We start from the raw sequence: 55,919 nt of genomic DNA on the forward strand, positions 1-55,919 counted from the left end.
GCCCGTGTTCGCGACGAACCTGACTCGTGCCGCGGACCGGCGCCGCTGGCCGCTGTTCTCCGTTCAGGCGGCCAGGACCGGGGTGGAGGCGGTCTTCTCACTGCCGTTGGCAGGCGCCGGCAGCGCGCTGGGCACTCTGGACCTGTACCGGGAGACTCCGGGCTCGTTGAGCGCGGACCATCTCCGCACGGCCATGCTGGTCGCCGACGCGGTCACCCTCGCCGTCATCGCCCTCGAGCACGCTTCCCCGGACCCCGAAGGAGTCGTAACGTGGCTGGCAGGAGCGGAATCGGACCGGGAGGAGGTACATCACGCCACCGGGATGATCATGATGCAGCTGGGAGTGAGCGCCGAGGAAGCGCTTCTGCGCTTGCGCGCGCGGGCCTTCGCCCAGGGCCGTACCGCCATGGAAGTGGCTCGGGCGATCGTCGACCGCAGCATGGACCTCCGCGATGACTGAACGGCCGGTACACGTGCCGGTACACGTATCGACAGCGCCGGGGAGGCGAGCATGAATCGCGAGCGCAGGCTGGCGCAGGCTTTCGTCGTCCTGGCGGACACCTATGCCGCGGAGTTCGACCCTCTGCATCTTTTCCACCGGCTGGTCCACACCTGCCAGGATCTGCTGGACGTGGACGAGGCGGGCGTGATGATCGCGGACGCCCGCGGCAGTCTGAAGACCATGGCGACGACCGACGAGGACGACGTCTTCGCCGAACTGCTGCGGCTGCAGAACGGCCATGGGCCCTGCGTGGACTGCTATCGCACCGTGGAGCCGGTGAGCGTCCCCGACATGGCCACCGAGTACGAGCACTGGCCGAAACTGGCCACCGCGATGCTCGAGGCCGGGTACGAGTCCCTGCAGGCGATCCCGGTGCGTTTGCACGACCGTCCGCTGGGAGCCCTCACGCTGCTCCGCCGGCGCCCGGGGCACTTGGCCGAGGACGACGTACATCTCGCTCAGGCCCTCGCGGACTCCGCGGCGCTGGCCCTGATGCACTGGTCCATCGAGCCGGCCGACGTCGAGGACGTGATCACCCGCGTACAGGGCGTGATAGCGGCGAAGGCCACGCTGGAGATCGCCAAGGGCATGGTCGCGCAGTACGCGGATGCCACGATCGGCGAGGCGGCCCGGCTGCTCAGCGCCTATGCGAGCCGGCAGCAGGTCCGTCTCACCGAGACCGCCCACGCCCTGGTCACCCGCAATGTGACACCGGCCGCCATCGTCGATGCGCAGTCCTGAGTGCTAGCTCGTACTCGGATTCGGAATCGGAATCGGAATCGGAATCGGAATCGGTGGCTGAGCGACATGCCACCGGTGGCGTAATCGGCTCGTCGCACCGGTCGGCGATGCGAGTCTGTGCCGGTCTACGGCGTCGTGCCGGGCCGATCGCCGTCTTCGACGAGGCCGGGCCACAGGGCCACCTGGCGACCCTGCGTGGACACAGCCGCCCGATGAGTTCCATGCCGCCGGGACGAAGGGAAGCGCACAGCGATGACGGATGGTGGGCGGAAGCCGGACAGCATCGGGGTGGACCGGTCGGAGGGGTTCGGCGAACGACTGCTGGGTGTGCTGCTCGACCGGGCCCACGAAGTGCCGCCGGACCTGATCGCCCCACTCGTCGCGGAAGAGGTCGCCAGGGTCGGAGGGCGGGACGTCTCCATCCTCCTGCAGGACTACGAACAGGTACTGCTGGTGCCGTTGCCGGGCCGGAGGCTGAAGGTCGGCGGCCCCGAACCGGTCGAGGGCTCCCCCGCCGGCGAGGCGTTCCTGAGCCGCAGAACAGTGGAGGTGCCGCAGGACGGCAGTGTGCGGATGTATCTGCCGCTGCTGGACGGCAGCGACCAGATCGGGGCCATGGCCGTCACCCTGGACACGGTCGATGACGACGACCGGCGGTTGCTCCGCAGACTCGCCGGTCTCGTCGCTGACATGATCGTCACCAAGGACGCCTACACCGACCAGTTCTTCCAGGCCCGCCGCAGTTCCCCGATGAGCGTGGCCGCGGAGATCCAGTGGTCGTTGCTGCCCCCGCTTACGATGACGGTTCCGCAGGTCGAGGTGGCCGGAATCCTGGAGCCCGCCTACGACGTGGCCGGCGACAGCTTCGACTACGCCCTCAACGGCGACATCCTTCACGTGGCCATGCTCGACGCGATGGGCCACGGGCTGGACGCGGCGACCATGGCGACGGTGGCCGTCGGCGCCTATCGCCACACACGACGTGCCCACACCGATCTGTCCCAGGTGTACGCGTTCATGGACCGGGCCATCAATGAGCAGTTCGGCCTGGATCACTTCGTCACCGCGCAGATGATGATTCTGGACATCGGCACAGGCCGGCTGCAATGGGTCAACGCCGGCCACCCGGCTCCGCTCTTGATCCGTGACCGCGCCGTGGTGGACCGGCTGGAGAGCCCGACCACGCTGCCGGTCGGCTTCGGCGGTGAGGAGCCGGTGGTCAGCGAGCGGATGCTGCAACCCGGCGACCGGTTGCTGTGCTTCACCGACGGCCTGTTGGAGGAGCACCAGGCCGGCGGGGAACAGTTCGGCGAGGAGCAGCTCATCGAGTGGACCAACCGGATCCTCCGCGAGCGAACCGAGGTGCGGGCGGTGGTGCGAGCGCTCTCCCACGCCCTGAAACACGAACGTGGCGGCACCACCAGCGACGACGCGACCATCTTCCTCATCGAGTGGCGAGGCGGCGACGCCGATCATCTCGCCACCTTCGACTGAGCCCTCGGCGCGGACGCAGCCCGGAAGAGTGCTCGGCTTGCCGCGCGCGCACCCCACGTGGCGGCCGATGATGGGAACACGGCCGAACACACGGAGCTGGTCATGACGGGTTGGCGGGTACGGGACTACTCCCCGGACGATCTCGAGGGAGTCCTCCGTGTCGACATGGAGAGCGGCACGGCCGAAGAGCCGGCCCTCTTCCCGCTCTCGGACACCGTGACGGCTCTCCAGGCCCTCCACCCCGCTGTGGTGGCCACGGCGAACGACGTGGTCGTCGGCGCCGCGGTGAGCAGGGTGGAGGGCGAGCGGGCGTGGATCCTGCGCATCTGCATGGCACCTGCCTGGCGGCGCCAGGGACTGGGCAGCGCCCTGGTCACGGCCCTCGAGCGACGGCTTTTCACCGACGGTGTCCGCGCGGTGCACGCCGCCCTGGCTGCGGACGCGACCGGTGCCACCGCGCTGCGCAACCGCGACTTCGGCGCCCGGTCGGGCCTGATCCTCTTCCAGAAGCGCAGACCGGTGCCCCCGCAGGCGGCCGGCATGCTCTCCTCGCTCGGAGCGGAGCTGCCACCCGGCGGACTGTGGCAGCAGGTCGCGGGCATGCAGAAGGAGAAACAGCTCATCGAGCGCCGTCTGGTCCTGCCACTGGCCCATCCCGGACTGGCCGCGGAGCACGGTGTGGAGCTGCCGCGCGCGGTGATGCTGTTCGGTCCGCCCGGGACCGGCAAGAGCACCTTCGCGCACGCGATCGCCAGCCGCCTGGGATGGCCCTTCCTCGAGCTGTTCCCCGCTCGTCTGGCCGCCGAGTACGGCCTGGCGAGCGGGCTGAGCCGGCGCTTCGACGAGATCTCCCGGCTCGACCACGTCCTGGTGTTCATCGACGAGGTCGAGGAGGTCGCCGGCGCACGCAGCGGCGCGGACGCGACCGCGGTCGGCGTCGTCAACGAGCTGCTCAAGGCGATCGTCCGGTTTCGCGGCCGGGACGGGCGGCTGCTCGTCTGCGCCACGAACGACGTGACCACGCTCGACTCCGCCTTCCTGCGGCACGGCCGCTTCGACTACGTACTGCCGATCGGCCCTCCCGACCGCCGTGCCAGGATCGCGCTGTGGGAGAGCTATCTGGCACGGTCGGGCGCGAAGGCCGACAGCGAGGCACTCGCCTCCGCCAGCGAAGGTTTCACACCCGCCGACATCGCCCACGTGACGCGGACCGTCTCCCAGGCAGGATTTGAGCGCACCTTCGACACCGGAACCCGCACCCTCCCCACCACGGACGACTACCTGGAAACGATCCGCGACACCCAGCCCACGGTCAGCGCCGTCGTGGCCCAGGAATTCGCCGAACAGACGGAGCGGTACGCCCGCCTCTAGCGTCCCCGCCCGGGAGGCGGGGGGACGGTCAGGTGTTCCAGGCACCCTGCCGGGCGGCGGTGTCGGCGTACTCGGAGAAGTCCCGGGGAGCCCGGCCCAGCGCCCGCTGGACGCCGTCGCCGAGCGAGGCGAGGCCGCCGGAGCGGACGTACTCGTACAGGCCGGCCGACAGCCGCACCCACTCCTCGGGCACCCCCTGCGCACGCTGCTCGTCCGCGTACGCCTCCGGCGTCAGCGGGACGTAGCGGAGGTCACGGCGGGTGGCCCGGGCGATCTCCGCCACCGCGTCGCCGAAGGTCATCAGCCGGGGGCCGCTGAGTTCGTAGTGCCACCCGGCGTGCCCGGCCTCCGTGAGGGCGGCGACCGCCACCTCCGCGATGTCCTCGGCGTCGACGAACGCCTCCTCGCCGCTCCCGGCCGGCAGCCGCACCTCGCCGCTCAGTACGGGGTCGTACAGGAAGTCCTCGCTGAAGTTCTGGAAGAACCAGCGCGGACGCAGCACGGTCCAGTCCAAGCCCGCGTGCTCGAGCGCCCGCTCCGCGGCGAGAACGTGCTCGAGGTCCGCCCCGCCCTCGGGCATGGACAGCAGTACCGCACGCCGGGCACCGGCGGTCGCCGCCTGCCGGGCGAAGGCGGCTGTGGCCTCCGCCGCCCGCGGGCTGCCGAGGTCGGGCACCACCAGGTACATCCCCGTCACGCCCTCCAGCACGGCCCCCCAGGTGGCGCGATCGGTCCAGTCGAAGGACGGCGTGCCGGAGCGGGAGGCCGCACGGACCGTCACACCCCGCTCCCGAAGCAGCCGCGCCACCCGGCGGCCGGTCTTGCCCGTAGCCCCTATCACCAGGATCATCTCGTCGCTCATGGCCTCAACCGAACCAGTCGCCGTCCGGCCGGGCCATGCCGTGCGGACTCACATCCATATGCGTTCGTCTACGCTGACCGGCATGGATCCCATGGGGCTGACCAGCACGGATCCGCTGACGGACCTCCTGAACGGGGTACGGACCGGTGGCGCCGTCCTCAACCGGTCCTTCCTGAGCGGCTCCTGGGCGGCTCGCTTCGAGGACGGCTCGCCGCTGGCCCTCGCCGTCCTGGTGCACGGCTCCGCCTGGATCACTCCCCAGGGCGGCGACCCGGTCCGGATCGGCCCCGGAGACGTCGCGGTGCTGTGCGGCGGCGCACCGTACGTGGTCGCGGACGACCCGGCCACCGAACCGGACGTGGTGATCCACCCCGGCGGCCGCCGCACGACCGCACAGGGCGAGGAACCGGCCGATCCCCGCGGTCCGGGTGCCGACGCCTGGGACACGGAAGGGACTGACGGCACGCTCCTGTTGAACGGTCTGTACAGCGTGGACAGCGGCACCCCGGGCCGGCTGCTCGCCGCACTGCCACCCCTGGCCGTCATCGAGGCGAAGGTGGGCGCCTGCCCGGTCAGCCGGACCACCTTCGAGGAGATCGCCCGCGAGGAGCCCGGGCGGCAGATCCTCCTGGACCGGGTACTGGACCTGATGCTCATCACCGCCCTGCGCGCCTGGTTCACCCGCCCCGGCGCCCAGGCCCCCGCCTGGTACCGCGCCCACAGCGACCCGGTGGTCGGCCCTGCCCTGCGGATGCTGCATGCTGACCCCGCCCACCCCTGGACCCTGCCGGCCCTGGCCGCGAAGACCGGCGTGTCCCGGGCGAACCTCGCCCGGCGCTTCACCGCCCTGGCCGGCCTGCCGCCCATGACCTACCTACGGGAACGGCGCCTCGCCCTGGCCGCCGACCTCCTGCGCGAACCCGGCGCCACGCTGGCCACGGTGGCGGACCGCGTCGGCTTCGCCAACGCTTTCGCCCTCAGCGCCGCGTTCAAGCGGGAACACGGCGTCAGCCCCAGCGAGTACCGCATGCGCGAGACACGGGCGGCGACCTGACGTTCGACTCCGACGCGGCGACCCGTACCGCAACAGCGGTGACGGCAAGGGGGCGTTCGGCGGCCGTACGAAGGTCGCGGCGGGCCGGCCACCGAGGGTGGGCGAGTCGCGGTCAACTCGCCTCCACGATCACCCGTCCGAGGGACCGTGGGCTTCGACCGGGGTGCTCAACGTACGTCCTGGCGGCGGAGGGGCCACTATGAGTCCAAGCAGTAACGAGGACCAGGAGGTACCGCAATGATTGTGGCTCCAACTCGCTCTGTATCGTCCATCGCTCGCCCGAAGGACTGGGCGGCCCTGCTCATCGTCATCGTGATCGTCTATGCGCCGGCGGCGCAGATCCAGGACATCCTGACCAGTCTGATCGCTCTGTCAGGAGTGCTCGTCTCCGGCTCGGCAGTGCGGGCCGTGGCAGAGCGGCAGCGGCAGACGGCCGTCTGAGGACGGGCCGGGCTCGATTCTCCGCCGGATCAGAGGGCCGGAACCACACGGTGGTCCGGCCCTCGGAGCGTGACGAACGGCGAGCTTTCTCAGCCCGAGAAGGGAACAGCGTCAGCGGCGGACGTGTGCCAGCTGGAGACGACCGGCTGGTCGACGACGAACGAACCGGCCTTCAGGGACTCCGGGTTCGGGTCGTCGCCGGAGACGGAGACGATGAGGCTGTCCAGCTCCTTGCCGCCGTCCTCCTTGGTGGTCTTCGGGTTGACGCCGGCGTAGGCGGTGACCCCCGCGCGCAGCGTGATCGGCTGCCCCGCCGACTGCTCCGCCGGCCGTGCCTGCGTACCGTCCGACCCGAAGGCCACGACCGGCAGCTCGGCGGGCAGGACACAGGTGATGCCGGACTTGGCCTCGGCCTTGATCAGGAAGTAGCCGCCGGCCCGGTCCTCGGAGCTCACGCTCCAGGAGATGTCGTTGGTGCCGCAGCTCTGCCCGTAGCCGCTCTTGTCTCCGGCCGAGTCGCCGCCGCCCGTACCGGACTTGTCCGACGAGCCGCTGCCCGCGGCCCCGCCGCCGGAGGACTTCGAGGCGCCGGAACCGCTGCTGCCGCCGCCGCTCGTGTCGCCGCCCTCGCCGCCGCGGGGCGCCGTCGGGCTTGCCTGGCCGGCGGATGCCGCCGAGGAATCCGACGCCGCCGACTCGTCACCGCCCCCGCACGCGGTCATCAGCAGGCCCGAGCCGATCACGGCGGTGACGGCAAGGGCGGTGCGCAGACGACGGTTCATTACGGATTCCCCTCCAAGGGCGACAACTGCGGGCACCAACTGCTCGGTACCGCGCGTTTACGATCATGAAGACGATCAGTTCCGACTCCTGGTTTACGCCGTCGCGCGTCCCGGACATCGCCGTCACGGGCCTGTGACACAGCTCAGAACTGACGCCGCGGTCGCGGGCGAGGGCGCGGGCCCGGCCGTAATTCGTTTGCTCTGGTTACGGGTTGACGCTGCACTGTGGCAGTCACCATGAGTCGTGGTGCCGGTATTCCGAGGAGGCTGCGGCGGCTATGGAGATTCGTTCCACGACCGATGAGGACCTCGAGGCCTTCGTCGACACAGTCCATGCCGCGTTCGGACGCTTCCCGGAAACCCCGGTCGAGGGCGGCGGGCTCTGGTGGTCGGCGCTCGAAACAGACCGCTGCCTGCTCGCCCTGGCGGCGGACGGGCGGCCCGTCGGCACCGCCGCCGCGCACTCCTTCGAGCTCACCCTCCCCGGTGAGACCCTCGTCCCGGCCGCCGGGGTGACCGCCGTCGGCGTTCTGCCCTCGCACCGGCGCCAGGGCGTGCTCAGCGCGATGATGCGGCATCAGCTCACCGAGTTGCGGGGCCGCGGGGAGTTCCTCTCCGTGCTGCTGGCTTCCGAGGCCCCGATCTACGGCAGGTTCGGCTACGGACCGGCGACCTACACGGCGCGGCTGACGGTGCCGCGCAACGAGGCCGCCCTCGCCGTTCCCCGGGCGCGGGGAGCGGCCGACGCGCCGGCGACCGGCTCGGACAACGGCTCGGTCGAGGTGCTGCGGCGTGCCGAGTGCGGCGAGATCCTGGAAGAGGTCTACGACCGGTATCGCCGCGCCCAGCCCGGCGCGCTGTCCCGGCCACACCGCTGGTGGGCCTTGCGCGCGGGGCAGCCCCCGATCTCGCCGGCGCCGCGCTATGTCGCCGTGCACCGTGACGCCGCCGGCGTCCCTGACGGGTACGCCAGCTACTCGATCGAGTCCGGCACCCTGACGGTCGACGAGACCATCGCCGGCGACGACGCCGCCTTCACGGCCCTGGCCCGGTTCGCACTCGGGCACGACCTGGTCTCTCAGGTCGTGTTCCAGCACGTCCCGCCCGATCACCCGCTGCGCTGGCAGCTCGCGGACCGCCGCGCCGGCGAGGTGAGCGGCGACATGGACTGGCTCTGGGTGCGGCTGCTGGACGTCCCGCGTGCGCTGACCGCGCGCGGCTGGTTCACGGACGGCGAGCTCGTCCTGGACGTCGAGGACCCGTTCCTCGGCGAGCACGGCCGCTACCTGCTGACCGTCCGGGACGGCAAGGCCGACTGCGTCCCCACGGACCGCGAGCCCGACCTGTCCCTGGACGTGCGCGACCTGGGCTCGGTCTACCTCGGCGGCACCGCCCCCAGCACGCTCGTGCGTGCCGGACACATCCGGGCCCACCACCCGGGTGCGGCCGCCCTCGCCGACGTCCTCTTCCGCGCCGAGCGCTCCCCGCACTGCCTGCACTGGTTCTGACGTGGAGGATCACCGCGTTCGCACCCGCGCCGGTTCGTCCGGGCCGCCGTACCGCCCTCGTCCGCGTGCCGGCTCGCTCAGTTCGGCGGTGAACTGGGCGCCGGCCAGCAGAGCCAGGTTGGACAGCCACAGCCAGACGAGGAAGACCACCACGCCGGCGAGGGAGCCGTAGAGCCTGCTGTAGGTGCTCAGTGCGGAGGCGTAGAGGGCGAAGCCCGCGGAGACGGTGAGCCACAGGGCGGCGGCCAGGGCTCCGCCGGGGAGGCTGTGGCCCCGGGTGCGGGCCGCCCTGGGACCGGTGTGGAAGACGATGACGACCAGCAGGGCCACCACGCACAGCAGGAGGGGCCAGCGCAGCAGGCTCCAAGTCCACGCGGCCATCGCGCCGAGGCCGAGGTAACGGCCGACGCTCTCGGCGGCGGGGCCGGACAGCAGCAGGACGAGGGAACCTACGACGAGCAGACCGAGCAGGGCGAGCGCGGTGAGCAGGATGCGGGGGGCCTTGCGCCAGGGGGAGCGGCGGTCGGCCTCCCGGTGCATACGGTGCAGGGCCCGGCGGAAGACGGCGAGGTAGCTGGAGGCGGACCACACCGCGCTCACGATGCCGCCGCACAACAGGGTCCAGACGGCCGAACCGTCCCTCAGGGTCCGGGACAGCACGTCGTGCAGGGGGGCACCCGACTGGCCGGGCGCGTAGGCGGTGACGTGCGCGATGAAGGCCTCGGCCGTGCCCGGGCTGATCAGGCCGAACGCGATGGCCGTGACGAGCAGGGCGGGCAGCACGGCCAGGATGGCGTAGTAGGTGAGGGCGGCGGCGAAGTCCGACACGTCGTCGCGCCACATCGACACGGGGGTGCGACGCAGGGCGGCCGCCCAGGGCCTTGCGAACCGGGCGCCCGGCCGTGGGGCGGTGCCGGCGGGCGGGCGGTGGTCTGCCGGGGAGTGTGGATCAGCCGACATGGGGCCTGCGGTGCGGGGACGTACCGAGACGGACGGGGGTACGGACACAGTAGGGGGGCAGGGCCGTCTCCGTGGGGGTGGCGCGTGCGGTGGGGGTGGGCAGGACGTCGGTGGGGCGGCGTCCTGCCCACCCCTACCCCGGACGCACGTGCGGAAGCGTCCGTCATGCAGCCGGTTTCGCTACAAATTCCATGGCCGCCCTGCCATCCGGACGGCGTCCGCGCCCGGAAGTACCTGGTAGCAGGCTCGGTCCGATCCGCTCGCGTGGCGGCTCCGGACACGCGCGAGACGTCCGGCGGGCACTCGGCGAACTCGCCCGCCGCGCCGGTGACGTCCCGGTGGTTCTCGTGGGTCACTCGATGGGGGTCGCGCGGCCCTGCGCGCCGCGGATGCGCCGCAGGTCCGGACGGTGCCGGCGCTGGCGCCCTGGTGCCCGGACGGCGAGCCGGTGAGCCAGTTGCGGGACAAGGACGTCGTCGTGATCCACGGGGACCGGGACCGGGTGACCGGCCCGAGCGCGTCGGTGGCGTTCGTGCGGCGTGCCCGCGCGGCCGGGGCCCGGGCGGACGTCCGCCTCGTACCGGGCGGTGACCACGCGATGCTCCGGCTCGGCGCCCAGGCGGGCTTCCTGGCGGACCTGTTCACGACCAGGACCCGGTTCAGCGGGGTCGCCCTCAGCCGCGAGGTGGCGGCGGCGCCGGCGGGCGGCACCGCACCCCTCGTCGCGGCCGCGCTGCTGGAGGCAGCCGGGGGAGAACCCTGGCCGGTGGTCCTGTACATGAGCGTGCTGCTGCTGGTCAGCGCGCTGGCCGTGGCTCTGATCCACGGCTTCGGACGGCACGAGCAGCGAGGGGAGGCCGGGCGACGGCCCTGAGGGCCCCGTGAAGCGACCTGTCAGGACGGGAGCATGCTCACGGCGGTCGAGGCCACGAGGCGGTGCCAGTTCGTGGCGTACCGCATACGGCCACTCCGGTCGAGGGTCTCCGACTGCCTGCCGAACCGCGCCGGTACCGGGAGCGCATGACCGTCGGACGGACGCAGCGCCCGCTCCGGCCGTCAGGACGCCGTCTGCCGCGGGAGCGGGTCGAGGGTGATGTGGGGGGACAGCGCCCGGAGGAAGTCCGGGGCGTCGAAGATCCGGCCGGCGGAGGCGACGCCGAGCGTGCGGGTCCGGCCGGTGAGGATGCGGTGGACCGCCTCCACCGCGAGCGGTGCGGTGACGGCGTAGATGTCCCTGCCGCGTGCCACGGCGCGCCGTTCGGTGTCGACGCGGCGTACGACCACGTCGACCAGGAAGGTCTGGTCGGAACGGCCGTTCTCGTCGGCCGCGGTCGGCGCCGGCGTGTCCGGGGCCGAGAGGTCGCCCGCCGCCTCGGTCGTCATATGGGTGCGCACCTCGGGGATGGAGAGGTGACTGGGGACGGTGACCACGTCGGCCATCGTGAACTCCCCGACGACCTCCCGAGTGCCCATCGGGGCGGGGAAGGGCCACTTGAGGAGGGTCGTATCGTCGTCGTGGTACTGCAGCCGCCCGTCCGTGTAGCGGACGCGCCGGCCGGCCCGGCGCTCCCGGGAGACCGTGCCCGCGACGCGCGTCCCGGGGGTGGGGTGCCAACCGCTCAGTCCGTAGGCGATGTTCGCCTCGTCGGCGATCGTCCAGTCCCCCATCGCGGCGGTGGCCAGCAGGTCACCGAGGCCGCCGTAGAACGCCATCGCGGGGACGATCACCGCTTCCGCCGCGCGGGCGCGGTCCGCGAAGTGAGTGAAGGTGTCCAGGTTGGCCTCGATCTCGGCCGCCACGTCGACGTACGGGATCCCGGCGCGCAGTGCCGCCTCGATCACGGGTGCGGCGGTCAGGGCGAAGGGCCCGGCGCAGTTGATCACGGCGTCCGCGCCGTCCAGGGCGCGGGCGAGCGAGGCGGGGTCGTCGACCGAGGCCGGCCGGACCTCGGGGGCGCCGGGGGTGGCTGCCGCCAACGCCCGCAGCTTGCCGGCGTCACGGCCGGAGAGGACCGGGACGAACCCGCGCTCCCGCAGCTCGGCCACCACGAAGCGTCCGGTGTGTCCGTACGCGCCGAACACCGTCACCGTCTGCCCCGGTTGCATCGCCGACCTCATGAGTTCTCCCCCTGCTCGAATGATCCGCCGGATCCGCTTGACCCGTCGCGACCATCCTGGCGAGAGCGGGTGCACCGCCGTGAGTGTCCGGAACGACGTGCCCCGTACAGTTTCGGACATGACCACTGTCGCGCTGGCCGTCACCGAGGGCATGCTGCACTTCGAACTGTCCCTGGCGTACGAGGTGTTCGGCTCGGCTCCGGCGGGTGTGACCGTCCCCTGGTACGACGTCGAGGTCTGCGGGTCGGACGCCGTGCGCATCGGCCGGTTCCGGCTGGAGCCCGACCAGGGGCTCGACCGGCTCCGGCATGCCGACACCGTGATCGTCCCCGGCTGGGCGGACGTCGACGTGGACCCGCCGGCCGATCTCGTGGACGCGGTACGCGCGGCCCACGAGGCGGGAAGTCGCGTGGCCTCCCTGTGCACGGGCGCGTTCGTGCTCGCGGCGGCCGGGCTACTGGACGGCAGGCGCGCGACAACGCACTGGGCCCACACCGAGGCCCTGGCCGGCCTCCACCCTCGGGTGGAGGTCGATCCGGACGTGCTCTACGTGGACAACGGCAGCGTTCTCACCTCCGCCGGCAAGGCCGCCGCGATGGATCTGTGCCTGCACCTCGTCCGGCTCGACCACGGCTCGTCCGTTGCCAACGCGGTGGCCCGCCGCCTGGTCGTGCCGCCGCACCGAGCCGGTGGCCAGGCCCAGTTCGTCGCCGCGCCGGTGCCCACGCGCGACGACCACCCGCTCGCCGTGCTGCTCCCCTGGGCGATCGAGCGCCTCGACCAGCCGCTCACGGTGGAGGACCTGGCACGCCAGGCGGGGATGAGCTCGCGCAACCTGGGCCGTCACTTCAGGGCGGTGACCGGCACCACGCCCCTGCGATGGCTGCTGACGCAACGGATCCGCCGCGCCCAGGAGTTGCTGGAGACCACGGACGACATGGTCGACGTCATCGCGACGGCCACCGGCATGGGCACCGCCACGACGCTGCGCCGGCACTTCAATCGGACGGTCGGCGTGCCTCCGGACTCCTATCGCCGGACGTTCCGCTCACGGCACGCGGCACCCGAGCGGTAACCGCCTCCGCACAAGCAACGCACAGGCCCTCTTCCGCCTCTTGCACAGCGTCACCGTTCCTATTCAGTGAGCAGGAGTGAGTCTTGGGCCCATTCGTGGTCACTGCGGACATCCCGAACGGTGTTGGGTGTCCTGGTCGCCCGCGTTCGCTGCGCGTCCGGCGGCACGGATCGGGTCCGTGGTCCGGGGATGCGGGGGCGGGGTCCCTCACGCCCTGGGGTGCCCGGTCGGGCCTGGACGGTCCGATGCCTCGCACGATCACTCCGGTCGTGTGGGGGCGGTGCCGTCCGTCGCCGGATCGGGTGTCCCAGGGCGCGTCTTCCGATGGCCACGGCGGCTGCGTCGTGGCGGGTGGGTTTCCTGGTTGTGGTGGTGAGGGGCTTGCGCCAGTGCTGGGCGCCCCAGCGGCTGGTGTAGGCCGGGTCAACCGCGATGAGGGGGATGCCGAGTTCGGCCGCCATGGACACCAGCCGGGCCCGCAGCCTGGAGGTGGGCATGCCGGAGATCAGCTTGCGGAAGCGGGTGCGGCGGCCGTGCTTCTCACGGGTCTTCTCTGCGCCGAAGTCGAGGTCCTCGATCGCGACGGCGAGGCAGTGGCGTTTGGCGAAGTGGAGCAGGCGGGTCAGGGCGTGGCGGACCTGGGCGTCGCGGTGGGTGGTGGTTCCGGACAGGTCGTAGGCGAAGCGCATGGGCGCGCCGATGGGGTTGCCGTGGGGGTCCAGGCGCCAGGCGGCCAGGTGGTCGGCGTTGGTGTCCACGCCGAGCATGCCGTGCACGCGGGCCGCCACCAGGGGGAGCGTCGGGGCCGGGGAGAGGGTCCAAGTAGCGGTCAGGTACCAGCGCCCGCGGCCGGTGTCTTCGTGGATGCGGTAGGCGATCGCCCGGTTCGCATGGACGCGATCGGCCCACTGCTCGCCCCGGTGAGCGAATGCCACGCGCGCAGTCAGCACGTAGCGGCCGTACGGGGCGTTGGCCAGATACACCAACGGCGCGGGAAGTTTCAGGGAGACCTCGCCGTCGGGTGTGACACGGACAGACTCGTTGCCGTAGCGCTTTCCGGACTCGCCGTCGGCCTGGAGGAACCGGCGTGCGGCCTGCCACCGCTCGCGCCACTCCGGCTCGCTCAGCCCGGCCTGGTCCAAGTGGTGGCGGGTGTTCAGCAGCCGCTTCCCGCCGCGCACTACGCGTACCCGACCGGCTTCCCAATCGGCCCGCACCGCCTGAAGCCGGTCTTGAAGCACGTGCAGGCGGCGGGACTTGGCATGCCACTCCCGCCGGGAACCGTAGCCGCCGGGCGCCCGCTTGCTGCTCTTCTCACCCACCGGCAGCGACAGCCGGTGGGTGATCATGGCGATCCCGGCCTGCAGGCTCTTGATGTGTGCGTGCTGGCCACGCCGGGCCAGCGCCCACTGATCATGGCTGGCCTTCGTGACCGACCCCGCCCAACGGGAGGAAGACTCCAGTGTCAGGGCGCGCTTGCGCTGCGCCCACTGCTCACTGTCGTGTTCCAGTCCGGCGGCGCAGCGTGCCTTCAGATCACGGGCAGCCAGCGTGCCCAGATGGCCCCCGACCAGGCGCAGAACCGTCTCGTCCGCACCGCTCAGGTGCTTGAGGCGGGTACGGATCGCCACCCCCGAGGGACCGGGCACCAGGAACGGCACCGCCACCTCTCGCAGTCCACCCATCCTGCCCCCTCGCCCCGGTACCGCAGCAAGCCCCCGTCACCCCACCCAACGACCGTCATCGGACAAGGTCACGCATTCGATGCAGGAACTTTCGTTCCCAACCGGCGGGAACGCGCCTGCTGCAGCCCGAACACTCACTCATGCGCGCCAGAACACACTCAACTGGCGCTGGTCGCCAACTTGTTCACCCCCTCAACCGAGAGGAACACTCTGTGCGTTCACGTACTCACATACGTCCACGTCTGAATCCGGCCGGGTCCATGGTCCTGGCTCTCGCCGCGGCCGGTTCGGTACTGGCCGGGCCGGCCGGCTCCGCCTCCGCCGTGGAGACCGCCGGTCGTGCCGATCTGCGCGCGGATGTGAACCGTGACGGGCGGGTCGATGTCACCGGCGACAGCGACAAGTGGTGGGAGGACAGTTGGTCCGTCGGACGCGGAGCGGTCTACCTGCCCAACATCGATGACGACACCAAGCGGTGTCCCGTCACCGGACCGGGCGGCAGACCCCTGTCCGACGCCAAGCTGGCCGCGTGCAACGACGGCACCGACACGAAGGTCAACGGCACCGCGGACGCCGCCGACCTCGCCCGGGTCCGTTCCGTGCCCCAGCCCGGCCTCCCCGCCGACGCCAAGGGCAGCCTGAAGGTCACCACGGGCGGCAAGCACGCGCACCTCTTCCTCAAGCGTTCCGGGACGTGGGTCCTGGTGACGCCGGCGACCCGGCTGACCGCCGCCGAGCTGCGTTCCGGCGTGGAGTTCGGGGTCGAGGCCACCGACATCGTCCGGGACACGGCGAAGTGGGACGGCCGTGCGGTGGTCCGGCTGACGGTGACGTCCGGGCAGAAGTCCACCTCCGACGCCGTGACCCTGCGCGTCGCGCCGCTGCTGACCCAGCATCACCTGCAGAACACCCAGCAGGTGATGGTGACCGAGGTCCAGGGTCAGGGCGAGTACAGCCGCCTCCAGCAGAAGTTCGTCGCCGAACTCGGGAAGGAGGTCAAGAAGGCCGGGGTCACCACGCCGCTGGTCACCTTCGAGAAGTACGCCGACCCCTGGGCCCAGGACTTCGTCGAACCGGCCTACGTCAACATGACCGGGCCGGGCGGGCAGCCGCAGGTGATGCGCGTGATGCTGCGCTCCGCCCAGCCGGACCGGGACGCGGGCCGCGAGCTGTTCGAGAAGATCCGCGGCCGGGACATCGGCGTCGTGCAGGTGACCGACCCTGCGGAGCCCGACGACTGGTCGCTCAACTCCATGGGCAACCTGGAGACCGTCCCGCCCTACGCGCACGGCGGGCGCTCGTTCCCGGCCGGGCGCATCATCATGGGCGAGCGCAAGGACAGCGGGGCACGCCCGTCGAAGGTGATGCGGACGATGCTGAAGTCGCAGGGCATGCAGGACCCGCTGCTGCTGGACACCTCCTGGCTGGGCGTGGGGCACGTCGACGAGTTCGTGCAGTTCCTGCCCGCCGACACCCCGCGCGGCTGGCGCATCGGCGTCGCCGACCCGCAGGCGGGGCTGCGGCTGCTGCGCGACGCCAAGCGCGACGGGCACGGCAGGACGAAGATGTTCTCCGTCCCCGGCCGGAGTGACGCTCCGGCGCCCAAGGAGACCATCGACCAGGCGCTCGCCTCCCGGCACCTGGTGTCCGACAACGAGATGGCGGCCCGGCGCATCGCCGCCAACCTGGAGGTCCTGAAGCGCGAGACGGGTGTCACCGACGAGGAGATCGTGCGGGTGCCCGCGCTGTACACCCGTGAGTCGGAGGCCTTCACCGCCGAGGGCCAGGACGTTCCCGTGCCGCGTCTGACGCGCATGGGCGCCGGATCGGACCTCGTGGACAGCCTCAGGGACCGCGGCCAGCAGAAGTGGCTCGCCGAGAACCCGGCGGCCCCGCGTGCGGCGGCTCCGGCGACGGTGGAGACCAGCGCATACGTGCCCGGCGCGGTCAACGGCGTGCTCCTGGGCCGCGACCGCTACCTCGCCCCGCGCCAGTGGGGGCCCGTCATCGGCGGCAAGGACATCTTCACGGAGGCCGTCAGCGCCGCCTACACGCGGGTCGGCCTGAAGGTGTCGTACATCGACGACTGGTACACGTACCACCTCGGCATGGGCGAGGTGCACTGCGGCACCAACACCCTGCGCGACGCCTCCGCCGCGTGGTGGCGGCTCCCGGCGCGGTAGGCCCGTCCAGGTCGCGGTGGCCGATGACGCGGCCCTGACGGGCCTTCGGCCACCGCGACCTGATCGGCTGTCAGCCGTACCGGGCTTGCTTACGGGCGCGGCGCCTGAGACGGAATCGCCCGCGTACCTTGCGCCGAGCCGGAGCCGGTCCCGCGACAGGCATCCCGGTGTGGCCGTAGTGGATGGCGGCCATGCGGTCGCCGTGCTGTGAGTTCAGCAGGCGGATGAGGAGGACCCCGACAACGATCATTCCCAGGATCGCGGCCACGGTCACGAACGTCTCCACGGTCCTCACCTTCCCGTCGGTTTCCGCGGGCGTGCGGCCGAGTCGCGGGTCGCATGCCCTCCTTCGGAGTCCCAGACCGCTTCCACGGCCCGGTCGGCGTCGCGCAGTGCTTGCAGACGCGTCGCCTCCTCCAGCAACCGGCTCGCGGTCAGCATGCCGTGTGGGTCACTCGCCGCGGCCATCAGCCAGGCGGCCGATTCGGGAGTGGTCTGCGGCGGCACGACCAGCAGGTTGAGGCGGCCCACGTGGTAGGAGAGCAGCAGCAGTTCATGCGGGTCCTGCTCGGCCAGGAACCAGCCCACGGTCACCACATGCCCGGCGACGGGCACCTTGCGTGGAATGACCGGCCACTGCGTGGGATTCACCGTGACCCGGGTGATCCGCCCCCACAGCGGATCCAGTACGGCGGTCAGGGCCGGGAGTTCCGCCCGGAGATCGCGGGAGCGTGGCCACCAGGCGCCGTCCAGCAGAGCCGGGGCGGAGCCGGCGGGTGCCAGCGACAGTCGGAGAGAGGACGGGGAGGACCGGTCAGCGGCTTCGGTCGTCGGCGGGTGGGAAATGGTCGCAGTCATGACGCGAACCCTGCCCCGGGCCGGTCGCGACCGGCCCGGCATATTCAATCGCCGAAAACGACACGGGCCTGAAAGCCGGTGTTCGAAATATCCTCGGTAAATCCAGCGTACTCCTCGAACAGGCCCGACGGACCGTGCAGAGGGCCCGACTAGGCGCTGCCGGTGTCGAGGAGGATGCGTTCGGCCCGCATCACGCTGCCGGCGCGGACGGCTTCGGCCATGGCCGCGCGCGCGGCGTCGGGCGTCGTGTGCGGGGGGACCACGAGGAGGGAGAAGAGATCCTGCTCGCCCCGCGTGATGAGGACGGTGTCGTCGCCTGCCGCGAAGGAGTCGATGTGGACGACACGGTCGTCGATGGTCATCCGCGTCGGCAGCCCTTCCCAGGCGCGGGCGTCCAGGCCGACGCGCGTGATGGGCCCGAGGTACTCGGTCAGTGCGGAGATCAGGCCGGGGAGTTCGGCGGCGATGTCGCGGGAACGAGGCCACCACGCCCCGTCGAGCACGCCCTGCCGCTCATGCGTCGTCTCCAGCCGTACGACAGCCGTCCCGGGCCGCACGGCCTGGTGGACGGCGTCCGGCAGGAGCCTGGTCACACGCGGGGAGGAGGGGTCGGCCATCGCACTCGCCTGCTTCCCTGCCAAGGGACGAGGAAACCGAGTGGCTTCCTCGCTTCACGGTACTCCCGGGCCGATGACCCCGTGGAGCCCGCCGGTCACCCGCGTGCGCCGGCCCTGTCGTCACTCCTGATCGCTCGCGGCGGCCGCCATCAGCGGTTCCGCCGCCGCCTCGGCCGTCTCCGGAGGCACGACCATCAGGTCCCAGCGCCCCCGGCCGGGGGTGAGCAGGACGATGGTGTGCGGGGCGGACGCGGTGAGGGCCCTGTGCAGTCGTACGACCTCGTTGAAGACGAGCATCCGGCCGGGCACCGCGGACCACACCGCCCCGTTGACGGTGACGCTGGCGATCTGGCCCCACGCGCGCGGCAACCCCGCGATCAGCGACGGGAGTTCCGCGAGCAGGTCGTACGAACGGGGCCACCATGCTCCGTCGATGGACCGGGGCATGCCGCTGCGGGGTGCGAGACGCAGCCGGAGGACGGGATGGGAGGGAAGCTGGGGCTGCAGTGCGGTGGTCATGACGGCTCCTCGGCCTGGGTGAGGATGGCGCGGCCGGGGTCACGGGCTGCCCCAGTGAGAACGGGTGACGTGCTCTGGAGGGAGGGTGCTCGAGTGGACTCGCCGGAGACGAGGCGACGGTCCGGGGCCGGTGGATTCCGGCATACGAAAGTGTTCGTGCTCTCCACGGTACTCCCGCCCGGGTGACAACCGGCACGGTTCGGAATCGGCATCGTGTTCACTCGGGTGGAACCGCGGCTTACCTGATGCGTCCGGCGGTCTTCGGTGAGAGGCTGCCATGACGTGAGGGGCGGCGTGGTGGAGGATGCGGTGCCCGGTGTGGACGATGAGGGGCTGTCGGGGCCGACGGTCGAGCCGGGCCTGTGGCTGCGGGTCGTCGAGCAGCTGGGCACAGCCTTGATGGTTGTCGGCCCGGACGGACGGATCCGCGCCGTCAATCCGGCCGCCGAGCGGCTGCTGGGCCGAGCCGCCTCCGCGATGCGCGGACAGGACGCGCACGATCTGCTGCACCGGGACGCGACCGGCGGCACGCTCCGGCGGGAGCGGTGCCCCCTGCTCCAGGCGCTGACCGAGGGGGCTTCCGCGCGCGGGGAGGGCGACCGCTATCTGCGCGGTGACGGCCACCTGGTCACGATCTCCTGGTCCGCCTCTCCCTTGGCGGACGGCAGCTCCTTCACGGGCATGGCCGTGCTGTTCACCGACGTCACCGGCGACCAGGGTGTGCGCCGGGAACGCGCGGCCTACACGAGGGCCCTGGAGGACCGCACCGAGCGGCTGACGCTGGTCGCGGAGATCACCGACGTCCTGGGGCAGACCCTGGAGACCGACGAGGCGCTCGCCCGGCTGGGCCGCCTGCTGGTGCCCCGCCTCGCCGACTGGGCGGCGGTGGACCTCCTGACCTCTTCCGGGCAGGTCCACCGGGTCGCGGTGACCGGCCCCGCGGGCCGGGAGGCCGGCCTGGAGGGCAGGCGGGAGCACCTGCCCGAGCCCGGCGAGGGGGACGGCTCGCCCCTGCTCCAGGTGCTGAACGGCGGTGATCCCGTCCTGCGTAACGAGGCCGAGAGGGCCACACCGCCCGGTTCCCCCCTGGCCACCGTCCACAGCGACTTCCTGCGGGCGGCGGGCGCGACATCCGCCCTCACGGTGCCGCTGGGCTCCGGGCAGCGGATCACCGGCGCCCTGACGGTGGTGCGCACCGACCCGGCGCACCCCTTCGACGCCGAGGACGTGGCGGTGGTGAGCGACATCGGTCGGCGGGTCGGTCTGGTCATCGACAACGCACGGCGGTTCGGCCGCCAGCGGGCCGTCGCCGAGGCCATGCAGCGCAACCTGCTCGCCCCGCTGCCCCAGCCCGGCCGGCTGCGGCTGGCCGCCCGCTACCAGCCCGCACCGGCCGGCTCCCAGGTCGGCGGCGACTGGTACGACGCGTTCGCGCTGAAGGACGGCAGCCTCGCGCTGGTCATCGGCGATGTCGTGGGCCACGACCTGACCGCTGCGGCCGGGATGGCCCAACTGCACGGTGTCCTGCGCTCCTTGGCCTGGGACCACATCGGACCGCCCGGCGCCGTCATCGACCGGCTCGACGACGCCATGCCCGCGATCACCACCGTCCCCCTGGCCACACTCGTCCTCGCCCGGGTCGAAGGCCATCCGCACACCGGCCCGTGGACGCTGCGGTGGACCAGCGCCGGCCATCCGCCGCCGCTCCTGCTCACCCCCGGCGGTGACGCGCGGTACCTCGACGCCGGGCAGGGTGTCGTCCTCGGCGCTCCCGTGGACACCGCCGCGAGCCGACCGAACGCCACGCAGGCACTGCTGCCGGGTTCCACCCTGCTGCTCTACACCGACGGCCTGATCGAGATCCCCGGCAGCGACCTCGACACCGGCCTGCGCCGGCTGCGCCGCCATGCCCTCGCGCTCGCCGACGCGCCGCTGGACATGCTGTGCGACCAGCTGCTGGCCCGGATGCCGCCCGGCAGCACCGACGACGTGGCCCTCCTGGCCCTGCGGCTGCCGATGCCGTGACGGCGGTGACGGGGGGCGTGGTGCTCAGGTCCCGAGGACCAGGACGCGGAACGGGCCCATCGGCGAGGTGCCCGGGGTGTCGCCTTCGATACACCGCCACCCCCAGGACCGCAGCGCCTCGACGGTCCGGGCGTCGGAGCGGTTCACCAGCGTGACGCCGGCGGCGGCGCCGTGGTCGGTGAGCAGCCGGCTCTGGAGGCGCCGGGCCAGGTTCCAGGCACGGTCCTGGTTCTGTCTGCGCACCCAGGGCTGGACGAGGATCACGGAGACCGCGAAGAGTCGCCCGGAGCCCGCGAGACGGAGCAGACTCCCCGGGAGGTAACCGTCGAAGCCCTCCCACCAGGGCCCGTCGCCGCGTACGGGGAAGCCGTAGGCGCACCCGGTCAGGGCGGTGGTCTCGGCGATCAGCAGCGAGAACCCCGGTCGTCTCGCGTCGGCCGCCAGCCGTCGCAGGAAGGCGCCGCGGGCCTCGTTCCACGCCCACGGGCCGCCGCCGGAGGTGTCCGCGTACAGATCGCCCAGCTCCCCCAGCCGGTCCTCGATCTGACATCGGCTCAGCTCGCGGAGACGGGCGCCTTCACGTGGCGAGGAGCCCCGCTCCGGCCTCGGCCGAGGCGGCTTCCGCGTGCCGCGCCGGTCCGGGACGGCCTGCCGCCCGGGAAGCTCTGTGGTCGTCGGCGCGACCGGAACGTGCACCGTCATGAGGCAAGCCCTGCTCCGGGCACGGGAGGCCCGACCCGGGGTCGTCGGTCGCCGAGGGCGGCACCGGTGTCGGGGCCGGTGCGCGAGGGGCTCTCGGTACCTCCACGGTACTCCCGGGGAGATGCCGGCGACGTCGCCGCGGTAGCCCTGCGCGTTCTCCGTCAGTGCGGTGTCAGGGGAGCTTCTTGAGCAGTTCGGCGGCGAGCGGGGCGGAGGAGGCCGGGTTCTGGCCGGTGACGACGTTGCGGTCGACCCGGACGTGCGGCGCCCACGGCTCCCCGGTCTCGACCGTCAGGCCGACCTCGGTCAGCCGGTCCTCGAGCAGCCACTTCGCCTTGTCGGCACTGCCGGCGAGCTGCTCCTCGGTGTTGGTGAAGGCGGTGATCCGGTACCCGGCGTAGGCGTTGGTACCGTCCTCCTTCACCGCGGCCAGCAGCGCGGCCGGGCCGTGGCAGACCACGCCCACCGGCAGCCCGGACTCCACCGCCCGGGCGAGGAGGCGGCCGGAGTCGGTGTCGACGGCCAGGTCCTCCATCGGGCCGTGGCCGCCGGGGACGTACACCGCGTCGAAGTCGTCGAGGCGTACGTCGGTCAGGGTCAGCGGGGTGCGGAACTCCGCGGCGCCCTCCACCACGGCCTTGATCTTCGCGGCGTTCTCCGCGCCGCCGGCGGCCTCCGGGGCCAGGCTGCCCGCGTCGACCGGCGGGACGACGCCGCCCGGGGTCGCCACGGTGATCTCGTGACCGGCGGCCTTGAACGCCTCGTAGGGGGCGACCGCCTCTTCGGCCCAGAAGCCGGTGGGGTGCTTGCTGCCGTCGGCCAGCGTCCAGTGGTCGGCGCCGGTCATCAGGAAAAGGATCTTCGCCATGGGGTGCTCCTACGGGTTCGGAGAGGTGGTGGGTCGGCCCGCAGGTCGAGGGGCCGCCGCTACCGGCAGGCGGCTACCCGCCCGTGCCGACCTGAACCTGCCGGGCACCTTCCTGGCCGCCTACCGCGCCGGCACGTTCACCGCCGCCGCCCACGAGCCGGCCGCGCGGATCGAGGGCCCGCACCTAGGCCGTGCCGCCGGGGCCGCCGCCATTGCGGGCGCCGCGGGGGGTGAGGCGGCGGTAGGCGGCGCGGGCGTGGGCCAGGCGGGCCAGGGCCGTGCCCAGGAGGGTGGCGGCGAACAGGCAGGCCAGCCACGTGGTGTCGCGGTGTCCGGCCCAGGTGAGGGTGCCGGCGGGCGGGATGGCGAAGCCGTTGAGGAACAGCCAGCAGAGCAGGGCCGTTCCGGGGGCGGCCGTGAAGCGGGCGCACAGGCCGAGCACGGCGGCCAGCACGGCCAGCGCGGGCAGGGCCAGTTCCGGACGGTCGGGCCCCACCACGGTGTTGAGGCACGCCACCAGTGCCGGCGCGCCCGCGAAGGCCCCGGCCCAGACCAGCGGGGTCGCCACCGGCTGAGGGACGGGCCTGGCTCCGGTGCCCAGAGGCATCCACTTGATCATGCTGCCGCTTCCGCTCTGCCGGCCGGTTCCGAAGTGCTCGTCAGGGTGCCATCAACGCCGCTCCGGAGAAACAGCGGATCCGGACAGTCGGACAGGGGGAGTTCAGCGCGGACGGCGCAGTCCCGTGACGAGGAGTCCGACCAGGCGGCGTGCGTCGTAGCGGGGATCGCTGTCCGCGCCGATGCAGAGGTTCCCTACGCCACGCATGAGCTCGTACGCCTCGATGCCGGAGTCGATCTCGCCCGCGTCGGCCGCGGTGGTAAGCAACTCGGAGCAGACCGGCACGAGTCGGTCGATGAAGTAGGCGTGCAGCGCGTCGAAGCCGGCGTCGTCGGAGCGCAGGGCGGCGGCGAGGCCGTGCTCGGTCACCAGGAAGTCGACGAAGAGGTCGATCCACTGCCGCAGTGCGGCGTGCGGGGTCGCGCCGCTCGCGAGCAGGGCCGGACCGGCCTCGGCGCAGGCGTCGACCTGGTGCCGGTAGACGGCGATGATGAGGTCCGCCCGGTTGGGGAAGTGGCGGTAGTGGAAACGACCGTCGGACCGGTGCCGTCCTGGCCGTCCTGCCGGTAGTGCTCGTACAGCCCCGGCGAGACGCGGTCCAGTTCCTCGCGCCAGTCGTCCTCGGTGAACTACCACCACCGGCGGCTGAACTCCAGCAGCACCTTGGTGGCCTGGTCGTAGTGGGTCTCGATGACGGCGCGGCGCTTCTTGTACGACATCGAGGGGACGATCTCCACGAAGCGCAGGGCGGAGAACGGCACGGTGACGATCGCCAGGTCAGCCGTCCACAGGCGGGGCGGGGCCTGTGGATCGTTCTCGGCGACGGTCTGCACGGCCACGCCCCAGCCGTCGGGTCCGACGGCGCCGGTGCCCTCGGGGTCGGTGTCGCGGCTGGGGTCGTGGTACTCGAGGCGGATCATGCGGTGGCCGAGCCGCACCTCGTCGCGCAGGCCCTGGTGGAGGGCGTGCGGCAGGCGCCGGCTGCCGCCGGGTATCTCCCAGTAGCGGACGCCCGGGTTGATGTCGCTGCGGCTCAGGAAGCTGTGGAAGAAGGAGAGATGCAGTCGCGAGGACATGTTCTCCAGGGTTCCGACGGCCTCGATCGCCTCGTCGCTGAGCCCCGCGTGGTCCCGTAGGAAGCCGCCCATCGAGTAGCCGTCGAAGTCGCGGATCACCCGCGCCCAGCCCTCGATCCACTCCTCGAACGGCTTGTTGACGCGCCGGCCGTCGACGAGGTCGGAGTAGTAGTCGCGCACGGTCTCCAGCGCGTCGTCGACCATCTTCACGACGGGGGCGCGGACTTCGTCGCCGGTGAGGTGGAAGCCCTCGTTTATGCGTTCCGGCCCCGCCGTGTAGTCGGCACGCCGCACCTGGACGCGGTTGGTGCGGATCCAGGAGTTGCCGCGCTTGTCGGGCTCGCGGAAGTCGGGGCTGTCGTCGCCGTAGGTCCAGGTCCGGCCGGTGAAGGAGGAGTACGTCACCGGGGGCACGGGGACGTCGGGGCCGCTGCCCGTGCCGGGGTCAACGTCCACATTGTAGAACTGGCGGCGGCCGAGCCCGAGTTTGTCGACCAGGGCGAGGACGAGCGGGTGGAAGTCGGGCAGCCGCATGGCACCGGCCTCGGCGTACTGGGCCGGGTCGTCGAAGGGCTGGTGGTGCTTGGTGGCCCGGAACGTCTTGACGCGCCCGCCGACCCGGCTGGCGTTGGCCTCCAGAATGGTGACGTCGTGGCCGGCGTCCTTGAGCAATCGCCCGGCGACGAGGCCGGTGATTCCGGCCCCGATGACGAGAATCTTCTTGCGCGGGTGATGGGTGGGGCCGAGGCGGCCCGTGTCGATCAGGGTGTGCAGATAGTCGAGTTTGAGGTCCTTGCCGTCCGGCCCGACGAGCAGAAGTTCACGGGCGAGCTTGAGGCAGGTCTGCCAGCGCGCACGGGTGGCGGAGCTGTCCCGAGAAATGTCGGTCATAGCCAGCGATCGTAGATATGGAGAAACGATTTCGTGTTTTTACCGATGGGTAAAGTCCGGAAACGCCGATCGCGATCGCTTGACCAATTTACCCCCTTGCTCGAATCCCCTTGCGAAAACTGGAGTTTCACCTGAGGCGGCAGAGGAAAAGGACTCGAAGTCCTCTCGATAATTCACTTACGGAATACGGAAATCCTGGGCTCTTTGTGCCGCCGGGCGGATGAGGACGACGAGCCCGCCCGTGACGGCCAGCCCTGCCAGGACGGCTCCGAAGAGGGTCGCCCCGGTGGGCAGCCCCATGGCGTCCATGAGGTAGCCCGTGGACACCGGCAGCAGGCCGGCCGGGAGGTAACCGCCCACGTTCAGCGCGGCGTTGGCCTCGGCGAGCCGCTGCGACGGAACCGTGGAGTTGAGCAGCGAGAGGCCGCCGAGCTGGCCCATGCCCTGGCCGGCCCCGGCGAGCAGGGCGGCGGCGACGAGCAGGGCGGCCGACGAGGAGCGCACGGCGACGATCAGCGCGGCCATGCTCAGGGTGGTGCTGATCGCACCGGCGGTCAGGACGGTGTGCCGGGGCAGCTTCCGCACGGCGAACTGGACGCCGGTGGCGGCGAGGAACATCGCGAACGCCATGACTCCGGCCACGATCCGGCTGGTGGTGCCGAGCAGTTCGGTCAGCAGGGTGGGGCCGAGGGACAGCACGAAGGACGTGGCGGTGATGCCGGGTGCGAACACCGCGACGCCCAGGGCGAGATGGATGCCGTTGCCATGCGGTACGCCGGGCACGCGCACCCAGGCACCCTTCCCGGGTGCGGCGGGACGGCGTACGGGCATCCGCAGCACGGCGAGGACGGCCGTGACCAGCAGGACCGCCTCAACGGCGAAGACGGTCACGGTGGGCGCCGGCAGCGTCTCGGAGAGCAGGCCGGCGAGCAGCGGGCCCAGCCCGGCCCCGAAGACCATCGCGCAGGAGGCCAGTAGCGCGGCCAGCCGCTTGCGCTCCGGGCCGGCGACGTCGCTCACGGCGGCCATGCCGGCGGAGACGACGGCACCGACGGCGATGCCGGTGAACAGCCGGGCGATGACCAGCGCGATCACCGTCGTGGCCGTCGCGAAGATCGCGCAGGCGGCGAGCGCCAGGGCGAGGGCGGGCAGCAGTACGGGCACCCGCCCCAGCCGGTCGGAGACCACGCCCGAGACGAGCAGCGAGCCGAGCAGCCCGACGATGTAGAACGCGAAGACGACGGTCAGGGTGCCCTTGGAGAACCCGATGTCGCGCTGCCACAGCACATAGAGCGGGGTCGCCGCGTTGGACAGCACGAAGACGGCGGTGACCGGCCACGCCGCCAGCCACACCCACCAGGTGGGGGTACGGGTCGCGGCCTGACGTTCCGACATGGTTGGTCCTTCCGGCGGGCTCAGTACGAGTTTTCTCGAACTTAGCATGCAGTACGATGAAACTCGTACAAGCGATTCGGATGACAGGGAGCTGCCCATGTCCGCGACGGAGCCGGAGGGGCTGCCGGAGCCGCTGCCCGAACCGGCGGTGGAGGAGCTGCGTCTGGAGACGGTGCTGGGCGCGCTGAGCGACCCGCTGCGTCTGCGGATCGTGCGCAAGCTCCTGCTGGAGTCGGAGGCGTTCGACCACTCGTGCGGCTGGTTCGGCCTGGACCGCCCCAAGTCCTCCCTCACCCACCACTTCAAGGCCCTGCGCGAGGCCGGCATCACCCGCCAGCGCCAGTACGGCCTGGAACGCCGCAGCCACGTCCGCGTCACCGACCTCGACACCCGCTTCCCGGGCCTCCTGGACCTGGTGGCGGCGTGGACACCGCCGGACAAGCCCTGAACCCCATGCGAGGCCGCGACGTTGTTCAAGGTTGCGGAGCGGGTGGCCGAACAAATCCGTGTCTCGTTGAACTGGAGCACCCGGCCTGCGAAGCCGGGATCAGGGCACGGAGAGGGGTCGTTGGATGGGCACGAGGGGGAGCGTCGTCGCCGTGGCGGCCGCCGGAGTGGTACTGGCTCTGGGCGGCTGCGGCGGGGGGACGGGCGAGAAGACCGACGCGTCGGCGAGTGAGTCGGCGAAGCCTGCGCAGACCCGGCCGCCGTCCGGGGAACTCGTGCGGTGGACCGGCGACATGTGTGCGTCGACGGTCGCGGTCGAGGAGCTTCGGGCGGAGAGCGCCGCGGAAATGAAGGAGATCCGGGACCCGGACGAGGCCGGACTGTCCGCCCAGGCCCAGGCCCTCAGCTACGTCGTCAGGACACCGTCGGAGGTGAGGACGGTGGAGAGCGAACTGGAGGGCCTCGGCCCGTCGGGCGTTACCGCGGCCGACCGGCTGCTCGACGCCTGGCAGAAGAAGCTGAAGGATGTCGTGTCCGAACTCGACGGGGTGTCACCGGCTGTGGGCCTCGACGAGGCCGAGGGCAGTGCCGCGGACGTCGACAAGCTCGTCCAGTCCCTCACCCCGCCGAAGCCGGACCTGCCCGAGCTCACCGAGAAGGATCCGCGGCTCGCGGCCGCGTACCGGAAGGCCGAGCAGTGCGCCCCGGGCTGGAAGCCCGGCGAGGGGTCCGGCGATACGGACTCTCCCGCGCCCGACCCCAGCGGCCCGCTGCCCGAGCCGGCGGACGGCAAGAACCTCTCCGCCTGCTCGGACGGCACGTGCGAGATCCTCGTGACCTCCGAGGCCGACCTCACGGCGAACGGCGTGGACCTGCACATCACCGTGGGGAACTCCGTCACCTTCCGGACGCCCGGCAGCGTCATGAACCTCGGCGGTCAGGGAGGGGTCGCCCAGTTCGGCGACGACCTGAAGATCACCGTCGTCGCGCACAACGAGGACGGTGCCGTGCTGAAGTTCAGCAAGCTTTAGCGCCCCTCACACACCTCCCGGTACCCGAGTCGCGGGAGGCGTTCCTCCCAGTCGGCACGGGTGAGGACGCCGGCCGTGCGGTCACAGGCGTAGCCGGCCGCGCGGTCCGCGTCCAGGGTCCACACCCGGGCCGTCAGGTCGTAGCCCGCGGAGGCGAGGGCGTCGCCGCGGGGGCTGAACGCGACGGTGGTGACGGTGTCGAGATGACCGGTGAGTTCCTGGCCGAGGGGCTCGGCACGGGCCGGGTCGGCCACGTCCCACAGCCGGACCGCGTGGTCGCCGCCGCCGGTCGCCAGCGTCTTCCCGTCCGGGGCGAACGCCAGGGCCCGGACCTCCCCGCGGTGTCCGGTCAGCGCGTCTCCCAGCGGGCTTGCGTGATCCGCCTGTTCCTCCTTCCCCACGTCCCACAGCCGCACCGTCCGGTCGTCGCTGCCCGTCGCCAGCGTCTTCCCGTCCGGGGCGAACGCCACCGCGTTGACCTCCTCTTCGTGTCCTCGGAGGGCCTCGCCCGCGGGGCGTGCCCGTGTTCCGGCGCCCACGTGCCACAGGCGCGCTGTGGAGTCCTCGGAGGCGGTGGCCAGGAGACGGCCGCCGCGTGCGAAGGCCACGGAGGTGACGGTGTCCTGGTGGCCGCGCAGCGGTGCGCCGAGCGGCCGGACGCGGTCCGCTCGCCGGACGTCCCACAGCCGCACCTTGTCGTCCTCGCCGCCGGTGGCCAGCGTGCGGCCGTCCGGCGCGAAGGCCACGGCCGGTGTGCCGCCGTCGTGTGCGGGCAGGGGTGCTCCGAGGGGCGCGGGGCGGTCGGGCGCGGAGACGTCCCACAGGCGTACGGTGCCGTCCGCGCAGCCGCTGACCACCGTGCGGCCGTCCGGGGCGAACGCCAGGGCCAGCACACGGTCCTCGTGGCCGAGCGGCCGGGGCAGCCGGCGCGGGCGGTCCGGGCGGCGTACGTCCCACAGGCGGATCAGCCCGTCGTCGGTGCTCGCTGCGGCAAGGAGCCGGCGGTCGGGGCTGAAGGCGAGGGCGGTCACCGGGTTGGTGAAGTCGGTGAGGACGCTCGGCGGCCGGTGCCAGAGCAGGACGCCGCCGTCGGCGCCGGTGCTGGCGAGGGTACGGCCGTCGCGGCTGAAGGCCACCTCCCACACGGCCTCCGTGTGGCCGGTCAGCGGCTCCCCGAGCTGCTGCGGGTAGGCGGGGTTGGTGACGTTCCACAGGACGGGCGCGTCGTCCTCGCCCGCGCTCGCCAGGGTCTCGCCGTCGGGGCTGAACGCGACCGACATGACGGGCGCGGTGTGCGCGGTGAGCGGTTCGCCCAGCGGTTCGAGGCGGCCCGGGCCGGACGCGTCCCACAGCCGTACGGTCTCGTCGAAGCCGGCGGTGGCCAGCGTCCGGCCGTCGGGTGAGAAGGCCAGCGTCCAGACGGGGGCGGTGTGGGCGCGCAGGGGCTTGCCCAGCGGGGCGATGCCGTCGGCCTCGCCGTAGCGCCACATCCGTACGGTGCCGTCGTAGCCGGCCGTGGCCAGGGTGCGGCCCACCGGCGCGAACGCGACCGCGCGGACGCTCCCGTCGTCCGACCCGTCGGCCTCGGCGGGCTTGCCGAGCGGTGCGGGGTGCGCCGGGTCGGTCAGGTTCCACAGCCGTACGGTCCCGTCGTCGCCGGCGGTGGCCAGTGTCCGTCCGTCGGGGGCGAAGGCGACGGAGACGACGTTGTCCTCGTCGTGGCTCACCAGCGGGCCGCCGAGGGCGCGGGGCCGCTTCCGGTCGCGTACGTCCCACAGGCGGACGGCGCCGCCGTCCCCGGTGGCCGCCAGCAGGTTCCGGTCGGCCGGTGCGAAGGCGACCGCGCTGACCCGGGCCGTGCCGAGTCGGAGGGGTTCGCCCAGCGCTCTCCCCGTGGTGGTGTCCCACAGCCGGACCGTGCCGTCGTGGCCGCCGCTCGCGAGGGTGCGGCCGTCGGGCGCGTACGCCACGGAGCTGCCGGCCCCCTCGTGCCCGGGCAGCCGGGTGGGCAGCACCCGGCCCGCGTCCGAGGCCAGCCGGGTCCTGAGGTCCGGGGTGGAACGCATGCGGTACGCGGCGACATCGAGCCGGGCCGCCAGCCCGGCGTGGGTCTCGCGGACCCGGTCGGCCTCGGCGGTGAGCCGGCCGAAGACGGCGTCGTCCCGTTCGGCCTGCGCGGTGGCACGGGCCTGGAGGGCGACGACGGCGGTGCCGGTGGCCAGCAGGGCGAGCGCGGCGAGTACGGCCACGACCGTGCGGCGGAGCAGTGCGGCGCGGTGCCGGCGGCCCAGTGACGTGGTGAGGAACCGCCGTTCCAGCGGCGTGAGTTCGTCAGTGGTGGTGTCGTGCGGGAAGGCGTCGCGGGCGGCGCTCAGCCGGGAGCCGGCGTAGAGCGCGGCGTTCTCCTGCCCGAGTCTCTGCCAGGTGCGGGCGGCCTCGGAGAGTGCGCGGTGGACGCGCAGCCGGTCGCGTTCGGCGTCGATCCAGGCGCGCAGGCGGGGCCAGGCGGTGATCAGGGCCTCGTGGGCGAGGTCGACGGTGCCGTCGTCGAAGGTGACGAGCCGGGCCCGGGCCAGGCGCTCCAGGACCACTCGGGTGTCGGCCGGACTGCCGAAGTCGAGCTCCGCGCGGTCGGTGGGACGACGCGTGTCGGGTGTCCCGTCGCCGGGAGCGACCAGCCGCAGCAGGACGCGGCGAGCCAACCCGGCCTGAGCAGGGGTGAGTTCGCCGTACACCTCCTCGGCCGTCCGTACGACGGCGCCGCGCAGTCCGCCGGCCGCCTCGTACGCGGTCTCGGTCAGGGCACGGCCGCCGCGGTGGCGCCAGGTCTCCAGCAGGGCGTGCGACATCAGCGGCAGCCCGCCCGGGGCGTCCTCGACCTCGTCCAGGAGGCGGTCGGTCAGGGCGCGTTCCACGATCAGGCCGGCCGCGGCCGCCGGACGGACGATGGCCTCGCGCAGTTCCGTACGGCTCATCGGCCCGGCGAGCAGGGTGGCGTCCTGCAACGCGGCGGTGAGGACGGGGTGTTCGGCGCAGCGGCCGAGGAAGTCGGCCCGCACCGCGATGACGACCCGCAGCCGGCTGTCGGCGTCGGTGGCGGCGACGAGGCGGTCGATGAAGGCGTCCCGGCCGGCCGGGTCGGCGCCGAGCGTGTACAGCTCCTCGAACTGGTCGACGATCAGCCAGGTGTCGGCGTCCGTGCCGGGAACGGGCGTCAGCCGGTCGGCGTGCGTGTGCAGCGGATCCGCGCCGGGGGTGAGGATCCGTACGGCCGCGGGCGGCGCCTCGTCCTCGGAAACCGCCCGCAGCCGGGGGATCAGGCCGGCGCGCAGCAGGGAGGACTTGCCGCTGCCGGAGGGGCCGAAGACGGCGGTGAAGCGGTGCTTGCGGTTCAGCTCGGTGAGCCGCTCCACGAGTTGGTCGCGGCCGAAGAACAGCTCGGCGTCGCCCGGTTCGAACCGGGTCAGGCCCCGGTAGGGCGGCCGGGCGGTCTCGTCGGCGGCGGCCTCGGCCGCCAGCTCGTCCGACGCCTCGCGCCAGCGCCGCTCCCACTCGGCGAGGTCGCCGCCGCAGGCCTTCACATAGGCGAGCGTCACCGCCCGGGTGGGCAGCTGCTTGCCCGCCGCCGCCTGCGACAGGGTGGTCACTCCGTACCGCGCCAGTCGGGCCATCTCCCGGTACGTCGGCCTGCCCGCGGACTCCCGCAGCGCGCGCAGCCCGGCGGCGAACCGCGGTACCGGTCCGGCCGCCGGATCCAGCTCGCCCTCAGCGCGACCCGGCCCTGCTTGTCCCGGCACGTGCCCGCCCCCTCCCCCTCGACGCCCTCCCTCGACCTTCGGCCGAATCGGCGGGCGGGACAGCGGAGTTCACTCTTTTCTCACGCTTCCTCCAGGCCACTCGGCGCGGCGTGCGCCCCCGGGTTGTTCGGTGCGGGTAGAGGGCCTGCCGAACAACCCCGTACGGCGGTCGACTTCTGGTGGGCCACGGCGCGGTCCGAGCCCCGCGAGGGGAGGGCTCGGGCCCGCCGCGCATCCACGAGAAGGAGAGTCATGTACGGACGACATCGGCATCTCGCCGTGGGGCTCGGGGCGGCGGTCCTCGCGCTGACACTCACGGCACCCGCCCCCGCGCGAACCGCGGCGGAGCGGTACGGCTGGGGAGACCCGCTCCCCGCGTGGTCGGACGAGTTCGGCTACGGCTCCGACGCCGCCCCGGCCCTGCCCGACCGCGCCAAGTGGCGCCTGGCGGGCGGCGGCCCCGGCGCTTGCTGGCCCGGCCACGGCGGCAACGGCCGCCGCTGCGACGCCAACACCCGGGTCGTCGGCGGCATCCTGCGTATGACCGGTGAGACGGACGGCGACACCGGCTGGCTCGCCTCGCAGTACGGGCAGCGCTACGGCCGCTGGGAGGCCCGCGTGCGCTCCCGGGCCACCGCCCCCGACAACGGCCGGACGTACCACCCGCTGCTGATCCTTTGGCCGGACTCCGACGAGCACCCCGAGGACGGCGAGTACGACTTCCTGGAGAACGGTGCCCCCGGCGAGGACTGCGCGGAGGCGTTCCTGCACTACCCGCACCCGGAGGGCGTGCCCGTCCAGCAGGAGCACGCGCGGCAGTGCGGTGTGGACCTGTCGCAGTGGCACAACGTGGCCGTCGAGTGGACCCCGGACCACCTGCGCGGCTTCCTCGACGGCGAGGAGTGGTTCCGCTTCTCCGGCGGCGCGAACGAGGACCGCGACTGCATCCAGTGCGCCCCGTCGATGCACCAGACCATCCAGCTCGACAACTTCCACGGGGACGGCCTGCAGAGCGCCGTCTACGAAGTGGACTGGGCGCGGGTCTACGACCTGCCGGACGACGAAGGCGTGAGGTGATCGCGATGCAGGACTCTCCGAAGGTGCGCATGCCCGGGGCCGTCATCCTGGCTCTGGTGATGGTCTGCGGGCATGCGCTGGGCTACCTGTTCGGCGGCTGGGCGCTCATCGACGAGAACCGGAGCAAGCTGGAGCACGGGCAGGACCTCCTCATGCCGATGGCGATGGCCTGGTGCGTGGCGCTGTTCCTCTGGGGGGTGGCAGCACTCCAGGTCGCCTGCGTCGTACTGGCGCGCAAGCGGCGCTACTGGGTACGGGTGGTGCTCATCGTGTGCCTGTCGTTCGTGGCCCTGTCGATGATCGTCGCCTTCCTCGGTTCGCTGGTGGGCGGGGTGCCGAGTCTCCCCGCGTTCGTGATCGCGGGCCTGGACGTGGCGGCCCTGTGGATGGTGAGCGGCCCGTCGGGTCACGACTACTTCTCCGCACGCGGCCCGGCCTCGGGGGTGATCCCCGCATGACGTACCCGGCGTACGCACCCGGCCCGCCCCTGCCGCCGGAGCCGCCCGAGCCGCCGCGGCCCCCGGCCCCGTCCGACCCGTCGGCGGTGGCCCTCGGCAACGCCACGCTGCTCGGCCTCGGCTATCTGCTGCTGCGCCGACGGCGGTTGACGGCGATCGCCGTGATCGGCACGGTCGTGCTCATCGACCTCACCGCGAAGACCGCCGACACCCGGTACGAGATCCTGCTGCTCCTGTGGTGGGCGGCCTGCATCGCCCACGGCTGGTTCCTGGCCCGCCGCCGCCCGGAGCAGGCAGTACGGCGCGGGCAGCGCGCCGGGACGCTTGCCCTCACCTTCGCGGTCGTCCTGACCGCCTCCCTGCTCCGTATCGACGCGTACGGCATCGAGAACCGCGTGACCGAGGCCCGCGAGGGCGGCGACTGCGAGGCGGCCGTGGCCGCGCAGGGCGAGGTGGGGTGGGGCCACCGCCTGGCGGGCGCGCCGGTGGTGGAACCCGGCGACGCGGTGGTGGAGGCGTGCCACCGGCTGGAGGGGGCGGCGGCCACCCTGGCCCGCGCCGCGCGCAGGGGCAGCACCGAGGACCTCGGGCGAGGCTTCGGCACGCTCGCCGGCGTCCTGAACGAGCCCGGCAACGAGCAGACCGTCAGGACGGCCCTGGACACCTTCCTCGAAGGCCTGCCCACCGACGACTCCTGCGACACCGCCGCCCTCACCGCCTGGCTCCGCGACCGCGGCCCCAGCCACGACGTCCTGGACCGCTCCGCCGGCACCGCGGCACGCACGGAACCGGCCGCCCTGGTGGGCTGCGGCGACCACCTGATGACCGAGGACGCCTGGCGGCAGGCACGGACGCACTACCAGCGACTCCTCGACACGTACCCGGACGACGCCCGCACCGGCGAGGCCCGCGACGGCGTGCGCGAGGCGACGCTCGCCATCGAACTGGACCACGTGCGCGGCCTGGTGGAGGACTCCTACGACGCGAGCTCCGGCTACTGTTCCGAGCCCGCGAAGTACAGCGGAGCCCCGCCGTACCGCAAGGGCTCCGGCCGCGCGCTGTTCCTCGGCGACACCGAGTACACCGACCGGCTCCCCGGCTCCTGGCGCACCGGCGACCCCGCCAAGGCCGCCGTCGTGGTCTGCGCGGACGAGGCGGAGAACGGGACCGCCGTTCAGACCTGTCGCTACGAGAACAAGAAGTCCGCGTACCTGCCCCACCAAGTGACCTTCTACAAGGTCAAGATCCCCCTGAAGATCTACGAACTCCGCACCGGAAAGCGCCTCGACCCCCGCTCGGTCCAGATCGGCGGCGGCAGCTGCCCGAGCGTCCTGCGCTACACGTCCTACGGCATGTACGACCTCGGTCCGGGCGACCAGTTCGTCTCCACATCCAAGTCGGGCGTGCGCGACGCCTTCCGCCCGGCCGTCGGCCGCTGACCCCACGGCCGGGACCCGGGCCGTCACGCGCGCCGCATCCGCCGCAGGGCGGCCCGGGCCGGGAGGACGGTGGCCGCCGTGGCGACCAGCAGGCAGCCGGTGATCACGCCCACGACCCAGGGCCAGGCCACCGCCGGTTCGACCGGCAGGCCCAGTTCCTCGCGCAGGCCGTGGGCGATGCCGAACAGGGCGGGGGCGGCCACCACCAGGCCCAGGGCGGCGCCCAGGGTGACGACGCAGCACGTCTCGGCCGCGAGCGTCAGCAGTACCTGGCGCGGTGTCGCACCCGACAGGCGCAGCACACGGAAGTCCCGGGTCCGGCCGGCGGTGGCCGCCAGCAGGGTGGAGGCCACGGCGATCATGGTGTAGCCCGCCGTGATCGTGACGAGGATCAGCGTGAAGCGCCACACCAGCCGGTCCTCCTCGGCGTCGTCCGAGGCCGCGTACACCGCCACCGACACCTCCTCGGCGCCGAGCCCGGCGGGGAGCGGGGCGGGAGTGGGACCCGTGCGGTAGGCGACGTCCGCCAGTGCCGACGGGTCGTGGGCGCGTACCAGTTCGCGCGGCAGGAAGACCTGGTACGGCATCGAGTCGTCCACCACGGCGGTCACCCGCAGGCGCCCGACACGGCCGTCCTCGAAGGTGAGTACGGCGGTACGGCCCTCTCCCCAGCCGTGCGCGGCGGCCACCGCGGACGTGACGACGACCGTGTTCCCGCGAGGGGCCCGCACCCTGTACGCCTGCTCGAAGCCGGGCGACACCCCGGCCGCCGACAGGGCCGCCCTGCCCTCGCCGCCGTAGACCGTCGTCGACAGCGGCGCCGTGCCCTCGACCCGGGCGGCCGCGGCGTCCGACAGACCCGGTGTCCCCCGGGGCACGACCGCCGCCTCGGCCCGTACGGCCGCCGCCTGCCGGGTGGTGTCGGCGCTCTGGGTGGTCTGCACGGCGCTGGTGATCAGCACGGCGAAGGCGACGGTCGCCAGCACCGGGGCGATCGCGGCGGACGTGCGGCGCACGGCGGTGGTCATGTTCTCGCGTACGAGCACGGCGGTCGCACCGGGGCGTCGGGCGAGCGGCCGGGTCAGCACCCCGGTCAGGGGCCCGGCCAGCACTGGCAGGAGGAGGGTCAGCCCGGCCGTCAGGCCCATGGCCGCGCCCAGGGCCAGCAGCACCATGGCGTCGGCCCCCGCGAAGGCCGTACCCACGGAGCAGACCGCGCCCAGGCCCGTGGCCGCCAGTCCGGTGATCCACCGGCGGCGGGTCATCGGCCGGCTGTCCACCGCCGCCTCCCGCATCGCCTCCAGCGGCTTCACCCGGGACGCCCGTCGCGAGGCGGCCCCCGCCCCGGCGAGCGCCACCGCCACGCCCAGGGCCCAGGCGGCGGCCGGTACCCACCAGCGGATGCTCACCTCGAACCCCGCCGGCTGGAAGCCCGCGTCGATCAGCAGCCCGGTCATCGCGGGCGCGAGCGCCACTCCCTCGACCGCCCCCGCCCCGGCGCCGGCGACCCCCACCACCAGGGCCTCCCCGTACACCAGCCGCCGCACCTGCCTCGGTGTGGCGCCGATCGTGCGCAGCAGGCCGAACTCACGGCGCCGCTGGGCGACGGCGAACGCGAACGTCGAGGACACGTTGAAGACCGTGACGAAGGCGGAGAGCAGCGCCATGGCGGTGAGCACCTGGCCGCCGATCCAGCGGGTCATCTCGTCCTGCCGCGGGGCGAGCGCGTCACGGGCGGCACCGGTCAGGACCGTGCCGTCGCCGCCGACGATCCGCCGCGCGGTGTCCCCGACCCGGGTGGCGTCGGTGCCGGGCTCGAGGACCAGGCCGATGGCCCGTACTCCGCCGGCCAGTTCGGCGGCGCTCCGGTCGGTGACGTAGTAGCCGGGGCCGTCCATCGTCCCGGACACCGAGAAGCGCCGCGGCCCGCGCGCCGTCAGCACCGTGACCCGCTCACCCGGCCCGTGCCCGAGGGACGCGTCCAGAACGATCTCGCCCGCCGTGGCCGGCGGCCGGCCCGCGCTCAGTGCGTACGTGGCGAGCGCCGCGGCCGACCAGGGGTGGCCCTGACGCTCCCCCTTGCGCTGCTCGCTGCCCGGCGTCTGCGCGTAGAAGGACCGGTCGGCCACCGCGGCGGCCACTCCCGGGAGTTCGGCGAGCTTGCGCCGCAGCTCTTCGGCGCGCCCCGGTGCCCACGGCGGGTTCTCCGTGAACACTCCGCCGGTCGGCTCCCCCGCCGGGCTCTGTACCAGCACCGGCGCCCCCGCGAGCCGCCTCGGCACACCCGTGCCGTCCGACAGCAGGACCAGCGCGCTCATGGTGACGACCGCGACGCCCAGCGCCACGGCCACGAAGGACCCCAGGAAGGAGGTCCACCTCTCCCTCGCCGTCGCCAGACTGATCACGGCCGTACCTCCAGGGCGGCGGTCCGCGCCGCGATGGCCTCGGCGCCCTCGGCGCCCGGCAGTTCGTCCGCGAGCCGGCCGTCGGCCAGCAGCAGCACCCGGTCCGCGTACGCCGCGGCGGCCGGGTCGTGCGTCACCATCACGACCGTCTGTCCGCGGCCGTCCACCAGGTCGCGCAGCAGCCGCAGCACGACCCGCGAGGCACCGCTGTCCAGCGCGCCGGTCGGCTCGTCGGCGAAGAGGACGGCGGGCCGCGCGATCATCGCCCGTGCGATCGCGACGCGCTGCTGCTGGCCCCCGGACAGTTCGCTCGGCCGGTGTCCCTGACGGTCCGCGAGCCCGACCGCGGCGAGGGCCGCCCGCACCTCGTCCGCGGCCGGGCGTGACCCCGCCAGCCGCAGGGGCAGTTCGACGTTCTGCGCGGCGGTCAGGGCCGACACCAGGTTGAACGCCTGGAAGACGAACCCCACCCGTTCCCGGCGCAGCACTGTCAGCGCGTTCTCGTCCAGCCCGCCCAGTTCCGTACCGTCGATCAGCACCTCCCCGGCGCTCGGCCGGTCGATGCCCGCCGCGCAGTGCAGCAAGGTGGACTTGCCGGAACCGGAGGGGCCCATGACGGCCGTCATCGTCCCGGCCGCGAAGTCGAGGGTCACGTCGTCGAGCGCGGTGACGGCGCGCTCGCCGGTGCCGTAGCGCTTGGTCAGCGATTGGAGCCGGACGGGCGGCACGGCCGAAGTGCCGTGCCTCGTGGTCGTGTTGGTCGTGGTCATGCCTTCAAGGCAACGACAGCCGCACCGCCCGGCACATTGCCGCCCGGGCGAGAGCCGATACTCCACCTGGCACTACTGCCCTGGCCGCCCAGCGCCGCTACGGTCGACCGCGTGACCACCCCCCGAACCGTCCTGGAGGCTCTCACCCGCAGCCCGTTGGGGTTCCTGCGCACCGCCTGGCCGTGGCGCGCGCTGGGATACCTGCTGTCCGGCGGGATGTTCGCGACCGGCGCGTACATCGCTGTCGGCGGACTGTTCGGCGCGCCCCTCGGCACGATCGCCAGGGTGCTGTGCGCGGGGGCCGTGGTGGCCTTCGCCGCCGCCCTCGCGGGTCCCCTGGAGCGGCGCCGCCTCTCCCTCGTGGACCGCGGCGAACGGCCGCAGTCTCCGGGCGGCGGCCCACGGGCCGTCGGCTACGGCGTCGTGTCGGTCCTGGCCGTCGGCTGGATGGACCTCGGCGTCGTCCTGGTCTCGCTCGGCATCCCGGGCTTCCTCCTCCTCGCGCCCTTCCAGCCCACCGCAACGCCCTGGCAGACCGTGGCCGGCCCCGTCGCGGGCGCGCTGCTGCTGCCCGTAGCCGCGTACCCCGTCGCCGCGTGGGCCGGCGTCCGCGCCGCCGTGGCCCGTGCCGTGCTCTTCCCGAAGGACCGCGAACTGCGCGAGGTCGTACGGTCCCGGGCCCGCCTCGTCGACGCCTTCGAGACCGAACGCCGCCGCATCGAACGCGATCTGCACGACGGTGCCCAGCAGCGTCTCGTCGCCCTCACCATGAAACTGGGCCTCGCCGGCCTCGATCTGCCGCCCGGCAGCGCGGCGGCGAAGGAGGTCGGCGAGGCCCACGCCCTCGCCAAGGAGGCGCTCACCGAGCTGCGTGAACTGATCCGGGGCATCCATCCGCAGATCCTGACGGAACGCGGACTGCCCGCCGCCGCACGGGACATCGCCGGACGCTGCCCGGTCCCCACGGACCTCGACCTCGACCTCCGCGGCCGCCTGCCGGCCACCGTCGAGCAGACGGCGTACTACGTCACCGCCGAGGCTCTCACCAACATCGCCCGGCACAGCGGCGCCGACCGCTGCCGTGTCACCGCCCGCTGCCACGGCGGTGTGCTCCGCCTCGACATCGAGGACAACGGCTCCGGCGACGCCGACCCCGCCCGCGGTACGGGCCTCGTCGGCCTCGCCGACCGCATCGCCGCGGCCGACGGCAGAATGCTCCTGTCCAGCCCGCCCGGCGGGCCCACACTCCTCAGGGCGGAGATCCCGTGTGGCAGTCCCTCCGCATAGTCATCGCGGAGGATGCCGTCCTCCTGCGCGAAGGCCTCGTCCATCTGCTCGAGCGCTTCGGCCACCGGGTCCTCGCCTCCGTGGGCGACGGCCCCGCGCTGCTCGCCGCCGCCCGGGAACACCGGCCGGACCTGGTGATCACCGACGTCCGGATGCCGCCCGGCCAGACGGACGAAGGACTGCGCGCGGCCCGCCTGATCCAGGCCGAGCAGCCCGGCCTGGCGGTCCTCGTCCTCAGCCAGTACGTGGAGCAGACCTTCGCCGACGAGCTCCTGGACGACCGTCGCGCCGGCGTCGGAACGGGCTACCTCCTCAAGGAACGCATCGGCGACGTCGAGGAGTTCGCCGACGCCGTCACCCGCGTGGCCGCCGGGGCGACCGTCGTCGACCCCGAAGTCGTACGCCAGCTCCTCGCCCGCCGCCGCGACCCACTGGACCGGCTCACACCCCGCGAACGCGAGGTCCTCGCCCTCATGGCCGAGGGCCGCTCCAACGCGGCCATAGCCCGCCGCCTGGTCGTCACGGACGCCGCCGTCGCCAAGCACATCGCAAGCATCCTCCAGAAGCTCGACCTCCCCCCATCGGCCCCCGACGACCACCGCCGCGTACTGGCGGTACTGGCCTATCTCCGCGCCTGACCCGGAACCGGCCCGCCGCTCAAGGGACTTGGCCCGGCCGCCGCTCCCTCACCGCCCGCACCCCCAGAAAAGCCAGAAACCCGAACGGCGACAGCAGAACCGTGAGCACCAGCAACGGCCCCATCAACAGGGCGGAGATCTCCAGCCGCCTGCCCTCCCGGTACATCCACTGCCCGATCAGCAGATCCCAGGCGATGACCTGCGCCCAGACGGCCCCCGCCCCGTCCGGGAGAGCCGTCAGCTCGCGGAAGGTGCCGAGGTCCGGGCTGCTGACCGCGCTCCACAGCTCGGGGAACACCGGGACCGCGAGCGCGAGATAGACGATCAGGACAGGGACGACGGTCAGCGGTGACCCGGCGATGCGGGCGGTCGGCCCCCACGCCGGCGCGAAGATCATGAGCAGCCAGACGGGTGCGGCCAGCAGGAAGGACAGTTCGAAGAGGAAGCCGGTCATGGCACGAGGTTCTTCGAGACGAGAGCAGTTGTCGCGACCGAGGTCCGGCCCGTCCGCAAGGCCCCGCACACCCCGAGAGCGACGGTGATCAGAATCAGGCCGGTCGCCCCCAGCGTCGCCCCGTCCGGACGGATCAGCGACTGGCCGCGCAGCGCCTGCCAGAGGACCAGCGCGAAGAGGGCGGCGTACGCCCCCGAGGCGACCAGGACGAGGCGCAGCCGCACCCGGTCGTCGGCCAGCCGGGCGAAACGCGGGGCCAGGAGACTCAGCACCATGACCAGCAGCGGCAGGAGTTGGAGCGCGTGCATGCCGAAGAAGTGCGGGATCCGCAGATCGCCGCCGGTGGTGGACCAACCGGTCAGCGGCATCGAGGGGCCCCCGTCCGGCACGCCCACGCTGTGCGCGCCGACCACCTTGGAGACGCCGCGCTGCTGCCCGGGCGCCGGCTGGGTCATCAGGAAGCCGACGGCGGCCCCGGCCAGCGCCAGGAGGATTCCGCAGCGGACGGCCCAGGCGGACGCCCGGTCAGCGATGCGGGCCCGGAGCAGCAGCACGGCCACGACGAGCGTGCCGGCCCACAGGATGACGACCGTGACGGCCATCGCGTTGAACAGGGCCTCGTCGAACGGTGTCGCGTGGTTGAAGTGGCTGCGCTTTCCGCGGACGACCTGCCCGGTGATGATCACCATCTCGACGAGGCTGGCCAGCGCGACGACGGTCCCCGCCCACCAGCCCACGCGCCGCCGGTCGGGGAGAAGCGCCAGCATCCAGGCGAGCGAGAGGCAGTACGCCACGAACGAGACCGCGAACTTGAACGGCTTGGCCCAGATCGGCGCCCCCACGAGGACGCGGTCGTCGACGAGGACCCCCACCGCGGACACCACCGCCAGGACCGCCATCGCGGCCGAGAACACCACCAGTGGCCGATGCCAGGACGTACGTAAGGACAACACCTTGCCCACCCCTCCCCATGAATGGATAGCGGCACTATCCGCTATCAGATAGCTGAACTATCTATCATTGGCGCCAGGTCGGCAAGGGCCGGCGCGACGGACGAAACGAAAAACAGGGAGTGAACCGGCATTGCGCATCGGAGAGTTGAGCCGGAAGACCGGGGTGCCGGTGCCGACGATCAAGTACTACGTCCGTGAAGGACTGCTCCCCGCGGGCGAGCTGACCAGCCGTAACCAGGCGAGCTACGAGGAGGCACACGAACGCCGGCTCCGGCTGATCCGGGCCCTGCTCGACGTCGGCGGCATGAAGGTGGCGGAGATCGCGGACGTACTGGCGGCCGTCGACGACCCGGAACGCCCGCTGCACAAGGTGCTCGGCGCGGCAGCGGACCGCGTGGGCGGCACGGCCGCCGACCACGACGACGACGAATCGACGGCCGCCCGCGCCGCCGTGGCCGACCTCGTCGCCCGGCGCGGCTGGCGCACCCACGAGTCGAACCCCGCCGCCACCGACCTCTCCAGAGCCCTGGCCGCCCTGACCCGGCTGGGCCACGGAACCTTCGCCGAACTCCTCGACACCTACGCCGAAGCCGCCGAGCAGGTCGCCCAGGCCGACCTCGCGTACGTGGACCGGCGGGTCGCGGTCGAGGACATGGTGGAGGGCGTGGTCATCGGCACCGTCCTGGGCGAGGCGGTGTTCAGCGCACTGCGCCGCCTGGCTCATGTGGAGGCGTCGGCCAGGCTGTACGGCACGGAGGGGGCGCCCGAGGGCGGGAAGAGCTAGGTCGTGGCGAGCGGCCGGGTCCGCGCCGCCGGATACTGGAAGGTGAGAAGGCGGGGAGTCGTACACCCCTCCTCGCTCGCCCTACCCCGCAAGGGAGTAACCATGAGTGACCATCATGGGAACGGTGATCATCACGATCCCCCCAGCCCCGACACGACCGGCGGTCACGGAATGCTGGTGTTCGGTCACGAGGTGACCTACTTTTCGCATCTGCCGATGTTCGACACCCCGCACAACTACCAGGTGCTGCTCGAAGTGGGGCTGGACGAGGACGTGCATGAGGCGCTTCGATCGCACAGCCACGCGTTCCCCGAGGAGCCGTACGACACGTTCGACCCCGTCCACTTCCCCATGGCCGAGCTCGATCCGGCCGGGAGCGGCCCGAGGCGGACCTCCATCGCGGGAAGCATCTACTGCGGCCACTTCGAGCGCAGGGCGAAGGGAACGCCACCGCTCGCACGGAACACAGAGGTGCGCGTCGAACGCTGCGTGCAGTTCACCCAGCTCGATGTGGACGCGCGTGCGACCGACGACGGCAAGCTGGAATACCTGTGCTTCGGACACGGCGGACCGCTGTACCTCGCGCACGCGATCAGCGGCTGGCCGAGCTACGACCAGATCCTCGAGGTCCATGCCGTTCCCGGTACGGCGACGAACCCCATGGGTCAGCCGCTACCGGACGACACGGCCACGATGGACGAGTTCTTCAGAGAGCACTTCACCACGGCCGACCCGTTCGACGTCGGCGGGCGGAGCGACGACCCGGACCACCGGCTGGCTTCCCAGGAGGTGGCCGACGGATCGTTCTTCGCCACCTCTCCGCCCAGCGGTACCCACGGCTTCAACGTCCGGCTCGAAGCCGAGCGGGAGCTGTACCTCGAAGTCCGCGAACTGGCGCGCCCGATGCACTGACCCGTGCCGCTCACAGCCGCTCCTTCATGGACGCGTCGGGCCGCTACCGTGTGGAGGCGTGGGGGGCATACGCGGAAACATACGGCAGTGGTGGGAGCGGGGACGGGCTCTGACGGCGGCCAATCCGCTCGTCGTCGATGTCGGTATCGCGCTGTTCGTGCAGTGCGCGATGACCATGCCGTTCGTCGTGCCGCGTGCGGCCGGGTTGCCGCCCGCGACCTGGGGCGCGTACGGGCTGAGCACACTCACCGTGCTGCCCCTGGTCTGGCGGCGGCGCGCTCCCGTCGCCGTGCTGTTCGCGGTGCTGGCCACCAACGCGCTGTACGGGCTGTCCGTGGACGGGCCCGGGCAGCCGCTGCCGTACACCGGGCTTGTGGTCGTGTACACGATTGCCGCGCTGTCGCCCGTGCGGAAACGGCTCGTCACCGGGGGCGTGCTGCTGGTCGCGGTGCCGGTGGGGGTGTGGCTCAACACCCGGTCCGCACGTGAACTGACCTTCTCCGCCTTCGTGTTCGCGGCCGCCTATGTCCTCGGGCGGCTCACCGACGCCCGTCAGCGGGCGAACCGCGTCGAGGCCGAGCAGGCCGCCGCCCGCGAACGGGCCCGGATCGCACGGGAGATGCACGACATCCTCTCCCACGCGGTGAGCCTGATGATCGTGCAGGCGGAGGCCGGGCCGGTGGCGGTGCGTGCCGCGCCCGAGCGGGCGGAGGCCGCCTTCGACGCGATCTCCGCGACCGGGCGGGACGCCATGACGCAGCTGCGCCGGATGCTGGGCGTGCTGCGGGAGGGCGCTGAGGAGAGCGACGGCCGTGACACCGCTCCGCGCGCGCCGCAGCCGGGGCTCACCGAGCTGCCCGGCCTCCTGGAACGGGTGCGCAGTGGTGGTCTCGATGTGGTGTACGGGACGGCGGGGGCCGTCCGGCCGGTGCCGGACGTGATCGGCGCGACCGTCTTCCGGGTCGTCCAGGAGGCCCTGACCAACACCCTGCGGCACGCGGACGCCCGTACCGTGACCGTGCGACTCACCTATGGAGACAGCGAGTTGGATGTGCGAGTGACGGATGACGGACGTGGGCCGCAGCCGGGGTCCGGCGGCGGTGGGCACGGGCTCATCGGTGTCCGCGAGCGGGCCGCGGTGCACGGTGGCACCGCCGTGGTGGGGGCGGGCCCGGACGGCCGGGGGTTCGAGGTGCGCGTACGGATACCCGCACCGGCCGCCGCGGAGGTGGCGCGGTGACGATCCGTGTCGTGGTGGCCGATGACCAGGAGCTGGTGCGCAGCGGCTTCGCGATGATCCTGGACGCCCAGCCGGACATCGAGGTCGTCGCGGAGGCCGGTGACGGGGCCGAGGCGGTCGAGGCGGTGCGGCGGCACGCGCCCGACGTGGTGCTGCTGGACATCAGGATGCCGCGCATGGACGGGATCGAGGCCTGCCGCGCGATCAGCGCCCTGGGCGACTGCCGGACCGTGATGCTCACGACCTTCGACTCCGACGAGTACGTCTACGAGGCGCTGCACGCGGGCGCGAGCGGCTTCCTGCTCAAGGACGTACGCCGGGACGATCTCGTGCACGCCGTACGGGTCGTCGCCCGGGGCGACTCGCTGCTCGCGCCGTCCGTGGCCCGGCGTCTGGTCGAGCAGTACACACGGCCCGCCGCCGCCCGGCCCCGTCGGCCCGATCCCCGCCTCGACGCGCTGACGGGGCGGGAGCGGGAGACGCTGCTGCTGCTCGCGCGGGGCCTGTCGAACGCCGAGATCGCCGCCGAGCTGGTGGTCAGCGACCACACGGTCAAGACGCATGTCGGCAACGTGCTGGCGAAGCTGGGGCTGCGGGACCGGATCCAGGCCGTGATCTGCGCGTACGAGACGGGGCTGATCGCGGCCGGTGATCCCCCGCCCGGGGGAGCCGGCCCGGCCGGTCCCTCCCCCACGTCGGCGAGGAACTGACGCGCCGGAACCGCCCACCGGGGCGATCCGCGGGAAACGACTGGTCCGGAGGATGGAGCCGTTCACAACACCGGCCCACGCCAACGGAGTTGACCATGCCCCGTATCCGTTTACTGACCGCCGCCGTCCTCGTCGTGGGAGTCGTGGCGGGGCCATCGGCCCTCCCGGCCGCAGCCTCCGCCCCGGCCGCCCCGGCCGCCCCGGCCACCGTGTCCTCCGCGGTGTCCGCGCAGTCCCCGAACCCCGCCCTCGAAGCCGCCATCGCGGGCCTCCCCACCGCCGACGCGACAGCCGCCCTCGTGCGGGTCGGCGGCAAGGAGGGTGTGTGGCGGGGCAGCTCAGGTGTGCACGATCTGCGGAGCAACCGGCCCGCCGACCCGGCCGCCCGTTTCCGCGCCGGTTCCGTGACCAAGGTCTTCACGGCTGCGGTCGCCCTGCAACTGGCCGAAAAGGGCCTACTGGACCTCGACCGCACCGCCCGCTCCTACCTCCCGGACCTGATCCCGGCGGCGTACAAGAACGTCACCGTCCGGCAGCTCCTGAACCACACGCACGGCATCCCGCTCGCCGACTTCCCCGCCACCACGGTCGAGGAGTCGTACGAGATCCGCTTCCAGGTGCACGACCCGCGCGCCATGGTCCGCTCGGCGACGTCGAAGCCGCCGGAGTTCACGCCGGGCGAGCGGCAGCACTACCACAACATGGGCTACACGATCGCCGGTCTGCTCATCGAGCGCGTCACCGGTGACTCGTACGAGGATCAGGTCGCCGAGCGGGTGCTCGAGCCGCTGGAGCTGCACGACACCTACTACCCGGGGGCGAACCCGCGGATCGTCGGGCCGCACAACCACGGCTACCAGACGATGCGGCTCGACGACGGCACGGTCGGGCTCCGTGACGTGTCCGTGTGGGGGGCCACGGACGCCTGGGCGGCCGGGGACATCATCTCGACCACGGCCGACCTGGAGCGGTTCACCCAGGCCCTGTTCAAGGGCCGGATCGTGCGCGGCCCGCTGCTGGAGGAGATGTTCGCCCTGCCGAAGGTGGCCGACTTCAAGACCGGGGAGCCGGCCGCGTACTCCGTCGGTCTTTCGATGAAGGTGCTGGGCGGCCGCGAGGTGTGGGGCAAGACGGGCGGGCGCTGGGGGTACAACGCGGCCATCGCCGCCACCCGCAACGGCTCGCGCACCCTCGTCTACAGCGTCAACTCCACGGACGCCAAGGGCCAGGACATGAACAAGGTGGCCCAGGACATCATGGTGGCGACCTACGGCAGGCCGTAGTGGGCAGCGCCCTCACGCCGTGGGCGGCGTCGCCCGTACCAGGCCCGTCTGGTAGGCGATGACGACCAGTTGCGCACGGTCGCGGGCGCCCAGTTTCGTCATGGCCCGGTGGATGTGGGTGCGGACGGTCAGCGGGCTGAGCGTGAGGTCCTCGGCGATCTCGGTGTTGGACGCGCCGTCCGCGGCCAGGGCCATCACCTCGCGTTCGCGGACCGTGAGGTCGGCGAGGCGCTCCGGCGGCGCCAGGTGGGTGCCGGGGGCGGGCGCCAGGAGGAAGCGGGTGATGAGGGAGCGGGTGGCGGCGGGTGAGAGGAGCGACTCGCCGGAGGCCACCGTGCGCAGACCGGTCAGCAGGGTGTCGGCGGTGACGTCCTTGCCGAGGAAGCCGCTGGCGCCCGCGCGCAGGGCCTGGGCGACGTAGTCCTCGGTCTCGAAGGTGGTCAGGATGAGGACGCGGGTCGCGGACAGCTCCGGGTCGGCGCAGAGGGCCGCGGTGGCGGTGAGGCCGTCGGTACCGGGCATGCGGATGTCCATCAGGACGATGTCGGGGCGGTGGACGCGGGTCAGCTCCACCGCCTCCGCGCCGTCGGAGGCCTCGGCGACCACCTCCATGTCCGCGCAGGAGTCGATGAGGATCCGGAACGTGGCCCGCAGCAGGGCCTGGTCGTCGGCGAGCAGCACCCTGATGCTCATGGCGTGGTTCCTTCCGCGAGGTCGGTGGAGGGTTGCAGTGGCAGCGCGGTGGTGACCTCGAAACCGCCCTGGGGGCGGGGGCCCGCGCACAGTTCGCCGCCGATGGAGTGGGCGCGTTCGCGCATGCCCATGACGCCGAAGCCGCGGCCCTTGGCGGGCTCCGGCTTGCCGGGGCCTTCGTCAACGACCGTGATCAGCAGGCGGGAGCCGGTGTAGGCGAGGCGGACGTGAGCGGCCTCGGTGGCGGCGTGCTTGGTGACGTTGGTGAGGGCCTCCTGCACGATCCGGTAGGCCGTCAGGTCCACCCCCGGGGAGAGCGGCTGCGGCTCCCCTTCCGTGGTGACGGTGACCTGAAGGCCCGCCGACCCGCACGCCGCGACCAGCTGGGGCAGCCGGCCCAGGCCCGGGGACGGTTCCAGCACCGCGGAGCCGGGGGTGTCGTCGCTGTCGCGCAGCAGGCCGAGCGCGGCCTTCAGCTCCCGCAGCGCGGAGGACGTGGTGCCGGTCAGGTCGGTGAGGATCCTCTGGGTCTGCTCGGGGTTGGTGAGGGCGAGGTGCGCGGCCGTGCCGGCCTGGGCGTTGGCCAGGGCCATGTGGTGGGCGACGACGTCGTGGAGCTCCCGGGCGATGCGCATCCGTTCCTCGGTGACGCGCAGGCGGGCCTCCTCCTCCCGGGTGCGCTCGGCGTGCTCGGCACGGGCCTGCACCGACTGGAGGTAGGCGCGCCGCAGCTGGGTCGTCTTGCCGGCGGCGAGCGGCAGCATCAGCCAGAAGATCGGGCCGATCGTCCTGAGCAACAGCGAGATGTGGTTCATGGAGTCGGAGAACACGGCCGCGAGCGTCAGCGCCACCAGGGTGGTGAGGCCGTAGACGCGGGTGGACCTGCGGTCGGTGAGCGCGGCCAGCCAGTAGAGCGCCGCCATGACCGGTGCCAGCAGCAGGGGGGTGACCAGGTAGCCCAGCGCGACCGCGGCGACCGTGCTGACCCCGGACACGACGACGGCGGTGCGCGGGTGTGTGCGGTGCTTGAGCAGGGCGAGACAGGCCACCCCCATGAGGACGGTGGCGGTCTTGTCCTGGTCCGGCGGGGTGGCGCTGGGCAGGGTGATCGAACTGCCGAGGGCCGCGCAGCCCATCAGCGCCAGGACCATCGCCAGATCGACGAGGAACGCGTGGCGTGCCGAGAATTCCTCGAGGCGATCCGCGTAGCGCCGCTCCAGACTGATACTCATCGGGCTCTCCGGTCGGTGGGCTGGGACCATCGTGGTCGACTCCGGGCGGGAACGCCCGGGGGCCGCCCGTGTCCTTCGCCACGGGCGGCCCTGGTGAGGGGGTGCGTCAGGTGCGCGCCGGTTCCCGATCGGGTGCGGCGTCCGGGGCCGGATCCGTCCCGGGCCGGCGGCTGAGCGCCTCTCCCTCCACATCCACGCGCGGCAGCGCCCGGTCCAGCCACTTCGGCAGCCACCACGCCTTGCCGCCGAGCAGGGCGAGCACGGCGGGCACGATCGCCATCCGGACGACGAAGGCGTCGAAGAGGACGGCGGAGGCGAGCCCGAAGCCGATCATCTTGATCATGGAGTCGCTCTCGCCGACGAACCCGGCGAAGACCGCGATCATGATCAGGGCAGCCGCGACGACCACGCGGGCGCTGTGCCGGAAGCCGGACGTGACCGCCTGCACGGGCGACTCGCCGTGGACGTGGGCCTCCCGCATCCGTGAGACGAGGAACACCTCGTAGTCCATAGCGAGGCCGAAGACGATGCCCACCAGGAAGATCGGCATCAGGCTCATGATCGGGCCGGTCTGCTCCACACCGAGGAGCTCCGCGCCGTGGCCCTGCTGGAAGACCACGACGACCGCGCCGAGCGAGGCCAGCACCGACAGCAGGAAGCCGAGGGCCGCCTTGAGCGGGACGAGCAGCGACCGGAAGACCACCAGCAACAGCACGATCGCCAGACCGACGACCACGATCAGATACGGGACCAGCGCGGCCTGCACCTTCTCGGCGATGTCGATGTTCATCGCGGTGCTGCCGGTCACCTCGTAGCTCGCGCCGGTGCCGGACTCGATGCCGGGCCGCTCGTCCCGGATGGTCTTCACCAGGGTCTTGGTCTTCTCGTCGGTCGGCGCGGTGGACGGCACGACGGAGAAGACGGCGGTGTCGCCGGTGTCGTTGAAGCGCGCCGGGGAGACGGACACGACGCCCTTCGTGGCGCCGATCTCCTTGGCGATCGAGTCCGCGGCCCCCTTGGGGTCGGTGGCGCCCTCGCCGTCCACGACGATGGTCAGCGGCCCGTTGAAGCCCGGCCCGAAGCCCTCGGCGAGCGCGTCGTAGGCCCGGCGCTCGGTGGTGGAGGTGGGCTTGGCCTCGTCCCCGGGCATGCCCAGCTGGAGGTCGGCCGCGGGCAGTGCGAGGGCGCCGAGGCCGACGACGCCGAGGAGCAGGACGGGTATGGGGCGGCGCAGGACGAACCGGGCCCAGCGGGCTCCGCCGTTGGTCTCGGTGCTCTCCTCGATCCGGCCGCTCTTGCGGGCCCGGCGCGGCAGCACCGCGTTCGGCCAGAAGCCGAGGAACGCCGGGACGAGGGTCAGCGCGATCAGCACGGCGACGACGACCGCGCCCGCGGCGGCCAGGCCCATCTTGGTGAGCATCGGGATACCGACCACGGCGAGCCCGGCCAGTGCGATGACGACGGTGAGCCCGGCGAAGACCACCGCGGACCCGGCCGTGCCGACGGCCATGCCGACCGCCTCCTGCGGCGTACGGCCCTTGGCGCGCTCCTCCCGGTAGCGGGACACCACGAACAGGGCGTAGTCGATGCCGACGGCGAGGCCAAGCATCATCGCCAGGGTGCCGGTGGTGGTGGACAGGCCGAGGCCACTGGACAGGGCGAGGATGGTGGCCATGCTGACGCCGACACCGATGACGGCGGTCAGCAGGGGCAGCCCGGCGGCGGCCAGCGAGCCGAAGGTGACGAGGAGCACGACGGCTGCGATCGTGACGCCGATCACCTCGGCCGTACCGCCCGGCCCGCCCTCGGCGGCCAGCGCGGTGCCGCCCGCCTCGACGGTCAGCCCGGCGTCCCGGGCTCCCTCGAGGGTGTGCTCCAGATGGGTCCGGCTACCGTCGGTGAGGTCGGTGGACTTGACCTTGTAGGTGACGGTCGCGAAGGCGGTCGAGCCGTCCTTGCTGATCGTCTTCGCCTGGAACGGGTCGACGGCGCTCGCGACCTGCGTGCCGTCGCCCAGTCCGGTCACGGCCTTCTCGATGGCCTCCTTGTTCTCGGCGGCGGTCACCTTCTCGCCGCCCGGCGCGATGAAGACGACCCGGGCGGTCGCCCCGTCGGCCGTGGCGCCGGGGAAGCGCTGTTCCATGAGGTCGAACGCCTTCTGGGACTCGATGCCGGGCATCGAGAACTCCTCGTCGACCGCCCCCGGCGCCTTGAGGGCGCCGAGCCCCACGGCGGCCAGGACGGCCGCCCAGACCAGGGCGACGTACCAGCGTCGCCGGAAGGCCAGACGGCCCACTCGATACAGGAAAGTTGCCACGGCAGCAGGTCTCCACATCCGGTGTCGATCGTCCGCCCAGCGTGTCCGTGGCAAGGCTCCCGCGTCGTCGTGCGGCTGCCGACAATCCGGGCTACTGAGAACGCAGTACGACCGGGCCGCGGGTCCACCTCGGGTACGACAATCCCGGGCCCCACGACTCGACCTGTGCTACCTTGGCTGGTGTTGCAGTTTTGGTTCCCAGAGACTTCGAGTGCTCTATCGACCTTTGTCGACGAGCACTCTTTTTAGTTTCCGAGGATTTTCGGATCTCTCCGAGGGTGATCATCACAGCGACCCCGAATCCGCAAAGTGCGGATCTCGGGTACTGCCCCCCAAGGGAGATACACATGGCAACTGGCACCGTGAAGTGGTTCAACGCGGAAAAGGGCTTCGGCTTCATCGAGCAGGAGGGTGGCGGCCCGGACGTCTTCGCCCACTACTCGAACATCGCCACCTCCGGCTTCCGCGAGCTTCAGGAAGGCCAGAAGGTCACCTTCGACGTCACGCAGGGCCAGAAGGGCCCGCAGGCCGAGAACATCGTTCCCGCCTGACGCTGACGCGTTCGACGTGATCGGGGCCCGCACCCATGTGGTGCGGGCCCCCGCACGTTTCACTCCCTACCCGGCTCATTCTTGCGAATCCTGGTGCGGCCCCCCAGAGGCTGTCTGACCCCGGGAATTCCCCGATACGTGCCGCATCGAGGAAGGATCCCCTTGGATCGCACCGCTCGCAAGAACAACGGCTCGTCCCACTCCCGCAGGACGGGGGGCCGGAACAACTCCTCCCGTGCGGCCGGCGCGGGACGCGGCACCCCCCGGCGCCGTACCGCCCCCGGCGGCGAATTCGCGCCGCCCGCCACCCTCACCCCGGCCCTGCCCGCCGTCGAGGCGTTCGCCGACCTCGACCTGCCCGAGAAGCTGCTGGCCGCGCTGAAGGGCGAGGGCGTCACCGAGCCGTTCCCGATCCAGGCGGCGACGCTGCCGAACTCGCTGGCCGGCCGGGACGTCCTGGGCCGCGGGCGCACGGGGTCGGGCAAGACCCTCGCCTTCGGCCTGGCCGTGCTGGCCCGTATCGACGGGCAGCGGGCCGAGCCCAAGCAGCCGGTGGCCCTCGTCCTCGTGCCCACCAGGGAACTGGCCCAGCAGGTCACCGACGCGCTCACCCCCTACGCCCGCGCGCTGCGCCTGCGGCTCGCCACGGTGGTCGGCGGGATGTCGATCGGCCGCCAGGCGAGCGCGCTGCGCGGCGGTGCCGAGGTCGTCGTCGCGACGCCCGGCCGGCTCAAGGACCTCATAGACCGCGGCGACTGCCGGCTGGACCGGGTCTCGGTCACCGTCCTGGACGAGGCCGACCAGATGACCGACATGGGCTTCATGCCCCAGGTGACGGCCCTGCTCGACCAGGTGCGCCCCGATGGCCAGCGGCTGCTGTTCTCGGCCACGCTGGACCGCAACGTCGACCGCCTGGTCCGCGGCTACCTCCACGACCCCGTGGTCCACTCGGTCGATCCGTCGGCGAACACGGTCACCACGATGGAGCATCACCTGCTGCACGTGGAGGACGACGACAAGCACGCCACCACGACGGAGATCGCCGCCCGCGACGGACGCGTGATCATGTTCCTGGACACCAAGCACGCCGCCGACCGCCTGGCCAAGAAGCTGCTGGCCGTCGGGGTACGCGCCTCGGCCCTGCACGGCGGGAAGTCCCAGTCCCAGCGCACCCGGACCCTGGCCCGGTTCAAGGACGGCGAGGTCACGGTCCTGGTGGCCACCAACGTCGCCGCCCGCGGCATCCACGTCGACAACCTCGACCTCGTCGTCAACGTGGACCCGCCCGGCGACCACAAGGACTATCTGCACCGGGGCGGCCGTACCGCCCGGGCCGGCGAGTCGGGCACCGTCGTCACGCTGGTCCTGCCCCACCAGCGCCGTGAGACGGCCCGTCTGATGGCCGACGCGGGCATCACGCCGCGGATCACCCGGGTCCGCTCGGGCGAAGCCGAGCTGAACCGCATCACCGGTGCCCAGGCGCCCTCGGGCGTGCCCGTCGTCCTGACCCCGCCGCCCGCCGAGAACCGGCCCGCGCGCCCGGGCACCGCCCCGCGCGCCCGGCGCGGCAGGCCCTCCCGGGGCCGCCGCCGCTGAACCGCTCTCCGGGGCGGACATCTCATCTCCGGGGCCTGTCGTTCGGATCAGTCGCGTCTGCGGCGTGATCCGAACGACAGGCCCTACGTGTTGCTCCGCGCCGGAGACAGCCGGACCACCGTGCCCTCTCCGTTCGACGACAGGAGCAGGGAGCCGTCCGGGGCCGCGGTGAGGCCCGCGAACCGGTGGGCCAGGCCGGGGATGTGGTGGGTGAAGAGCGAGGGAGCCGGGCGGCGGGCGGTGCCCGGCGGGATGCCGACCGCCAGCGACTCGGCCTCGACACGGGCGGCGCCCGTCGTCAGGGAGACCGACCACAGCCGGCGGTGTTCGGTGTCCACGGTGAAGAGTTCGTCGCCGTGCGCGGCGAGGCCCTGCGGGGCGCCGAGGCCCTCCGCGACCGGCACCGCCTCGCCGTCGTCGAGGCGCAGGATCGCTCCGCGCCGGTCGTCGCTGACGTAGCAGCGCTGCTCGGCGTCGAAGGTCACGTCCACGGGGTGGTCGAGGCCCTCGGCGAGGACGGTCACCGTGTCGGTCCCGTCGATGGCGACGACGCGGCCGGCGCCCGTCTCGGCGACGACCAGGGCGCCGTCGGCCCGGGTCGCGATGCCCAGGGGCTGGTTCAGGCCGTTCGCCCTGAGCCGGGTCGTCCCGGCCGCGGGGTCGTAGGTCTGGACGGTGCCGAACTGGGAGGTGGTGTGCAGGAGATCGCCGTCGGCCGTGATGCCGTGGAAGAAGGGCTGGAGGATCTCCGTGGTCACGTCTCCCGATCCGCTCTCGTCGGGTTGTGCCGGCCGGGCCACCCGGTAGTGGTCGGCCGCGTAGACCGTGCCGCCGAGGTCGATCGTCACACCGTAGGGGCCGTCCAGGCCGCGTGGCACGATCGCGCGGGTGCGGCCGTCGGGACGCAGTTCCGTGATGCCGCCGCTGGCGAAGCTGGAGACGAACATGCGGTTCTCCGCGTCGAACGCGGCGTTGTCCAGGCCCGTGACCCCGCTGGTGATCAGTGAGCGCGAGCCCGTGCCGTGCAGGTCGACGCGGGTGACGATGCCCTCGGGGCCGCGCGACAGGACGTTGAGGACGCCGCCCAGGTCGAAGCGGACCGCGACCGGGTCGTGCACGTCCTCGGCGACCACCTCGGGCACCCCGCCGTCGGGCGGTATGCGCCAGACCTGCCTGCTGATCATGTGCGGGTAGTAGAGGCAGCCGTCCGGGCCGAGCTGCATCGCGTTGCCGAAGGCCAGCCCGTCGGTGAGGACGACCGGGTCGCCGCCCTCGGGGAAGAGCTCCAGCAGACGGCCGTTCATCTTCATCTCGTTGACGAAGAGCCGGTCGCCGACGCAGGTGATGCCGTTGGGCACCCGCACCTCCTCGGAGACCAGGGTGTACTCGCCCTGGGGCCCGCGGCGCCACACCCGGCCGGGGACCAGGTCGGCGATGTACATCGAGCCGTCCGCCCCGAAGGCCAGGTCGTCGGGCGACTCGACGGGGCTGTCCATCGGGACGACGACCTCGACGTCCCCGGTGGCCGGGTCCACGGCGCTGATCTTCCCCGCGAGGAACTGGGCGACGTACAGCCGCCCGTCGGGACCGAACGACACGCCGTTCGAACCCCACAGGGGATTGGGCGAGTTGAGGCGTTCGGCCCGCCAGTGGGTGCTGCGCACCTCACCCGCGCCGTACCTGCTCGAACCCCCCGCCGTCATGAGCCCAGCACCTCGGCCATGCCGCCCTCCGCGCGCCAGCGTCTGATCAGCTCGTAGAACGCGACCGGGCCGTCGCCGTAGGACTCGCTGCGGGGCCTGGGCATGCCCTCGCCGTTGTAGTAGCCGGGGGTGCACTCGGACTGGAACGTGTACAGGTCCGCCGACTTCTGACGGATCGTGTCGCCCCAGGCGGCCTCCGCCTCGGCCGTCGGCTCCACGCACGGGGCCTGGCGCCGATGCGCCTCGGCGATCACCTCGGCGACGTGGGTGGCCTGTTCGTCCAGGACGTGGACGTAGTTCACGGAGCTGGCGCTCTGCACGGAGCCGAGCATGAACAGGTTGGGGAAACCCCGGCTGTAGAAGCCGTGCAGGGTCCTCGGGCCGGTCTTGCGCCAGGACTCGAGCAGGGCGGTGCCGTCCCTGCCGTAGGCGGGGAGCTGCCCGGACAGCAGTCCGGAGACGCCGACCTCGAAGCCGGTGCCGAAGACGACGCAGTCGACCTCGTACTCCACCCCGCCCACCACCACGGCGTGCTCGGTGACGCGCTCGACGCCCCCGTGGTCGGCCGTGTCCACGAGGGTGACGTTCGGCCGGTTGAAGGTCTCCAGGTACAGGTCGCTGAAGGTGGGCCGCTTGCACATGTAGCGGTACCAGGGCTTGAGCTTCTCCGCCGTGGCCGGGTCCTCGACGATCTCCTCCACCCGGGCCCGCAGCTCGTTCATCTTCTGGAAGTCGGCGATCTCCTCCAGGCGTTCGCGCTCCTCGGGCGTGAGGGCGTCGTAGTTGCTGGTCGGGATGAGCTTCTGCTGGAGGCGGGCGCTGCTGGTCCAGCCGTCGGCGACCAGGTCCTCCTCGGTGCGGCCGCCCGTGACGACCGCGAGAAAGTTGTCCCTGCGCTCCCGTGCCCAGCCGGGCTTCAGCGAGCCCGCCCACTCGGGGTCCGTGGGGCGCTGTCCGCGCACGTCCACGGAGGACGGGGTGCGCTGGAACACGTACAGGTGCCGGGCGTCCCGGCCGAGATGCGGGACGACCTGGATGGCCGTGGCGCCCGTGCCGATGAGTGCCACGCGCTTGTCGGCGAGCCCCGTCAGGCCGCCGTTCGCGTCGCCGCCGGTGTAGTCGTAGTCCCAGCGGCTGGTGTGGAACATGTGCCCCTTGAAGGTCTCGATGCCTTCGATCCCGGGCAGTTTGGGCTGGCTGAGCAGCCCGGTCGCCACCACGACGTGCCGGGCGGTCATCCGGTCGCCGCGGTCGGTGCCGATGCTCCACACGGACTCGGCCTCGTCCCAGCGCAGTTCGCTCACCTGCGTCCGGAGGCAGGCGTCGCGGTAGAGGTCGAAGTGCCGTGCGATCGCCGCGGCGTGCTCCCTGATCTCCTCGCCGGGGGCGTACTTCCACTTCGGGACGTAGCCGAGCTCCTCCAGCAGGGGCAGGTAGACGTACGACTCGATGTCGCAGTGGATCCCCGGGTACCGGTTCCAGTACCAGGTGCCGCCGACGTCGGCGCCCTTCTCGATGATCCGGATGTCCCGCAGGCCCGCCTGGCGCAGCCGGGCGGCGGCGAGCAGGCCGCCGAATCCGCCGCCGACGACCGCCACCTCGACGTGGTCGTGCAGCGGCTCACGGGTGAACCCGGGCTCGGCGTGCGGGTCCTCGTCGAAGTGGCCGAACTCGCCCGCGATACGGCGGTACTGGCGGTTTCCGTCCGGACGGATCCGCCGGTCGCGCTCGGCCCGGTACCGCTCGCGCAGGGCGTCCGGGTCGAACCCCAGGGCTGACACGGGGGTGTGGGGGGT

General features: G+C 72.4%; 50 protein-coding genes (2 of these 50 only partly in view). 25 read left to right on the forward strand and 25 right to left on the reverse strand.

The genetic code is table 11. The annotated features are described in order from the left end of the window. The 4 genes from OG542_RS19170 to OG542_RS19185 form a co-directional block, all read left to right on the forward strand. A protein-coding gene (locus OG542_RS19170) for a GAF and ANTAR domain-containing protein (protein ID WP_328412451.1) crosses the window boundary here: on the forward strand, positions 1–460 show its 3' portion. 302 nt of this gene lie to the left of the window's left edge; only the last 460 of its 762 coding nucleotides appear in the window; its start codon lies beyond the left edge, outside the window; the stop codon is at positions 458–460. Positions 461–511: 51 nt separating this feature from the next. After that, positions 512–1,243, forward strand: a complete 732-nt coding sequence (locus OG542_RS19175; protein WP_328412453.1) for a GAF domain-containing protein — start codon at positions 512–514, stop codon at positions 1,241–1,243. A gap of 252 nt (positions 1,244–1,495) precedes the next feature. Then, positions 1,496–2,737 carry a PP2C family protein-serine/threonine phosphatase gene (locus OG542_RS19180; RefSeq protein ID WP_328412455.1) on the forward strand — a complete coding sequence of 414 codons (1,242 nt, stop codon included), beginning with the start codon at positions 1,496–1,498 and terminating at the stop codon, positions 2,735–2,737. A gap of 102 nt (positions 2,738–2,839) precedes the next feature. Continuing rightward, complete coding sequence (locus tag OG542_RS19185; protein ID WP_328412457.1) at positions 2,840–4,108, forward strand: ATP-binding protein; 1,269 nt, start codon at positions 2,840–2,842, stop codon at positions 4,106–4,108. A 28-nt stretch (positions 4,109–4,136) separates the two neighbouring features. Here OG542_RS19185 and OG542_RS19190 read toward each other — a convergent pair whose 3' ends face one another. Continuing rightward, positions 4,137–4,970, reverse strand: coding sequence for an NAD(P)H-binding protein (locus OG542_RS19190; protein WP_328412459.1), 834 nt, complete (start codon positions 4,968–4,970; stop codon positions 4,137–4,139). A gap of 82 nt (positions 4,971–5,052) precedes the next feature. Between OG542_RS19190 and OG542_RS19195 the strand changes: the two genes are divergently transcribed. Further along, on the forward strand, positions 5,053–6,024 hold the full coding sequence (locus tag OG542_RS19195; RefSeq protein ID WP_328412461.1) for an AraC family transcriptional regulator: 972 nt from the start codon (positions 5,053–5,055) through the stop codon (positions 6,022–6,024). A gap of 237 nt (positions 6,025–6,261) precedes the next feature. After that, positions 6,262–6,465 (forward strand): hypothetical protein, encoded by a 204-nt coding sequence (locus OG542_RS19200; RefSeq protein ID WP_328412463.1) that lies wholly within the window; start codon positions 6,262–6,264, stop codon positions 6,463–6,465. 89 nt (positions 6,466–6,554) lie between these two features. Here the strand turns inward: OG542_RS19200 and OG542_RS19205 are convergent, their stop codons facing one another. Continuing rightward, positions 6,555–7,247 (reverse strand): DUF4232 domain-containing protein, encoded by a 693-nt coding sequence (locus OG542_RS19205; RefSeq protein ID WP_328412465.1) that lies wholly within the window; start codon positions 7,245–7,247, stop codon positions 6,555–6,557. A gap of 278 nt (positions 7,248–7,525) precedes the next feature. Here OG542_RS19205 and OG542_RS19210 point away from each other — a divergent pair, with 278 nt between their 5' ends. Beyond that, on the forward strand, positions 7,526–8,755 hold the full coding sequence (locus OG542_RS19210; protein WP_328412467.1) for a GNAT family N-acetyltransferase: 1,230 nt from the start codon (positions 7,526–7,528) through the stop codon (positions 8,753–8,755). Between the two features lie 9 nt (positions 8,756–8,764). Here the strand turns inward: OG542_RS19210 and OG542_RS19215 are convergent, their stop codons facing one another. Continuing rightward, positions 8,765–9,715, reverse strand: coding sequence for a YihY/virulence factor BrkB family protein (locus tag OG542_RS19215; RefSeq protein WP_408057769.1), 951 nt, complete (start codon positions 9,713–9,715; stop codon positions 8,765–8,767). A gap of 409 nt (positions 9,716–10,124) precedes the next feature. Between OG542_RS19215 and OG542_RS40750 the strand changes: the two genes are divergently transcribed. Next, positions 10,125–10,589 (forward strand): hypothetical protein, encoded by a 465-nt coding sequence (locus OG542_RS40750; protein WP_408057770.1) that lies wholly within the window; start codon positions 10,125–10,127, stop codon positions 10,587–10,589. A 182-nt stretch (positions 10,590–10,771) separates the two neighbouring features. Here the strand turns inward: OG542_RS40750 and OG542_RS19225 are convergent, their stop codons facing one another. Further along, positions 10,772–11,821, reverse strand: coding sequence for a saccharopine dehydrogenase family protein (locus tag OG542_RS19225; protein WP_328417994.1), 1,050 nt, complete (start codon positions 11,819–11,821; stop codon positions 10,772–10,774). A 130-nt stretch (positions 11,822–11,951) separates the two neighbouring features. On the opposite strand from OG542_RS19225, the gene OG542_RS19230 reads away from it, so the two are divergent. Further along, a complete protein-coding gene (locus tag OG542_RS19230; RefSeq protein ID WP_328412469.1) occupies positions 11,952–12,908 on the forward strand; it encodes a helix-turn-helix domain-containing protein in 957 nt (318 codons plus the stop codon). Between the two features lie 59 nt (positions 12,909–12,967). Here OG542_RS19230 and OG542_RS19235 read toward each other — a convergent pair whose 3' ends face one another. Next, complete coding sequence (locus OG542_RS19235) at positions 12,968–14,593, reverse strand: transposase (protein ID WP_328412471.1); 1,626 nt, start codon at positions 14,591–14,593, stop codon at positions 12,968–12,970. A 260-nt stretch (positions 14,594–14,853) separates the two neighbouring features. Between OG542_RS19235 and OG542_RS19240 the strand changes: the two genes are divergently transcribed. Then, positions 14,854–16,776, forward strand: coding sequence for a protein-arginine deiminase domain-containing protein (locus OG542_RS19240; RefSeq protein WP_328417996.1), 1,923 nt, complete (start codon positions 14,854–14,856; stop codon positions 16,774–16,776). Positions 16,777–16,846: 70 nt separating this feature from the next. Here the strand turns inward: OG542_RS19240 and OG542_RS19245 are convergent, their stop codons facing one another. From OG542_RS19245 to OG542_RS19260, 4 genes are all read right to left on the reverse strand, one after another. Next, on the reverse strand, positions 16,847–17,062 hold the full coding sequence (locus OG542_RS19245) for a hypothetical protein (RefSeq protein WP_311126833.1): 216 nt from the start codon (positions 17,060–17,062) through the stop codon (positions 16,847–16,849). A gap of 5 nt (positions 17,063–17,067) precedes the next feature. After that, a complete protein-coding gene (locus OG542_RS19250; protein WP_328412473.1) occupies positions 17,068–17,634 on the reverse strand; it encodes a DUF5994 family protein in 567 nt (188 codons plus the stop codon). A 149-nt stretch (positions 17,635–17,783) separates the two neighbouring features. After that, entirely contained in the window at positions 17,784–18,251 is a 468-nt protein-coding gene (locus tag OG542_RS19255) for a DUF5994 family protein (RefSeq protein WP_261678999.1), read from the reverse strand. 120 nt (positions 18,252–18,371) lie between these two features. After that, a complete protein-coding gene (locus tag OG542_RS19260; protein ID WP_311126831.1) occupies positions 18,372–18,770 on the reverse strand; it encodes a DUF5994 family protein in 399 nt (132 codons plus the stop codon). A gap of 309 nt (positions 18,771–19,079) precedes the next feature. Here OG542_RS19260 and OG542_RS19265 point away from each other — a divergent pair, with 309 nt between their 5' ends. Continuing rightward, positions 19,080–20,795, forward strand: a complete 1,716-nt coding sequence (locus OG542_RS19265; protein ID WP_328412476.1) for a SpoIIE family protein phosphatase — start codon at positions 19,080–19,082, stop codon at positions 20,793–20,795. A gap of 24 nt (positions 20,796–20,819) precedes the next feature. Here OG542_RS19265 and OG542_RS19270 read toward each other — a convergent pair whose 3' ends face one another. The 6 genes from OG542_RS19270 to OG542_RS19295 all read right to left on the reverse strand — a co-directional run bounded on the left by OG542_RS19270 (position 20,820) and on the right by OG542_RS19295 (position 26,346). Beyond that, positions 20,820–21,497 carry a hypothetical protein gene (locus OG542_RS19270; RefSeq protein ID WP_328412478.1) on the reverse strand — a complete coding sequence of 226 codons (678 nt, stop codon included), beginning with the start codon at positions 21,495–21,497 and terminating at the stop codon, positions 20,820–20,822. A 172-nt stretch (positions 21,498–21,669) separates the two neighbouring features. Then, on the reverse strand, positions 21,670–22,365 hold the full coding sequence (locus OG542_RS19275; protein ID WP_328412480.1) for a type 1 glutamine amidotransferase domain-containing protein: 696 nt from the start codon (positions 22,363–22,365) through the stop codon (positions 21,670–21,672). Between the two features lie 184 nt (positions 22,366–22,549). Further along, positions 22,550–22,984 (reverse strand): hypothetical protein, encoded by a 435-nt coding sequence (locus tag OG542_RS19280; protein WP_328412482.1) that lies wholly within the window; start codon positions 22,982–22,984, stop codon positions 22,550–22,552. Positions 22,985–23,086: 102 nt separating this feature from the next. After that, positions 23,087–23,623 carry a TetR/AcrR family transcriptional regulator gene (locus tag OG542_RS19285; protein WP_328412484.1) on the reverse strand — a complete coding sequence of 179 codons (537 nt, stop codon included), beginning with the start codon at positions 23,621–23,623 and terminating at the stop codon, positions 23,087–23,089. Further along, on the reverse strand, positions 23,614–24,951 hold the full coding sequence (locus OG542_RS19290; RefSeq protein WP_328412486.1) for a flavin monoamine oxidase family protein: 1,338 nt from the start codon (positions 24,949–24,951) through the stop codon (positions 23,614–23,616). Before OG542_RS19290 ends, OG542_RS19285 begins: the two co-directional genes overlap by 10 nt. Positions 24,952–25,128: 177 nt before the next feature. Next, positions 25,129–26,346 carry an MFS transporter gene (locus OG542_RS19295; RefSeq protein WP_328412488.1) on the reverse strand — a complete coding sequence of 406 codons (1,218 nt, stop codon included), beginning with the start codon at positions 26,344–26,346 and terminating at the stop codon, positions 25,129–25,131. Positions 26,347–26,443: 97 nt separating this feature from the next. Here OG542_RS19295 and OG542_RS19300 point away from each other — a divergent pair, with 97 nt between their 5' ends. Together OG542_RS19300 and OG542_RS19305 are read left to right on the forward strand one after the other, a co-directional pair. Beyond that, a complete protein-coding gene (locus OG542_RS19300; RefSeq protein WP_311126822.1) occupies positions 26,444–26,794 on the forward strand; it encodes an ArsR/SmtB family transcription factor in 351 nt (116 codons plus the stop codon). 124 nt (positions 26,795–26,918) lie between these two features. Further along, on the forward strand, positions 26,919–27,824 hold the full coding sequence (locus tag OG542_RS19305; protein ID WP_328412490.1) for a hypothetical protein: 906 nt from the start codon (positions 26,919–26,921) through the stop codon (positions 27,822–27,824). On the opposite strand, the gene OG542_RS19310 is transcribed toward OG542_RS19305, so the two are convergent. Then, complete coding sequence (locus tag OG542_RS19310) at positions 27,821–31,621, reverse strand: nSTAND1 domain-containing NTPase (protein WP_328412492.1); 3,801 nt, start codon at positions 31,619–31,621, stop codon at positions 27,821–27,823. The two genes, OG542_RS19305 and OG542_RS19310, sit on opposite strands and share 4 nt — an antisense overlap. 252 nt (positions 31,622–31,873) lie before the next feature. Here OG542_RS19310 and OG542_RS19315 point away from each other — a divergent pair, with 252 nt between their 5' ends. The 3 genes from OG542_RS19315 to OG542_RS19325 are packed head-to-tail and all read left to right on the forward strand — an operon-like array spanning position 31,874 to position 34,595. Then, positions 31,874–32,698 carry a glycoside hydrolase family 16 protein gene (locus OG542_RS19315; RefSeq protein WP_328412494.1) on the forward strand — a complete coding sequence of 275 codons (825 nt, stop codon included), beginning with the start codon at positions 31,874–31,876 and terminating at the stop codon, positions 32,696–32,698. 5 nt (positions 32,699–32,703) lie between these two features. After that, positions 32,704–33,156 carry a hypothetical protein gene (locus tag OG542_RS19320; RefSeq protein ID WP_328412496.1) on the forward strand — a complete coding sequence of 151 codons (453 nt, stop codon included), beginning with the start codon at positions 32,704–32,706 and terminating at the stop codon, positions 33,154–33,156. After that, positions 33,153–34,595 carry a hypothetical protein gene (locus OG542_RS19325; protein ID WP_328412498.1) on the forward strand — a complete coding sequence of 481 codons (1,443 nt, stop codon included), beginning with the start codon at positions 33,153–33,155 and terminating at the stop codon, positions 34,593–34,595. The genes OG542_RS19320 and OG542_RS19325 overlap by 4 nt, the downstream gene beginning before the upstream one ends. Before the next feature lie 23 nt (positions 34,596–34,618). On the opposite strand, the gene OG542_RS19330 is transcribed toward OG542_RS19325, so the two are convergent. Together OG542_RS19330 and OG542_RS19335 are read right to left on the reverse strand one after the other, a co-directional pair. After that, on the reverse strand, positions 34,619–37,000 hold the full coding sequence (locus OG542_RS19330) for an ABC transporter permease (RefSeq protein ID WP_328412500.1): 2,382 nt from the start codon (positions 36,998–37,000) through the stop codon (positions 34,619–34,621). Then, complete coding sequence (locus OG542_RS19335) at positions 36,997–37,770, reverse strand: ABC transporter ATP-binding protein (protein ID WP_328412502.1); 774 nt, start codon at positions 37,768–37,770, stop codon at positions 36,997–36,999. Before OG542_RS19335 ends, OG542_RS19330 begins: the two co-directional genes overlap by 4 nt. 156 nt (positions 37,771–37,926) lie before the next feature. Here OG542_RS19335 and OG542_RS19340 point away from each other — a divergent pair, with 156 nt between their 5' ends. Together OG542_RS19340 and OG542_RS19345 are read left to right on the forward strand one after the other, a co-directional pair. Further along, positions 37,927–39,057, forward strand: coding sequence for a sensor histidine kinase (locus tag OG542_RS19340; protein WP_328418001.1), 1,131 nt, complete (start codon positions 37,927–37,929; stop codon positions 39,055–39,057). Further along, complete coding sequence (locus OG542_RS19345; protein WP_328412504.1) at positions 39,036–39,695, forward strand: response regulator transcription factor; 660 nt, start codon at positions 39,036–39,038, stop codon at positions 39,693–39,695. The genes OG542_RS19340 and OG542_RS19345 overlap by 22 nt, the downstream gene beginning before the upstream one ends. Before the next feature lie 19 nt (positions 39,696–39,714). Here OG542_RS19345 and OG542_RS19350 read toward each other — a convergent pair whose 3' ends face one another. Both OG542_RS19350 and OG542_RS19355 read right to left on the reverse strand, forming a co-directional pair. Further along, complete coding sequence (locus tag OG542_RS19350) at positions 39,715–40,149, reverse strand: ABA4-like family protein (RefSeq protein ID WP_328412506.1); 435 nt, start codon at positions 40,147–40,149, stop codon at positions 39,715–39,717. Then, a complete protein-coding gene (locus OG542_RS19355; RefSeq protein WP_328418003.1) occupies positions 40,146–41,048 on the reverse strand; it encodes a hypothetical protein in 903 nt (300 codons plus the stop codon). The genes OG542_RS19350 and OG542_RS19355 overlap by 4 nt, the downstream gene beginning before the upstream one ends. A 184-nt stretch (positions 41,049–41,232) precedes the next feature. Between OG542_RS19355 and OG542_RS19360 the strand changes: the two genes are divergently transcribed. From OG542_RS19360 to OG542_RS19380, 5 genes are all read left to right on the forward strand, one after another. After that, on the forward strand, positions 41,233–41,886 hold the full coding sequence (locus OG542_RS19360; protein WP_311126812.1) for a MerR family transcriptional regulator: 654 nt from the start codon (positions 41,233–41,235) through the stop codon (positions 41,884–41,886). A 102-nt stretch (positions 41,887–41,988) separates the two neighbouring features. After that, on the forward strand, positions 41,989–42,798 hold the full coding sequence (locus OG542_RS19365; RefSeq protein ID WP_328412510.1) for a hypothetical protein: 810 nt from the start codon (positions 41,989–41,991) through the stop codon (positions 42,796–42,798). A gap of 58 nt (positions 42,799–42,856) precedes the next feature. After that, complete coding sequence (locus tag OG542_RS19370; protein ID WP_328412512.1) at positions 42,857–44,038, forward strand: sensor histidine kinase; 1,182 nt, start codon at positions 42,857–42,859, stop codon at positions 44,036–44,038. Next, entirely contained in the window at positions 44,035–44,748 is a 714-nt protein-coding gene (locus tag OG542_RS19375) for a response regulator transcription factor (protein WP_328412514.1), read from the forward strand. The genes OG542_RS19370 and OG542_RS19375 overlap by 4 nt, the downstream gene beginning before the upstream one ends. Before the next feature lie 95 nt (positions 44,749–44,843). Continuing rightward, positions 44,844–46,031 (forward strand): serine hydrolase domain-containing protein, encoded by a 1,188-nt coding sequence (locus OG542_RS19380; protein WP_328412516.1) that lies wholly within the window; start codon positions 44,844–44,846, stop codon positions 46,029–46,031. 12 nt (positions 46,032–46,043) lie between these two features. On the opposite strand, the gene OG542_RS19385 is transcribed toward OG542_RS19380, so the two are convergent. From OG542_RS19385 to OG542_RS19395, 3 genes are all read right to left on the reverse strand, one after another. Beyond that, entirely contained in the window at positions 46,044–46,724 is a 681-nt protein-coding gene (locus OG542_RS19385) for a response regulator transcription factor (RefSeq protein ID WP_311126807.1), read from the reverse strand. Further along, entirely contained in the window at positions 46,721–47,956 is a 1,236-nt protein-coding gene (locus OG542_RS19390) for a sensor histidine kinase (protein ID WP_328412520.1), read from the reverse strand. The genes OG542_RS19385 and OG542_RS19390 overlap by 4 nt, the downstream gene beginning before the upstream one ends. A gap of 106 nt (positions 47,957–48,062) precedes the next feature. Further along, the gene (locus OG542_RS19395; protein ID WP_328412522.1) at positions 48,063–50,273 is read right to left on the reverse strand and encodes an MMPL family transporter; all 2,211 of its coding nucleotides are present in this window, start codon (positions 50,271–50,273) and stop codon (positions 48,063–48,065) included. 347 nt (positions 50,274–50,620) lie between these two features. Here OG542_RS19395 and OG542_RS19400 point away from each other — a divergent pair, with 347 nt between their 5' ends. Further along, positions 50,621–50,824, forward strand: a complete 204-nt coding sequence (locus tag OG542_RS19400; RefSeq protein WP_030846597.1) for a cold-shock protein — start codon at positions 50,621–50,623, stop codon at positions 50,822–50,824. A gap of 162 nt (positions 50,825–50,986) precedes the next feature. Continuing rightward, positions 50,987–52,420 (forward strand): DEAD/DEAH box helicase, encoded by a 1,434-nt coding sequence (locus OG542_RS19405; RefSeq protein ID WP_328412524.1) that lies wholly within the window; start codon positions 50,987–50,989, stop codon positions 52,418–52,420. An 83-nt stretch (positions 52,421–52,503) separates the two neighbouring features. Here OG542_RS19405 and OG542_RS19410 read toward each other — a convergent pair whose 3' ends face one another. Then, positions 52,504–54,123: a hypothetical protein gene (locus tag OG542_RS19410; RefSeq protein ID WP_328412526.1), complete on the reverse strand. Its 1,620-nt coding sequence runs from the start codon at positions 54,121–54,123 to the stop codon at positions 52,504–52,506. Then, positions 54,120–55,919: the 3' portion of a flavin-containing monooxygenase gene (locus OG542_RS19415; protein WP_328412528.1), read on the reverse strand. Its footprint extends 6 nt past the window's final position; the window shows 1,800 of its 1,806 coding nt (coding positions 7–1,806); the start codon falls outside the window, past its right edge; its stop codon occupies positions 54,120–54,122. The genes OG542_RS19410 and OG542_RS19415 overlap by 4 nt, the downstream gene beginning before the upstream one ends.

The organism is Streptomyces violaceus (genome assembly GCF_036014075.1).
GTDB classification, from domain to species: Bacteria; Actinomycetota; Actinomycetes; order Streptomycetales; family Streptomycetaceae; genus Streptomyces; species Streptomyces violaceus.

What these genes read in the sequence shown, in the direction of transcription:
- OG542_RS19175 (WP_328412453.1), top strand. Translation starts at nt 512, where the DNA reads ATGAATCGCGAGCGCAGGCTGGCGCAGGCTTTCGTCGTCCTGGCGGAC.
- OG542_RS19180 (WP_328412455.1), top strand. Translation starts at nt 1,496, where the DNA reads ATGACGGATGGTGGGCGGAAGCCGGACAGCATCGGGGTGGACCGGTCG.
- OG542_RS19185 (WP_328412457.1), top strand. Translation starts at nt 2,840, where the DNA reads ATGACGGGTTGGCGGGTACGGGACTACTCCCCGGACGATCTCGAGGGA.
- OG542_RS19190 (WP_328412459.1), bottom strand. Translation starts at nt 4,970, where the DNA reads ATGAGCGACGAGATGATCCTGGTGATAGGGGCTACGGGCAAGACCGGC.
- OG542_RS19195 (WP_328412461.1), top strand. Translation starts at nt 5,053, where the DNA reads ATGGATCCCATGGGGCTGACCAGCACGGATCCGCTGACGGACCTCCTG.
- OG542_RS19200 (WP_328412463.1), top strand. Translation starts at nt 6,262, where the DNA reads ATGATTGTGGCTCCAACTCGCTCTGTATCGTCCATCGCTCGCCCGAAG.
- OG542_RS19205 (WP_328412465.1), bottom strand. Translation starts at nt 7,247, where the DNA reads ATGAACCGTCGTCTGCGCACCGCCCTTGCCGTCACCGCCGTGATCGGC.
- OG542_RS19210 (WP_328412467.1), top strand. Translation starts at nt 7,526, where the DNA reads ATGGAGATTCGTTCCACGACCGATGAGGACCTCGAGGCCTTCGTCGAC.
- OG542_RS19215 (WP_408057769.1), bottom strand. Translation starts at nt 9,715, where the DNA reads ATGTCGGCTGATCCACACTCCCCGGCAGACCACCGCCCGCCCGCCGGC.
- OG542_RS19225 (WP_328417994.1), bottom strand. Translation starts at nt 11,821, where the DNA reads ATGCAACCGGGGCAGACGGTGACGGTGTTCGGCGCGTACGGACACACC.
- OG542_RS19230 (WP_328412469.1), top strand. Translation starts at nt 11,952, where the DNA reads ATGACCACTGTCGCGCTGGCCGTCACCGAGGGCATGCTGCACTTCGAA.
- OG542_RS19235 (WP_328412471.1), bottom strand. Translation starts at nt 14,593, where the DNA reads ATGGGTGGACTGCGAGAGGTGGCGGTGCCGTTCCTGGTGCCCGGTCCC.
- OG542_RS19240 (WP_328417996.1), top strand. Translation starts at nt 14,854, where the DNA reads ATGGTCCTGGCTCTCGCCGCGGCCGGTTCGGTACTGGCCGGGCCGGCC.
- OG542_RS19250 (WP_328412473.1), bottom strand. Translation starts at nt 17,634, where the DNA reads ATGACTGCGACCATTTCCCACCCGCCGACGACCGAAGCCGCTGACCGG.
- OG542_RS19255 (WP_261678999.1), bottom strand. Translation starts at nt 18,251, where the DNA reads ATGGCCGACCCCTCCTCCCCGCGTGTGACCAGGCTCCTGCCGGACGCC.
- OG542_RS19260 (WP_311126831.1), bottom strand. Translation starts at nt 18,770, where the DNA reads ATGACCACCGCACTGCAGCCCCAGCTTCCCTCCCATCCCGTCCTCCGG.
- OG542_RS19270 (WP_328412478.1), bottom strand. Translation starts at nt 21,497, where the DNA reads ATGACGGTGCACGTTCCGGTCGCGCCGACGACCACAGAGCTTCCCGGG.
- OG542_RS19275 (WP_328412480.1), bottom strand. Translation starts at nt 22,365, where the DNA reads ATGGCGAAGATCCTTTTCCTGATGACCGGCGCCGACCACTGGACGCTG.
- OG542_RS19280 (WP_328412482.1), bottom strand. Translation starts at nt 22,984, where the DNA reads ATGATCAAGTGGATGCCTCTGGGCACCGGAGCCAGGCCCGTCCCTCAG.
- OG542_RS19290 (WP_328412486.1), bottom strand. Translation starts at nt 24,951, where the DNA reads ATGACCGACATTTCTCGGGACAGCTCCGCCACCCGTGCGCGCTGGCAG.
- OG542_RS19295 (WP_328412488.1), bottom strand. Translation starts at nt 26,346, where the DNA reads ATGTCGGAACGTCAGGCCGCGACCCGTACCCCCACCTGGTGGGTGTGG.
- OG542_RS19300 (WP_311126822.1), top strand. Translation starts at nt 26,444, where the DNA reads ATGTCCGCGACGGAGCCGGAGGGGCTGCCGGAGCCGCTGCCCGAACCG.
- OG542_RS19305 (WP_328412490.1), top strand. Translation starts at nt 26,919, where the DNA reads ATGGGCACGAGGGGGAGCGTCGTCGCCGTGGCGGCCGCCGGAGTGGTA.
- OG542_RS19315 (WP_328412494.1), top strand. Translation starts at nt 31,874, where the DNA reads ATGTACGGACGACATCGGCATCTCGCCGTGGGGCTCGGGGCGGCGGTC.
- OG542_RS19320 (WP_328412496.1), top strand. Translation starts at nt 32,704, where the DNA reads ATGCAGGACTCTCCGAAGGTGCGCATGCCCGGGGCCGTCATCCTGGCT.
- OG542_RS19325 (WP_328412498.1), top strand. Translation starts at nt 33,153, where the DNA reads ATGACGTACCCGGCGTACGCACCCGGCCCGCCCCTGCCGCCGGAGCCG.
- OG542_RS19335 (WP_328412502.1), bottom strand. Translation starts at nt 37,770, where the DNA reads ATGACCACGACCAACACGACCACGAGGCACGGCACTTCGGCCGTGCCG.
- OG542_RS19350 (WP_328412506.1), bottom strand. Translation starts at nt 40,149, where the DNA reads ATGACCGGCTTCCTCTTCGAACTGTCCTTCCTGCTGGCCGCACCCGTC.
- OG542_RS19355 (WP_328418003.1), bottom strand. Translation starts at nt 41,048, where the DNA reads ATGGCGGTCCTGGCGGTGGTGTCCGCGGTGGGGGTCCTCGTCGACGAC.
- OG542_RS19365 (WP_328412510.1), top strand. Translation starts at nt 41,989, where the DNA reads ATGAGTGACCATCATGGGAACGGTGATCATCACGATCCCCCCAGCCCC.
- OG542_RS19380 (WP_328412516.1), top strand. Translation starts at nt 44,844, where the DNA reads ATGCCCCGTATCCGTTTACTGACCGCCGCCGTCCTCGTCGTGGGAGTC.
- OG542_RS19385 (WP_311126807.1), bottom strand. Translation starts at nt 46,724, where the DNA reads ATGAGCATCAGGGTGCTGCTCGCCGACGACCAGGCCCTGCTGCGGGCC.
- OG542_RS19390 (WP_328412520.1), bottom strand. Translation starts at nt 47,956, where the DNA reads ATGAGTATCAGTCTGGAGCGGCGCTACGCGGATCGCCTCGAGGAATTC.
- OG542_RS19400 (WP_030846597.1), top strand. Translation starts at nt 50,621, where the DNA reads ATGGCAACTGGCACCGTGAAGTGGTTCAACGCGGAAAAGGGCTTCGGC.
- OG542_RS19410 (WP_328412526.1), bottom strand. Translation starts at nt 54,123, where the DNA reads ATGACGGCGGGGGGTTCGAGCAGGTACGGCGCGGGTGAGGTGCGCAGC.